The organism is Mesorhizobium sp. M0217, assembly GCF_040321955.1.
Classification (GTDB): Bacteria; Pseudomonadota; Alphaproteobacteria; order Rhizobiales; family Rhizobiaceae; genus Mesorhizobium.
This window is the reverse complement of sequence record NZ_JAMYSN010000020.1, coordinates 57,672-100,838: the sequence shown is the minus strand read 5'-3', so window position 1 is coordinate 100,838 and position 43,167 is coordinate 57,672. Positions and strand designations below refer to the sequence as shown.

Sequence of the window (43,167 nt, the reverse complement as noted above, 5' to 3'; positions counted from 1 at the left end):
ATGTGGCGGATCTGGAGGCCAGCACGACAGCACGCCTGGAAGCGTCGGCCAAGAGAGGCAAGGTCCGCATGTTCAAGGAGCTCATTGACGGCGCCGCTAGTTGGAGCCGCGTCGAGCGCATCATCGCGCGGGTCGAGGTCGGCGCCCACGGTGGCGATATCCGCTTCGTCCCCCGCCTGCCATCACGCCGGAGCAATCCCGGCGCCTGACGAGGCGCGTGGAAAAGCACCGCAACGGCGACCACAGCGTCGCTTCAGGCCGTCAAAAGCTTATCGCCGTGCATCAAGGCGGCTAGATGGCAACGAGGCTTATGCCGCCCGAGCATCGCAGCTAAGTATGCATGAGGGGTCGTCCCTTCAAAATACTTGATACATTTGCGCTTGCGTAGCTCCTTGCATGCGCTCGATGCCAGGAGGAGACCTCTGTTCTAAACGCTCGCATCGATGCAACGCCGTTGACACCATCATCGCGGCGACCGCTTTGCCGCGGCCGCCGCAGCCCTTTTCGAGCATGACGATCATGCCGGCGCCATCGCAGTGATGCACTTGCAAATTCAGAGATGCACTCTGGCCAAATGCTAGGTGCCCAGCATATGTCCGGCATCCCGCAACGCCGCTACGAAGAGACGGGCATTGTCGTTGGCATCCATCTTGGCCTGCATCGACAGGGGCATCCTGTGCCAGCTCTCCAAGGCCGCAATGTAATGTGAGAACATACCGTTAACGATGCAATAGTGGGTAACTAGGCCGTGTCCGTCTAACGCCAGCACGCCGAATTGGCCGCCGTGATATCGGATGGCTGCGACCCGCTGGACCTGCGCGTCACCGTCGATCCGCACGTTGAAAAGCAGGCTGCCGCGGCTCCTGGTGGCTATCTCGGCGGCTTTTTCAGCGAAGCTCAACGAGAGCGAGCGGACGCTTTCGACTGCCATCTGTAAAACCATCAAGTTCAGTTCATCCACTGCCATAAGGTACCTGTGCGCAAGACATGGGTGATTGCAATCGACCACACCGCTTGTTCACAGATGTCGGCTCACGACCGGTTATTCAGGGTTCGCCGGTTATCCATTGAGGGCGTGCTCATCAAAATGATCCTGACGTGGAATGCGCTGCATCTACGAAGCGCGAGGAGCAGGCCAGCCAAAGCTGTCGCGACCATTGATCTCATAATCCACCCCGATATCTGGATTTCGGCATCGCTGAACATCCCTGGTAAGTGAGCTGTTTGCGGCAAGCCCATCTCAGCTTTGTACTCCGAAACCGTTGCAATGGAGTCGCTCGGCGCTCGGGACCGACAGGCTCTGCTCGTCGAGAACTTTGTCCCCGAGAAGCGTTCGACTTTGAGCATTCCGCTGAAGGGTGACGTCTCGCCAGTCAGTGTCCTTGCAGCTCACCGCGATGGCTTTTTGCGCATCGCACGCAAGCGCACGAATTGGTCTCCGTTCACTTCACAAAATGGTTTTCCTGAAGTACTGGAGCGCAGAGAAATCTCCGGTCGCAGCCTACCCGGTTAAAACAAGGATCCAACGATGAAGACTCTCGTCGTCTGCTCCGGCGGATTGGATTCCGTTACTCTTGCCCACAAGGTGGCAGCGGAGCACCAGCTGACCGGCCTGCTATCGTTCGATTACGGCCAACGGCATAGGAAGGAATTGGGCTTCGCCACCCTTTGCGCGGAGCGCCTGAGTGTCCCGCAGCGAATCATCGATATCCACGAGATCGGCGGCGACCTTTCCGGCTCCGCGCTGACCGACAATGTGGACGTGCCCGACGGGCACTATGCGGAAGACACGATGAAGATAACGGTGGTGCCCAACCGGAACGCCATCATGTTGGCCATTGCCTTCGGCCTCGCCGCAGCGCAAGACGCTGACGCAGTGGCGACGGCCGTGCATGGTGGGGATCACGTTGTCTATCCCGATTGCCGTCCGGCCTTCATCGACGCTTTCCAGATGATGCAGGACCACGCGCTCGACGGCTACGCGCAGATTCGCCTTTATGCACCCTATGTGAACCTGACGAAGGCGGACATTGTTATGGATGGAGCCACATACGGCACGCCGTTTGCGCAGACCTGGTCCTGTTACAAGGGCGCCGAGCGTCATTGCGGGAGGTGCGGGACCTGCGTCGAGCGGCGTGAGGCGTTTCACATCGCTGGGCACCCGGACCCAACCGAGTATGAGGACTCCGACTTCTGGCTCGGAGCGCTGCGAAGGACCACCGCGTAATGTTCCGCATCACCAAGGAATTCCACTTCTCAGCCTCGCATCAGCTCACCTCATTGCCACCCGATCACCAATGCGCGCGCCTGCACGGACATAACTACATCGTCGAAGTGGAGCTTTCAGCGGATGGACTGGACGATCACGGCTTCGTGCGCGACTACCACGACTTGGCGCCATTCAAACGCTACATCGACGAGAGCTTCGACCACCGGCATCTCAACGACGTGCTGGGACACGAGCAAGTCACGGCGGAATATCTGGCCAGACATTTCTACGACTGGTGCAAGGCACGCCTGAGCGAAACCGCGGCCGTGCGGGTGAGCGAAACGCCGAAAACCTGGGCGGAATACCGGCCATGACGAATACTCATCCCGCAATCCGCGTTAGCGAGATTTTCGGGCCGACGATCCAGGGCGAGGGCGTGCTCATAGGTTTGCCGACGATCTTCGTCAGAACCGGCGGGTGTGACTATCGCTGTTCCTGGTGCGACAGCCTCCATGCTGTGGACAATCAATTCCGGCATGAATGGGAGATGATGTCCGTTGGGGCGGTGTGGAAAAATGTGCTTGCCCTTTCCGGTGGCCGCCCGGTGATGGTGTCGCTATCAGGCGGCAATCCGGCCATCCAGCCGCTCGGCGCGCTCATCGACCGGGGCCATGGTGACGGTTACCGTTTTGCGCTGGAAACCCAAGGGTCGCTTGCCAGGGACTGGTTTGCGCAGCTTGACGTGCTGATCCTCAGCCCAAAGCCGCCGTCAAGCCGAATGACGACAGATTGGGCCGCTGTCGAGGCGTGCCTCCAGGCGGCACAAGGCAAGCCCCAAGTCGTGCTCAAGCTCATTGTTTTCGACGAAAGGGACTACACCTACGCGAAAGACGCCGCTGCGCAATTTCCGCAACTTCCGATCTATCTGCAGCCCGGCAATCACACGCCGCCACACCCCACAAATGATGACGCGCCTGTCGACCTTGACGGAATATTGAAGCGCATGGAGTGGCTGGTTGACAGCGTGACCCGCGACAGATGGTTCGAGGCCCGCGTGCTGCCGCAGCTGCACGTTGTGCTCTGGGGTAACAAGAGAGCCGTCTAGCCCAGGCCCTTTCCACTGGAACTGCGCCGGCAGAATTCGGGTGAACGGGTGGTTCAGGTCGAAGGGAGCTGTCGCCGACAACCATGATCCGACAGGCAGGGCTCGAGCGGACGATATCGTCGCTGCGCCAAGACGCGTCTGGTCCGCTCAGAATCTTGTCTCGATAGACGGTCGCCGATCAACAAACGTACCGCGGTCCATGATCGACTGAGAGGCATGACCGTTCCTCTGAGTGCTCAGACTGCCGCCGAGTGCCTGGCCGTTCCAGCTTCGAAATATTTGTCGAACCTGGCCGCGATGCTTCGGACGAAAGGGCGACTTTCAGCCGGCACAACGAATCTGTCGCCATCAAGTTCAAGCAATCGAACCGGATCGTGGAGGGCCATGGAACTTGACTGAAGGAGGAGCCTCTGGCCGGCCTCGCCGAAGCGTTCCACCAGATCGATGGCCGAGAAGGCGAAGTCGCACATCAAACGTTCGATGATCCAGCCGCGAACGCGGTCGTCGTTGGAAAGTGCGATACCCCGAACAGCGGCCAGCCCGCCGTCATCAACCATGCGTCTATATTCGCTAGTTGAAGGCATGTTCTGCGCATAGCCTTGCCGAAACTGGCTAATGGATGACGGGCCGAGCCCGATCAAGATTTCGCAGCAATCGTCCGTGTAGCCCTGAAAGTTCCGGTGCAAAGTCCCGGTGTGTGCCGCAATCGCCAGCGCATCGCCTGGTTTGGCGAAATGGTCGAGCCCGATTGCCTCGTATCCATTGTCTACAATCGCCTGTGCAGCCAGTTGCGACTGGGCAAAGCGCTCCGCGGGACCCGGCAACCAGGCCTCGTCGATCATCGTCTGATGTTTCTTGAACCACGGTACATGCGCGTAGCCAAACAGTGCGATCCGATCCGGTTCCAGGGTCAGTGCCTGCGTGACCGTAGAAGCGACGCTTTCCCTGGTCTGGTGCGGCAGACCATAGAGCAGGTCCAGATTGACGGATTCGACGCCGCGCGAACGAACGCCGTCGACGACCGTCTTGGTCTGCAGGAAGCTCTGCTCGCGGTTGATCGCCTTTTGCACCTTCGGATCGAAATCCTGAACGCCGAGGCTCGCACGGGTCATGCCGATTTCGGCAAGCGCATCGAGGCGGGCATCGTCCATATCGTTGGGTTCGATTTCAACGCTGATCGTGGCGCCGGGAAGAAAGCCGAAGCTGTTGCGCAGGGCGGTTCCCAGCGCCACCATATCTTCGGGCTTGAGCATGGTCGGCGAACCACCGCCGAAATGGACGGCACGCACACGACCTTTGCCTCCAACAAGACCGGCGACGGTAGCGATCTCGGCATGCAGTGAGCGGAGATAGATCGTCACCGGTTCGTAATGGCGTGTCTGCTTGGTATGGCAGGCACAAAACCAGCAAAGCTTGTCGCAGTATGGGATGTGCAGATAGAGCGAGATTTCGTCGCCCTCATCGAGCCGCTGTAGCCAGCCACGACAAACGGTAGCGTCAACGCTTGCATTGAAATGCGGCGCGGTCGGGTAGCTCGTGTAGCGCGGGACGTTCTCGCCAAATCTGGCAACTAGCTTTTGTCGCATGTCGTGGTCCACCGTGTTTGCCTCGCCCGAACTGTGGATGCTTGGATGAGCCTAAGCCCTGATTTCGATCAACCTTCAGCACGGACAAACTGCCGCAAGGATTTTTCTACCGTGGATGCTATCCTGCCCGCACGGACCGGTAGAGCGATCGAATGACATTACGGCAGGATATTCACAGTTCCGGCATCCCCGTTCTTTGCCTGTCTTGCGAGGCACGGCGCCGCGGTGTCTGTGGCGCGCTAGAGCCAGACCATTTGGCTCAGCTCGCCAAGACGTCGTCGCGGCACAATATCGAGCCGGGGGTCGAACTGATCGGCGACGCCGAGGCGGTCGACTGTTATTCGAACGTGCTTTCAGGCGTGGTGAAGCTCACGAAGAGCCTGTCAGATGGACGCCAACAGATTGTCGGCCTGCAGTTCGCCCCGGATTTTCTGGGTCGGCCCTTCAAGATGAAAAGTGCGATTAATGCGGAAGCGGCAACAGCTGTCTCGCTATGCTCGTTTCCCAGAGCGGCCATCGAACGGATGATGAAGCAGTCACCCGAATTTGTGCATCGCCTGCTCAAGCAGGCGCTGAACGAACTTGACGAGGCACGCGAATGGATGGTGACTCTGGGGCGCAAGACCGCACCAGAGAAGGTGGCGAGCTTTCTCCTCATGATTGCCCGGAACATCGACTCCAATGTTGACCCGACGGCTAGCTCGACGTGCTTCGAGCTGCCGATGACGCGTGCCGACATTTCTGATTTCCTTGGAATCACAAACGAGACCGTGAGCCGTCAGCTGACCAGCCTGAGAATGGACGGCGTGATTCGGATCGAGAACAACCGCCGCGTCACCGTGGACAGCATGAGCCGGCTGGAACGGCGCTGCGGCGGCCGAGGCGCTACAGCCGTTTGAATGACGCAGAAGCTGCATGGCCCCCGTCACTTACTTCATTCGGGGCAGGGCATGCTCGCGTTGGGCTCAGAAGAAGTCGCGTAGCGACAGCCCGTTCTCCATCCGATCGTATGCGCCAGTTGCCTTTCGGCTCGTCGGCGAAGCATCCACACTTGGCCGAAGTCAATACGCCTCATCCGCAGGGGAAAATCGCCGTCTCCCCAAGCCATGAATGTCACGACGGCAGCGTAACGCTGGCGCTGGCTGTTCCAAGGCATTGAACGCGGGGTTCGGTAAGGCGTCGACCTGCTTTCCAGCGTCGCAGAAGGTGCGCTCCCCCACACGCCCGCGGTCGCCTCCGCACCCGGGGCCCGACCGGGACGCCAGGCCCCATCCATAAACGGGCGGCCGGTGGTGCGCTTCCACATTCGATCGTCGCAGTCTGATCGCACCGAACTCGATGCTGCTCGAGCAAAATGGTGCGGCTCTGACATGGATCAGGGCGAGCAGGCGACGGCTGCGCAATAAGGCACCGCGGTTTGGCATCCGCCGGAATTGGAAATCGGGGCTTGCGATGAAATTCGGCAAAGAAATCGTGCTTCTAAGCCTGTTCGCATTCGCGGCTTTGGTGGCGGCTGGCGCTGGGGTGGATGAACCCTTTCGCCAGCATATGTGGGTCTTGTTCTTCGCCTTGGCTGGCTTCACTGCGATCCTACTGCGTAACACTGAGTTCAAGCCTGCCGCTCCGATCGACCCGTCCGCTTACATGGACGGGCCAATCCGCTACGGCGCCATCGCCACCATGTTCTGGGGTGTGGTTGGCATGGTGGTCGGGGTGGTCATCGCGCTGCAGCTTGCCTATCCCGATCTCAACATCCAGCCCTGGTTCAACTTCGGCCGCTTGCGGCCTCTGCACACCTCGGGCGTCGTCTTCGCCTTCGGCGGCAATGCGTTGCTTTGCACGTCTCTCTATGTCGTCCAACGCACATGCCGCGCTCGGCTGTTCGGTGGCGATCTCGCCTGGTTCGTGTTCTGGGGCTACCAGCTCTTCATCGTCATGGCCGCGACAGGTTATCTGCTCGGCATCACCGAGAGCCGCGAATATGCGGAACCCGAATGGTATGTCGACATCTGGCTGACCATCGTCTGGGTCGGCTACCTGATCCTGTTTCTGGGCACCATCCTGAAGCGCAAGGAACCGCACATCTACGTCGCCAACTGGTTCTATCTTTCCTTCATCGTGACCATCGCGATGCTGCATGTGATCAACAACCTGTCGATGCCGGCCTCCTTTCTCGGCTCCAAGAGCTATTCCGCATTTTCCGGAGTCCAGGACGCCCTGACGCAGTGGTGGTACGGCCACAATGCCGTCGGGTTCTTCCTCACCGCCGGCTTCCTCGGCATGATGTACTATTTCGTGCCCAAGCAGGCCAACCGGCCGGTCTATTCCTACCGCCTGTCGATCGTCCATTTCTGGGCAATCATCTTCCTCTACATCTGGGCCGGGCCGCATCACCTGCACTACACCGCCCTGCCCGATTGGGCGCAGACGCTCGGCATGGTGTTCTCGATCATGCTGTGGATGCCGTCATGGGGCGGCATGATCAACGGCCTGATGACGCTGTCGGGCGCCTGGGACAAGCTGCGCACCGATCCCATCATCCGCATGATGGTGATGGCCATCGCCTTCTACGGCATGTCGACCTTCGAAGGCCCGATGATGTCGATCAAGACGGTCAACTCGCTGTCGCATTATACCGACTGGACCATTGGCCACGTCCATTCCGGCGCACTCGGCTGGGTCGGCATGATCTCGTTCGGCGCAATCTACTTCATGGTGCCGAAGCTCTGGAACCGTGAACGCCTCTATTCGCTCAGGCTCGTCACCTGGCATTTCTGGCTGGCGACGCTCGGCATCGTTGTCTACGCCGCGGTGATGTGGGTGTCCGGCATCATGCAGGGCCTGATGTGGCGCGAATACGACGAGCAGGGCTTCCTGGTCTACTCCTTCGCCGAAACCGTGGCCGCTATGCACCCTTATTACATCATGCGCGCCATCGGTGGGGCCATGTACCTCTCCGGCACCCTGATCATGGCCTGGAACATCGCCATGACCATCCTCGGCTACCGGCGCGAGCAGGATCCGATGCCGCGCTCCACCCCCGCCCTCCAGCTTGCGCGATGATGAGACGGAAAATGAGGTTGATGAACAGACACGCGGTCATCGAGAAGAACGCTACACTTCTCCTCCTCGGGTCGCTGCTGGTCGTGACAATCGGCGGCATCGTCGAGATCGCGCCGCTCTTCTATCTCGATAATACGATCGAGAAGGTGGAAGGCATGCGCCCCTACTCGCCGCTCGAACTTGCCGGGCGAAACATCTATGTCCGCGAGGGCTGCTACCTCTGCCACAGCCAGATGATCAGGCCGTTCCGTGACGAGGTCGAGCGCTACGGCCACTACAGCCTGGCGGCCGAGTCGATATACGACCACCCCTTCCAGTGGGGATCGAAGCGCACCGGACCGGATCTCGCCCGCGTTGGCGACCGGTATTCCAACCTGTGGCACGTGGATCACCTGACAGATCCACGGTCCGTGGTACCGGAATCGATCATGCCGAGCTATGCCTTCCTTAAGGACAAGCCGATCGCGGTGAAGGACTTCTCGACGCATCTGGTCGCCAACAGGCGCGTCGGCGTCCCTTATTCCGACGACATGATCGCCAACGCCAATGCCGATTTGATGGCGCAGGCTGATCCCAACGCCGACACATCCGGCCTCGAGGCCCGCTACCCCAAGGCCAAGATCGGCGACTTCGACGGCAACCCGCAGCAAGTCACCGAAATGGACGCGCTGGTTTCTTATCTCCAGATGCTGGGCACGCTGGTCGATTTCAAGAACTACGATGAGACCGCCGGCTACCGCTGAGGACAATGGCCATGACGTACAATTTCATGCGGGAAATTGCCGACAGCTGGGGCCTACTTGCCATGGCTCTTTTCTTCATCGGATCTGTTGCCTTTGCAGTTCGTCCCGGAAGCCGCAGGCAAGCCGGCGAAGCAGCTCAAATTCCTCTGAAGGAGGACTGATCATGAGCAGCGATCACATCGACGAGGTTTCCGGCATCTCAACCACCGGTCATGAGTGGGACGGCATCCGGGAGCTCAACAACCCGCTTCCGCGCTGGTGGGTCTGGACGTTCTACATCACCATAGTCTGGGCGATCGGGTACACGATCGCTTATCCGGCATGGCCTCTGCTACACACGACAACCAAGGGTGTGCTCGGCTATTCCAGTCGCAACGATGTCGGGAACGAGTTATCCAAGGCTGAAGCAGCCAAGGGCAAATATGTCGCCGCGATAGAAGCGAAAAGTGTTTCGGAGATCGCGGCGGACGACACGCTGCGCGAATTCGCCGTCGCCGCCGGCGGTGCCGCGTTCAAGCTCAATTGCGTGCAGTGCCATGGTTCCGGCGCCCAGGGCTCCAAGGGCTTCCCCAACCTTAACGACGACGACTGGCTGTGGGGCGGCAAGGCGGACCAGATTCAGCAGACGATCACCCATGGCATTCGCTTCGCCTCCGATCCGGATACGCGCCTGTCGGAAATGCCCGCCTTTGCCGACATCATCACCGCCGACCAGATCAAACAGGTCAGCGCCTACGTCGCCAGTCTGTCGGGGGCCGTCGTCAATCAAGCATTGGTCGCGCCGGGCGCAAAGGTCTTTGCCGAAAACTGCGTGGCCTGTCATGGCGACAATGCAAAAGGCAACAAGGAACTCGGCGCTCCAGATCTGACCGACGCCATCTGGCTCTACGGGTCAGGCGAAGCGGCCATCGCCGCCCAGGTAACCGCACCGAAACACGGCGTGATGCCGGCCTGGGGCGCGCGCCTCGGCGAGATCAAGGTCAAGGAACTGGCGGTCTACATCCATTCGCTTGGCGGCGGAGAATAGGAAAGCAGCCTATTCTCGTCCTCCCCCTCCCGCCAAGCGACGAGGCCCGGCGCAAGCCGGGCCTCGGCATCATCCAGAACCGATGAGTCGGCTTCCGGCGAAATCGTCGCTGGTGACTGGAGCTTCTCGTGCTCGATAACACGCAAATAGAACGGATCGAACCCACGACGTTCAACTCCGCCAAGGTGCGCCAGCCAATGTATGCCGCGCGCAGGAAGATCTTCCCGAAGCGGGCCTCGGGCAGCTTTCGCCGATTCAAATGGATCGTGATGGCGATCACGCTCGGCATCTACTATCTGACGCCGTGGCTGCGCTGGGATCGGGGCTCGTTTAGCCCGGACCAGGCCGTGCTGCTCGATGTCGCCAACCGGCGCTTCTATTTCTTCTTCATCGAGATATGGCCCCAGGAATTCTACTATGTCGCCGGCCTTCTGGTCATGGCCGGCGTCGGTCTTTTCCTGATCACATCGACTGTTGGCCGTGCCTGGTGTGGCTACACATGCCCACAGACCGTATGGGTCGATCTGTTCCTGGTCGTCGAGCGCGCGATCGAGGGCGACCGCAACGCACGCATCAAGCTCGATGCCGGTCCTTGGACCACTCGTAAGCTCGTGCTGCGGGCATCGAAACACGTCATCTGGCTGGTCATAGCCGCAGCGACTGGTGGCGCATGGATCTTCTATTTCGCCGATGCGCCGACGCTGCTCGGCGAACTCTTCACCGGCACGGCAGCGCCTGTCGCCTACATCACCGTCGCGGTCCTGACGGCGACGACCTACACGTTTGGCGGGCTGATGCGCGAACAGGTCTGCACCTATATGTGCCCATGGCCGCGCATCCAGGCAGCCATGCTCGACGAGAGCACGCTCACCGTCACCTACAATGACTGGCGCGGCGAACCGCGCACGCGTCACGCCAAGAAGGTTCTTGCCGCAGGGCATCCCGTCGGCGATTGCGTCGACTGCAATGCCTGTGTCGCCGTCTGTCCGATGGGGATCGACATACGCGACGGTCAGCAACTCGAATGCATCACCTGCGCGCTCTGCATCGATGCCTGTGAGGGCGTCATGGACAAGCTCGGCAAAGCGCGAGGACTGATCTCCTACGCGACGCTCTCCGACTACAACGCCAACATGATCCTGGCCACCGCCGGCGGCGCCAGCTCGGTCAATCCATCACTGGTCAGGACGGATGACGGCCTGTTTTCGGACAGGGTGGCGCATTTCCATATCCGCAAGATCTTTCGGCCACGAACCTATGTCTACATGGCCATGTGGTCGCTGATCGGGCTGGGCCTGCTCTTTTCGCTGCTGACGCGCGACCGGCTCGAAATCAATGTCCTGCACGACCGCAACCCGCAATTCGTGACGCTCTCGGACGGCTCGATCCGCAATGGCTATACCGTCAAGCTCTTGAACATGATCCCCGAACCGAGAACGATTATCGTCACCCTCGGGGGTTTGCCAGGCGCGGAGATGAGCATCGTTGGCGTCGACCTCCCCGCCGATCGCTCCTTTGCAGTCCAGGTCGAACCCGACCGGCTGAAGATGTTGAAGGTTTTCGTGCGCCTGCCCGCCGACCAGATTCATGGCCAGGCGCAGACCTTCACATTCCGGGTCGAAGACAAGGTCAGCTTCGAGTCCAACGAATACACCGCCACCTTCAACTCGCCGGAGATCGCCAGATGAACGCCACCACGCGAAACCCCCGCGAGTTCACCGGCAGGCACATGTTGGCCACGATCCTTGCCTTTTTCGGCGTGGTCATCGCGGTCAATGTGACGATGGCGACGCTTGCCAACACAAGCTGGACCGGCCTTGTCGTCGAAAATACCTATGTGGCGAGCCAACAATTCAACAAGAAGGCCGAGGAAGGCCGTGCGCAGGCAGCGCTTGGCTGGACCGGCCAGTTGACCATCGCATGGGGCGAAGTCCGCTATTGCATCATCGACGCCGCGGGCAAACCGGTTTCCCTGCATGGCGTGAAGGTGCTGTTTCGCCATCCGGCTTACGAGAAAGAGGATGAGTCCGTCACGCTCGCCCTGGTCTCGGGCCAGGAGTTTGCAGCACAACACGTGCCAAGGGATGGTGTCTGGATCATCGAAATAGACGCCGATGCCGGCCTGGCAAGACCTTATCGCGACGTGCGCAGGGTCATGATTTCCAATGGAGCGCTGAAATGAGCTGTTGTGCACCGGGCGCTGAAATAGCGCTGGATCTGGTCAGCGGCACCTCGGTCCTGCCCTCCAGCCAGGAGGTCAGGCTGGCCAGCCGATCGCTTGGCGACGACCTTCATCAGACCGACCTGTCGGTACCGATCGTTCATTGCGGCGCCTGCATCCAGATGATCGAGACCGCGTTGGGAAAGCTCAATCACGTCCAGGCCGCCCGCGTCAACCTTTCAACGAAGCGGGTCTCGGTCCAGTGGCGCGGCGATGAGGTTCCACCATTGGTCGCAGTGCTCGGGCGCCTGGGCTACCAGGCGCATTTGTTCGAAGCCGAGATTGATGCAAAGGACAAGATGCTTTCGGAGCTTATCCGCGCCGTCGCTATTGCCGGCTTTGCTGCGGGCAACATCATGCTGCTCTCGGTGTCGGTCTGGTCCGGCGCCGAGGGCGCCACCCGCGACCTGTTCCACTGGGTCTCGGCTCTGATCGCCATTCCTGCGCTGGCCTTCGCCGGCGGGATCTTCTTCAAGTCGGCGTGGAATGCGCTGCGCCACGGCCACATGAACATGGACGTGCCGATAGCCGTCGGCGTGTCGCTGGCCTACGCCATGAGCCTCTATGAGACGATCACCCATGGCGACCACGCCTATTTCGACGCATCGGTATCCCTGCTGTTCTTTCTCCTGATCGGTCGCACGCTCGATCACGTGATGCGGGAACGCGCCCGCACCGCTGTGAAGAGCCTGTCACAACTGGCCGCACGCGGTGCCATGGTGCTGCGCGGCGATGGCGCTCGGGACTATCTGCCGGTGGGCGAGATCGAACCGGGCATGCTGTTGCTGATCGCCGCCGGCGAAAGGATCCCCGTCGATGGCAAGATCGCGCGCGGGACATCGGACGTCGACTGCTCCCTGGTCTCTGGCGAGAGCACGCCCAGTAGCGTGGCGCCGGAAGACACCGTGCAGGCCGGGGTCCTCAACCTCACCGGTCCGCTGACGATTGAGGCGACAGCGGCCGCCAAGGATTCGTTCCTGGCGGAAATGGTTCGGTTGATGGAGGCCGCCGAAGGTGGTCGCGCCCGGTATCGCCGTATCGCCGACCGCGTGTCGGCACTCTACGCGCCCGTGGTTCATCTCACCGCCTTGGCAACCTTCCTGGGCTGGATGGCGGTGACTGGCGACTGGCACCGGGCGACGACGATCGCAATCGCTGTTCTCATCATCACATGCCCGTGCGCGCTTGGCCTCGCCGTTCCAATCGTTCAGGTGGTGGCCGCGCGGCGCCTGTTCGAAAACGGCATCATGGTCAAGGACGGCTCGGCCATGGAGCGCCTGGCAACGATCGATACAGCCGTGTTCGACAAGACCGGCACGCTCACGCTTGGCCAGCCCAGGCTCGTCAACACGTCGTCGATCGATCCCGCCATGCTGGCAATCGCTGCCGACTTGGCCGCGCATTCGCGTCATCCATATTCAAAGGCCATTGCCGGCTTTGCCGTCAGCAGCAGCCAGCACAAATTCGATGCGGTGACCGAGCACCCGGGTTTCGGGATCGAAGCCACCGCCGCCGGTATCACCTGGCGGCTGGGTCGACGCGGATGGGCTGGCTGGAAGGCTCGAACCGGCGGCGAAGGCAAACATGGCTACGGCGGAACAGTCCTGACGAAAAACGGCATGATTGTGGCATCCTTCGTTTTCGAGGATGCGCTGCGCCTCGACACCAGGGCAGCGATCGATCAACTGCGCAACGCTGGTATGTGCGTGGAAATGCTGTCGGGCGATACCGCCAAAGGCTGCGCCGAGGTTGCGGACGTGCTTGGTGTCGATGACTTCGTTCCCTGCCTGCTACCGTCCGGCAAGGTTGAACGCATCGAGAGCCTGGCGAGAGACGGGCACAAGGTTCTGATGGTTGGCGACGGGCTCAACGACACGCCGGCGCTGAGCGCCGCGCATGTCTCGATCGCACCCGCCACCGCCGCCGACATTGGCCGCAATGCAGCCGACTTCGTTTTTCTGCGCGAAAGCCTCTTGGCGATCCCGCTGGCGCTGGACGTGTCGCGCAAGGCGGGAAGCCTGATCCGACAGAACATAACAATTGCTATCGTTTACAATGCTGTGGCCGTGCCGATCGCCATTCTGGGTCATGTTACGCCTCTGATCGCGGCGGTCGCGATGTCTGCCTCGTCATTGCTTGTGATTGGAAATGCGATGCGTCTGCAAGGCTTCCCAACGGGTGCGTCGTCCGAAACTGCGCGGCAGGACAGGCCCGCGCGGGCCGGCGCCTTGGCCCGATCCTCATGACGACGCTCGCCTATCTCATTCCGGTGGCGCTGTTCCTTGGCGCACTCGGCCTGTCCGGCTTCCTGTGGGCATTGAGAAGCGGCCAGTACGACGATCTCGATGGCGCGGCGGAGCGCATTCTTATCGACCGCGACGACGGCGCGGAGAATCCTCCTCGTTCCAAGTGACTTAGATCAAAGCGCCGCTCGTCGGGATGCCCCATCGTCGTCCGACGTAAGATCAGGAGGGTGAGGATGCAAGCCGAAGCCATCATGACGAAGCCAGTCATCACGACGGATGCGAACGCGACGATCGCCGAAGCGGCCGAGCTCATGCTTTCAAACAAAGTCAGCTGCCTCCCGGTAACGGACAGCGACGGTGCCCTGGTTGGCATTGTAAGCAAAAGCGACTTCTTGCGCCGAGAGGAACTTGGGACCCAGCGTGTGCGTCCGCGCTGGCTGGAGTTTGATCTTGGCCCGGGCACAGTCGCCGAAGACTATGTGCGCTCGAACGGACGGATCATCCATCAGGTGATGACCACACCCGTCATCTCGGCGCCTCCTGGCGCCTCGATTGCAGATATTGTCGACTTGATGATGCAACACCGCATCAACAATGTGCCGATTGTCGATCAGGAAAGGGTCGTCGGCATCATCACGCGAACTGATCTGCTGCCTGTCCTGATCCGCGCAATGCCGAAAGAGGGCACTACGCCACCCGATGACGACCTGATCCGCAACGCGATACTTGCCGAACTGCAGTCACAAACCTGGAGCGGTGGTGACGCGATCGATGTGAGGGTCAGCGACGGCCTTGTCGAACTGAAGGGGGCGATTGTCGACGAGCGTCAGCGGAAGGCAGCGATCGTTGCGGCTGAGAAGGTTGCCGGCGTCGGGCAAGTCAAGGACGGCCTCCTCCTCAGTACGGATCCGTTCGGTGACGGTTTCATAGCTGCGGAAAAAGCGGGGACGCGGAGCAGAGTCCCTTTGGTTCTGCTCCCTTCCCACATCACTTGGACATGAGGCCGTCGGCGAGTTGTCGGCAGCGAAGACGCCCGTCCTGAGGGAATGCGATGGCCGCTGCCTGTTTTGGTGGGGCTTGGACCGGGGCTTCCTGTGGATCTTGACGAGCGGCCAATACGAAGATCTCGACGGCTCCGCCCAGCGGATCCTTATCGATCGGGAAGAGCCGCGAGGCTGAACCGGTCGGCGGCGTCAACGACTGTGCGGATGCTGGTCGTCATCGACCGAATCTTTAGCTGGATTGCCTCGTCATGATGATATCGGCGCGCGTGCGAAGAACGGATCAGCCACAACACGTTGCCGAACCTTTGGGTAGGAGGGGCACGCGATTGGGAAGCCGACCATTCAGAATGCCTAGACATGCAAACGTTTTCGCGGCAATCGACCACTCGACCGTGAACCCGCCGTTGCCGGGTTTGTCGAGCCTGGTTGATCCAGATCAGCGTTATCTCTTAGTCGGCGTGGTTTCATTGACCATGCTTCCAACGGAGAACGCATGTCTATCGACGCTGGGGAGATGAGCGGCAAACCGTGGGTGATTGCGATGCTTCAAGAGCGCTTCGTATCGCAGATAGCCGCTATGGCGGCACGCTGATGGCCGGCTCTGTCGACACATTCGACATCATTGTTGTCGGAGCTGGCCCGGTCGGACTTGCCTTCGCAGCATCGCTCGCCCGGAGCCGACTCAAGGTGGCAGTGGTTGAACGGCAGTCGCTCGACAGCCTGGCGAATCCGGCTTTCGACGGTCGCGAGATCGCGCTGACCCACGCATCAGTGAGAATCCTTCGCGAGCTCGGCGCCTGGGATGCCATCCCCGCATCGGACAAATCACCGCTTCATGGCGCGCGCGTGCTCAACGGGTCGAGCCCTTTCGCCCTGTGCTTCGATACTCCCAGCGGATCTGGGGAACCACTCGGATTTCTGGTCCCAAATTGTCGGATCCGCGATGCCCTGTTCAAAGTTGTCTACTTCCAGGATCATGCCCGGCTGCTGTGCGGCAACTCGGTCGTCAATGCAACAACCAGCGACGACGAGGCGGTCATAGCGCTTTCTGATGGCAGGCAATTGGCCGCTCGGCTGCTCGTCGCAGCGGATTCGCGTTTGTCCGCGATGCGCGACCTGCTCGGCATTGGCGCCAACATCCATCCGCTTGGCCACTCCATGCTGATTTGCCGAGTGAGGCACGAGCGCTTCCATCACCAGATCGCGGTCGAATGGTTCGACCACCATCAGACCATAGCGATGTTGCCGCTCATGGAAGGCGTGTCGTCGCTGCTTCTGACTTTGCGCTCAATCGAGGCCGATAGACTGTCTGTTCTCGATGACGAATTGTTCCTCATGGAATTGATGAACCGGTGTCGAGGACGCCTCGGGCAGATGACCCTGGCAAGCACCCGCCATGCCTATCCGCTGGTCACGACCTGGGCGCACAAGTTCTCGGCACCGAGTGCGGCACTGATAGGAGACGCTGCCATCGGCATGCACCCCGTGACCGCGCATGGCTTCAACATAGGCCTAAGCGGCCAGAAGCAACTCGCTCATAAAATACTGACAGCATGTCGCGCCCGCCGCGACATTGCCGATCCCGACATGCTCGGCAGATACGAAAACCGGCTGCGGCTGTCGGCGGCGCCGCTCTATCATGCCACCAACATGCTTGTCGGTCTTTACTCAAGCGAGGACCCGGCGGCACGGCTTGCAAGACATGCTGGGCTCCGCTTTGCCCAACATCTTCCCTTTGTCCGCCATGGCATTTCGGCCATGCTCAGGCGGTGAATCGCACAGAGCGCTACCGCTCTGGAGCGCTGTCTCGGCGCGGCTTCTTTGTCTTGCTCGCTCGCAGCGTCGCGGGCAAGGCTGCTTCCTGGTGACGTTGCCGATCATGGCATGACTCGGATCAAGGCACGCGCGCGGGCGAAACCTTGATGATTCGGCAATGCTAAGCCAAAGGTGTGACCCGAAGCATGGTGAGCGCACTGGTTACCCTCGCTGGGTAGTTAACCCGTCCTTCAGTGGGCTTGCATAGGTTTGGTCCTCGCGAACAATGACGCAAGCAAGCTGGTCCATTCATGGCACCCCTAAAGAAAGAAGAATCGCTGGAGGCCAAAATCCGTCAGGATCAGCTTGCTGACCTGAGGGCCGGGCTCTTCGTGTCGATGCCGATAAGCGCGATCCTGTCAGGCCTGATTTGCGGGGTGCAGGCCCTTTCTGGCGGCGGCTTTGCCGCTGCAAGCTGGTTCCTGGTCGTCAATGCGCTAAATGCCGCCCGGCTTGCACTCGCCCGTTTTCAGCTAAAGGAAACGGGGCGCAATCAGGATTTGCTTGGCGTTTTGCCGCGCCTTCGCATGTTTGGCGTCCTTGCCCTTCTGGCAGGGTTTGCCTGGTCCTTCCCGGCCGTGCTGACTGTTGGATACACAACACCTCAAGCACCGATGCATCTGGTCATACTGGCGGGCATTTCAGCTGGTGCGGTTACATATGGCAGCTCGTATGCCGCCGCGGCGACCAGCTTCATCACACCTCCACTCCTCATCACGGTGGCGTGCCTTTTGGCGAAAGGCAATTTTGAACGCTACATTCTGGCTTTCACCGTTCTGCTCTTCATGGGCGGCTTGGTCCGAGCTTCGTTTGTTGGGCAGGCGCGCTTCCGCGAAGCAAGCCGCCTGAGACATGAGGCAGAGCGACTTGCGTCGGAAATGGAGCGCAACTCCAGGGAGGACCATTTGACCGCCCTTCTCAACAGGCGGGGCCTTGAACACGCCATCGGTCGGTTCAAGACCGCGGATGGCCCCTTCGTGGCAATGCTGATTGATCTGGACGGCTTTAAATCTGTCAACGACACCTACGGTCACAGGACCGGTGATGAACTGCTTGTCATGATCGCCCGCCGCATAGAGCAGGAAGCACCGGAAGGCTCAACGCTAGCTCGTATTGGCGGCGATGAATTCGTGCTGGTTTTTCCCTCAACGAGAGCTTCGCTTTCTGCCAGTGATCTCGCCTCCAATATCATAGCCAAAATTGCTCGCCCCTATATCGGGGTCGCGTCCGTGCGCGTCGGGGCATCGATAGGGATATACTTGGCACAGACGTCGAGCCTGACTGAAATGCTGTTGCGGGCCGATATCGCCCTTTATACGGCCAAGCGCCATGGCAGGAACGAATTTTGCCTGTTCGATGCCGAACTCGACCGGGAACTCCAACGCCGCCAGTCCATCGAACGGGACCTTCATTCGGCGATAAAGACGGGAAGATTGCAACCTTGGTTCCAGCCGATCGTGAAACTCGACACCGAGGCCGTGGTCGGTTTTGAAGCCTTGCTGAGATGGTCCCATCCGACACATGGTGCCATCTCTCCACCCGAAATCATCACAGCCGCACGCGAAACCGGAATGCTTCAGCTGCTGACGCAAACCGTATTCGCCGACTGTTGTGCTTTTATCGACGGCTTGGTGAAAGCTGACTGTCGTAACATTCGTGTGGCGATGAATGTTTCCCCGCGCGAACTGGAAGCCGGCGATATCGACGACATGGTTCTGGATGGTCTGGCCGCAAGAGGCCTGCCTGCGACGATGTTCGAAATCGAGATTACCGAAGAATCGCCGGTGGACCCGGACAGAGTGGATGAAAAGCTCGGACGGCTTTCACATGCCGGTATTTCCATCGCGCTCGACGACTTCGGCACCGGCTTTTCTACCTTGGCATCTCTCAAGGACCGTCGGATACGCAAGGTGAAAATAGACCAGGGCTTCATTCGCGGCTTGGCCAAGTCCCGAGAGGACCGACTGCTTGTCAAATCGGTCATTGAACTCGGTGAGATGCTCGGGATCGACGTCATGGCCGAGGGCGTCGAAACAGAGGCGGATCGGCAAACCCTGCACAAGCTTGGCTGCCGAACCGCTCAAGGCTTCCTCTTCTCCAAGGCTGTGCCTTTGATGCAAGCACTGGAAGTGGCAGTCAAACAGCACGCGAACCAGTTGTGACCGCTCCCGCCGCGCCGGCTGTCGCGGCCGTGCGCTGCCGAATTTGGCTACAGAGACTTGCCTGATCGAAACACGTGGCAGTGGGCGTTGTGCATCAGCCGGCGAACAGTTCCTTGTAGCCGGTCGTCACCATCCAGTTCGCACGGTCGATATGGCTGCGAAGAGCTTTGCGGGCGCGGACCGGGTCAATGGACGGGTCGATGTGTGATTTTTCGTGGAATGAGGACCCTGTTTGAGGGGTGATTTTCGTCCAAGCGGGACCCCTTAACGATGGGGTCATCAAGATGCCTCCGGTTTGATCGGAGGCATTTGTGTTTTGGATGTTGGTCGTGGAGACGATTGCAAAGATACGCCGGCTGTCGCTGGTGCAGGGAAAGTCGATTAAGGCGATCTGCCGGGAGCTGAAGATCTCCCGGAAGGTGGTGCGCAAGGTGCTGCGTTCGGACGAGACGGAGTTCCGCTACGAGCGCAAGCATCAGCCCTATCCCCGGATGGGCGCCTGGCGCGACGAGTTGGATCGGCTGCTGTCGACGAATGCGGCCAAGTCTCAGCGGGAGCGACTGACGCTGATCCGCATCTTCGAGGAACTTCGCGGCCTCGGCTATGACGGCAGCTACAGTTCGGTGTGGCGGCATGCTCAGAGTTGGGAGGCGGATCGCGGCAGCGCTGCGGCCGAAGCTTATATTCCGTTGAGCTTTGCGCCGGGCGAGGCCTACCAGTTCGACTGGAGCCACGAGATCGTCCTGCTCGACGGCGTGACGGTGACCGTGAAGGTGGCACATATGCGGCTTTGCCACAGCCGCATGTTCTTCGTTCGGGCCTATCCGCGCGAAACGCAGGAGATGGTGTTCGACGCCCATGACCGGGCGTTCAGCTTCTTCCGCGGCGCCTGCACGCGCGGCATCTACGACAACATGAAGACGGCGGTGGACGCGATCTTCATCGGCAGGGATCGCCGCTACAACTGCCGCTTTGCGCAGATGTGCGGGCATTACCTTGTCGAGCCGGAGGCCTGCACGCCGGCGGCCGGCTGGGAGAAGGGCCAGGTCGAGAACCAGGTCGGGCTGGTGCGCGAGCGCTTCTTCACGCCGAGGCTGCGCTTCAAAACGCTGGAGGATCTCAACGGCTGGCTGGCCGACAAATGCGTCGCCTATGCCAAAGCGCATCGGCATCCCGAACAGGGCGAGCGCACGGTGTGGGAGGTGTTCGAGGAAGAGCGTGCCAGCTTGATCCCCTATGCCGGGCGCTTTGACGGCTTCCATTGCATTCCCGCGTCGGTGTCGAAGACCTGCACGGTGCGCTTCGACAACAACAAATACTCGGTGCTGTCGAGTGCCGTCGGCCGGCCGGTCGAGATCCATGCTTATGCCGACCGGATCATTATCCGCCAGGACGGCATGATCGTGGGCGAGCATGCCCGCTGCTTCGGCCGCAACGAGGTCATCTACGATCCCTGGCACTACGTGCCGGTGCTGGCCCGCAAGCCGGGCGGATTGCGCAACGGCGCGCCGTTCCGGGAATGGGTCCTGCCGTCGGCAATGGAGAAGGTGCGCCGCAAGCTCAAGGCGGTCGATGACGGCGACCGGCAGATGGTGTCGATCCTCACCTGCGTGCTCACCGACGGATTGAGCGCGGTCGAGGCTGCCTGCCAGGAAGCCATCGAACACGGCGTCTCATCGGCGGCGGTGATCCTCAACATCCTGGCCCGCAGCCGCGATCCGGCGCCGGGCACGATCCTTTCCATTCCCGAGGCGCTGAAGCTGGCTCACGAGCCGATCGCCGACTGCGCCCGCTATGACAGTCTCAGGAGGACGAACAGCCATGGAACGCACCGAAGTACTGGAACTGATGGGGGCGCTGAAACTCTTCGGGATGCGCGGGGCCTATGACGAGATCATGGGCGTTGCCATCAAGCGGCAGCACGAACCGCCGAAGATCGTCGGCGATCTGTTGCAGGCCGAGATATCGGAGAAGCAGGCCCGCTCGATCAAATACCAGCTCACCGTCGCCAAGCTGCCATTGGCCAAGGACATCGAGGACTTCGATTTTGCCGGCACGCCGGTCAACGAGAGCCTGATCCGCGACCTCGCCACCGGCGCCTTCGTCGCCGATCAGCGCAATGTCGTCCTGGTCGGTGGGACAGGCACCGGCAAGTCACATCTGGCGATCGCCATTGCCCGTTCTCTCATCCGCAACGGCGCACGCGGGCGCTTCTTCAACGTCGTCGACCTCGTCAACAGGCTTGAGACCGAGGCCCGCTCCGGCCGCCAGGGCCGCATCGCCGACCATCTCACCCGGCTCGACTTCGTCGTGCTCGATGAGCTCGGCTATCTCCCCTTCGCCCAGGCCGGCGGGCAATTGCTCTTTCATCTGGTCTCGAAGCTTTACGAACGCACCAGCGTCATCATCACCACCAATCTCGCCTTCGGCGAATGGCCGAGCGTCTTCGGCGACGCCAAGATGACGACCGCGCTCCTCGATCGGCTCACCCATCATTGCGAGATCGCCGAGACTGGTAACGAATCCTGGCGCTTCAAAAGCCGCTCTCAAAGCTGAAGTCCGAACGCCAATCAGTCGCGCCCGGTCAGGCTGTGCAACCCTGACCAGCTCCGCCTGATCGGGCGCTAACCGGCGCACCCTTCAATGCCCCAGACGGGGTCCCTTTTGCGCGAAAATACAGGGTCCCGATTCCACGGTCATTGACAGTCGATGCCGAGAATGCGCTCGGCCATCTCCTTTTCGCTGGCATTGTCGGCGCAGGCATCCAGGATCCGCAGGTAGATCGTGAAATGCTCCCTGTCGTAGCTCGTGAGGTTCTCCGACCAGGGGACTTCATCGCTCAAACTTGAGCTTCGAGTCTCATCCGTTCCCATTGGTCCATTCATGCCTGCGAACCTCGCCTGTGAGCGCAGGCAGTATATCCCAAAATGGGATAATCCGAAACCGGGATTAGTCGCTGATCCGGTCTTTACCCGACCGGTTCGCCTCCATGCCCAAATCCCTTCGATCGCCCCGCCACCAGCGGTTCCTGGCCCGGCTGGTTTTGCTGCGCAAGGCCAAAGGCCTGACCCAGAAGCAGCTGGCTGACAAGCTTGGTCGTCCCCAATCCTTCGTGGCCAAGTACGAGGGCGCAGAGCGGCGTCTCGATGTCATCGAGTTTCTCGACATAACTGCGGCCCTTGACGCTGATCCGTGCGAGATTCTCTCCAGCCTCCGGTCCTAGCGGGCGCGCCGCATCTATCATGATCACGGACAGGAATATTGAGTGGGACAACGCCTCAATTTGTTGAAAGGCGAGCGCTGGTTTTCGGAGGAAGCCGCGCGCACGGCGCCGATGCCTTTTGGTTCTCGACGTAACTGCGGCGCCTGACCATGTGCGAAAAAACTTGGCGGGCGCCCGCGCGCCTGACGACGCGCACCAGGTGCTCGTGAACCGAGCCCGCTTTTCTTCGGCAAGCTCAGGCGGTCTCGGCCATTCGGCTTCGCCCCTTGGCGTGGGCAGCCCTTCGGGCTGTGACGGCCGCCGCCCTTGCGGGCGGCGCGGTTTGTCTGTTGGCCTTTCCCGGTGGCGCGGGGCGGGCGGCACTCCCTTCTAGACCCGCCGCGGCAGCCCGCAACCCTTCGCGTGCCGCTCAGGGTCCTCCTCTTCGTTCCGGTCCTTCGGATGCGGTCCGCCTACCACGGCGGGCCTTTCCGGTCGCGACTCGCCGCCCACCCCGCTTCCGGGGAAAGGCGCGGCGATTGGCGAGCGGAGGATAACACATGCGTGCAAACAGCAAGCGTACCACCAGCGGAGAGGCTGGCGCAGGCAAGGGCAGGCGCCCAGGCGCAAGCCTCTATCAGGAGATCACCGACCGCATCATTGCCGAGCTGGAGCGCGGCACCGTGCCATGGGTCAAGCCATGGGGCAGCGCAAAAGCAGGCCTCGGCCTGCCGAGGAATGCGTCCACGGGGCGCACCTATTCCGGCATCAATATCCTCATCCTGTGGGGCGCCGTCATCGAGCGCAGCTATCCCAGCCAGAAATGGCTGACCTTCCGGCAGGCGCTTGCCCTGGGCGGCAATGTCAGGAAGGGCGAGCGCGGCACGACGATCGTGCATGCCGACCGCTTTGTCCCAAAGAACGAGAAGGAGCGCGCACGCCACGAGGGCGATGCACCACAGGCCGTGCCTTTTCTGAAGCGCTTTACCGTCTTCAATGTCGCGCAATGCGACAATCTTCCGGAACACCTCCATGCCCCTGCCGAGCCGCTGCCACAGTGCGAGATCGTGCCGCAGGCCGAGACGCTCATTCTCGCCAGCGGTGCGGATTTCAGGGTCGGCGGCGATCGCGCTTTCTACATGCCGTGCAGCGACCACATTCAGGTGCCGCCGCAGCCAGCGTTCCATCAGCAGATCGACTATTACCGGACCTGCTTTCACGAGCTAGGCCACTGGACCGGCCACCCGACGCGGCTTGCTCGCGACCTCTCCGGCTCGTTCGGCTCCAAGGCCTACGCGCGTGAAGAATTGGTCGCCGAAATCACTGCCGCCTTCGTCTGCAGCAATCTCGGCATCGAGCCGACCGTGCGTCACGCCGATTACATCGGCTCATGGCTGAAGGTGCTGCGCGAGGACAACCGCGCTATATTCCGTGCCGCCAGCCTAGCTTCGAAGGCCGCTGATTTCCTGTTTGGCCTTCCGGCCGATGCGGAAGGCGAGGCGCAAGAAGGCATTGCGGCATGACGATGCGCGACCTCAACTGACCGCGACCGAGCCGACGCCGCAAAGGAGCAGACGCTCATTCCCGGCGTCCAGCCGATCACCACGCGGGCAAACCCTCCTGATGGACGCGCCGATGTGTCCGCGCGCGGCGCAAAGCTGCTCGAGGTCGGTCTCTAATGGGGAGGCGGATCAGAGGAAGGTCCGGTGAACCTTTCTCCCGCCGGACGCAAGAAGTCAACGCGACCCGTTCTGACAAGGAGTCTTTCCATGATACTGATCACCAATCCACTGCGCGCACGACTGCTCGCCCATGGCGCCGCCGGCGCCGACATCGACCATTTTCCCGTTGTGAAACTGTTTAATCCGACAGGTGCCGCGACCTGGCTTCTGAGCGAACTCGACGCCGATGGCGACACTCTGTTCGGTCTTTGCGATCTCGGCTTCGGCTTCCCCGAACTTGGCAGCGTCAGTCTGGCCGAGCTTGCATCCGTAAAAGGTCCGCTTGGCCTCGGCATAGAGCGCGACCTGCTTTCCAAGCGCGCTTTCCGCTCTCCGTCTATGCCGAAGCCGCCCGCAGTTGCGGCCACGTCAGCGAGGCCGAGCGACTGCTGCGGCAAGCAGCAGACGCCCTATCAAAGCCCCATTCCGAGCTTCCGCCCGACACGGCGGAACAGCAGCGCCGATAGGCGCAAAAACCGTCCCGCCGCGCCGGTCTTCGGCCTCTGCGGCGGGGACAACCTTAACCAAAGCAAAAGGAGAGTAACCATGCAGCTTGCCCACATTCCCTTGGATCAGCTCAACATTTCCGCGCTCAACATGCGCCATGGAAAACGCGCGCCCGACATATCCGACATCCTGCCCTCCGTGCGTGCGCGCGGCGTGCTGGTGCCACTCCTTGTGCGGCCGAACGGCCAGCCGGAAACCTTCGAGATCGTCGCCGGCAGGCGGCGCTATTTCGCCGCGAAATCGCTTGCCGACGAGCGCGGCGAAGGCGATCCCTTGCCCTGCGCCATCATGGAGGACGGTGACGACGCCGATGCGCTGGAAGCTTCGCTGATCGAAAACCTCGCCCGCCTCGATCCTGACGAAGTATCGCAATGGGAGACGTTTTCGCGGCTTGTCAGGCAAGGCCGCACCGTTCCCGACATCGCTGTGACCTTCGGCATCACTGATCTCAAGGTCAAACGCATTCTGGCGCTTGGCGACCTCTTGCCCAAAATCCGCGAAGCCTATCGGCGCGAGGAGATCGATACCGAGACGGTGCGCCATCTCACCATGGCTTCCAAGGCGCAGCAGAAGGACTGGCTGGCACTCTGTGCCGATTCCGATCAATACGCGCCGCGTGGCTATCAGTTGAAGCAATGGCTGTTCGGCGGCCAGTCGATTTCCACCAAGGTGGCGCTGTTTGCCATCGAGGAGTATCCCGGCCTGATCACCTCGGACCTGTTCGGCGAGGACAGCTATTTCGCCGATGCCGACCTGTTCTGGCAAAAGCAGAACGAAGCGATTGCCACGAAACGCGACACCTATCTCAACGAGGGCTGGAGCGAGGTTGTGCTGCTGGAACCGGGCCAGTATTTCCACGCATGGGACCACGAGAAGACCCCGAAGAAGAAGGGCGGCAAAATAGTCATCACTGTCTCGCATCGCGGCGAGGTCGAGTGTCACGAGGGCTGGCTGTCACGCAAGGAAGCCCGCCGCGCCCGCGAGGGCGGCGAGCAAGAAGAAACAGCCGCCAAGCTGCCGCGCCCCGAAGTCACCGGCCCGATGCAGAACTATATCGATCTGCATCGCCATGCCGCCGTGCGCGCGGCCATGCTCGACCATCCTGCCGTGGCGCTGCGCCTCGTGGTGGCGCACGCCATCACCGGTTCGGGCCTGTGGCAGGTGCGGCCCGAGCCGCAGCGCGCAGCCAACGAGACGGTGACTGCCAGCCTTGCCGGCTGCAAGGCTGAAGCCGCATTCGGCAAAAAGCGGCGCGAGGTATTGGCCCTGCTCGGATCACCGGATGAGGATAGCTTGGTCGCCGGCGGCAATGGCGACGCCGTTGCTATCGCCGGCGTGTTCGCGCGCCTCTTGGCGCTCTGCGACGACGATGTCATGCGCGTTCTCACCCTTGTCATGGCCGAGACGCTTGCAGCCGGCAGCGCCGTCATCGAGGCGCTCGGCAACCACCTGAACGTCGACATGGGCATATGGTGGCAACCGGACGATGCCTTCTTCGACCTCTTGCGCGACAAGGAAATCGCCAATTCGATGCTGGCCGACGTCGGCGGCAAGCTGGTCGCGGACGGCAATGTCGCCGAGAAGGTCAAGACGCAAAAGAACATCATCCGCGACTTCCTGGCGGGCGAGAATGGCCGCCCCAGGGTCGAGACCTGGCTGCCGCGCTGGATGAAATTCCCGGCCGAAAGCTACACCAGCCGCGGCGGCTTCCGCACCGCCGATCAGTGGACACAGGTGCAGCCGCTGTTCGTGCGCGAATAGTCGATCAGGGCCCGAGCGGCGGTTCTCTCGATTACCGCCGCTCAGGTCGCGCGCGCCGCTACGGGCCACGCCGGCTGCCGATTGGGCGTCTTGTCGAGCCAGTGCCGCGCGCGAGAAATTCCGACGCCAGTTCGCCCCATTTCGGCAGCCCCGCACCGCGCCGGGTTGCTTGCTGAGGCGCCAAAGGCGCATGGGGCCAATTGTCCGATCCGGTTGCCGACAGAGCCCGCGAAACCGGCGCTCTGCATTGCCGCCGGCTTCTTGTGTCACCGATCGCCCCACCTGTCTCCATTGTGTCTCAGGGACTATTCCCCTGCGGCTGGCTTGTCGACCTATGGGCGGATCCGGCCCGCCCGAAACCCTTCGCCGGCAGCTTTTTTCCCCGCCGCCTGCGGCGGCTTCCTCGCGCCGCTTCGCTTCAAAAAAGCTGCCCGCGCGGGTCCTCCGCTATCGCTGCGGCCGTCCCGGTTCCGGCGGTCCGGACGCGCCCATCACGGTCCGCCATCGCAGGGGAATGGTCCCCTGCGAGCACCAAGAGGAGACTGGAAATGACCGCGATCGGATACGTCACCAAACAGGAAAACGGCGGCTACAAGGGCCAGCTCAAGACGCTCAGCGTCCGCGCCGACATCGATATCGTGCCCAATCAGGCAAAGAGCGCCGACACCCATCCCGACTTCCGGGTGCTGACGCAAGGGATCGAAGTGGGTGCGGGCTGGATCCGCACCGGCGAGACCTCCGGCAAGGACTATGTGAGCCTGTCGATTGCCGCCCCCGAGTTTGGCCCCCGCAAGCTCTACGCCAATCTCGGCCGCGCCGCCGGCCAGGATGACGACGACACTTACGCCATCATCTGGAACCCGGTCGACTGACCGGCCGATCCGGAAAGCCCCGCGCCGCCACCGGCGCGGGGCCTCTCTCAGGACCCGTGAGGCCGCCGAAGGGGGCGGCGAAAACTCGCCCCCCTACTCTTCGCCCGTCCCCAAAACGATCTCGCTCGCCGATCCTCGCCTTCGCTTGTCCGTAGCGAAACGAGGATCATCATGGACGACGAAAACGAACGCGCAGCCCGCGCCAAGAAGGGCAGTCCGTTTCTCAATACCGCGCAGGCGGCCTTCTATATCGGGCTGTCCCAGCGCACGCTGGAGAAGATGCGCCTCAAAGGCGGCGGCCCGCAATTCCGCAAACACGGCCGCTATGTCCGCTATCACATCGACGAACTCGACGATTGGTCGAAGGGGCACGCGCAGGAGACCGGGCCCGAGGACGGCGGGCACGATTCCGGCTCGGCCGGCGAGGGAGGCCGCTCATGAGCCGGCGTCCCACCATCCATCTGATCGGCAGCCATCTGCGGCGCATTCGGGCGCGCAAGACGATCGCCGTGGCCACGATGGGCCTTGCCCTGATCGGCTTCGCCGCCTTCGGCAAACCATCGCCCTGGCTGGTCTGGAACGCCTCGGCGAGTGCGCCGGTCGGCCTCTATCGCGTCGCGTCCGGATCGCCGGCTCTTGGTGATCTCGTACTCGTCCGCCCGCCAAGACCGGTCGTCGATCTGGCCGCCGAACGCTTCTATCTGCCCAGCAACGTGCCCATGGTCAAGCACCTTGCCGCGCTGCCTGGCGAGCATGTCTGCGCCTTCGGCGACGCCATCATCATCGGCGGCGAGATTGTCGCGCGCCGGCTTGCAACCGACACGCAGCACCGTCCGCTGCCTTGGTGGAATGCCTGCCGAAAGCTCGCCGATGCCGAGGTTTTCCTACTCGGCAGCGATAAAAATCGCTCGTTCGACAGCCGCTATTTCGGGCCGGTGCCGACCGAAAATATCATCGGGAGGCTCGTGCCGCTATGGACCGAGTGACCCTCCTGATGCTGGGCATGGTGTCTCTCGCACCATGCTCCTGTTCCGCGGCGACCAACACGAAGCCGGTCGTCATCTCCCATAGTCCGCAGCTTGCAAGATGGCAGCCCTTCGTAGCCGAAGCAAGCCGGCGTTTCAGCATTCCACAGACTTGGATTTATGCCGTCATGGATGCCGAAAGCCGGGGGCAGACAAGGCTCAATGGACGGCCGGTCACGTCGAGCGCCGGTGCCATTGGCCTGATGCAGGTGATGCCAGGCACCTACGAGGAGTTGCGCGCAGAGCTTGGCCTGGGAGCCGCCCCGCACGACCCTCGCGACAACATTCTGGCAGGCACTGCCTATCTGCGCGCCATGTATGACCGCTTCGGATTTCCAGGCCTGTTTGCAGCCTATAACGCCGGGCCGGAGCGCTACGAACAGCATTTGCAGCGTGGGCGGCCACTGCCCAGCGAGACGGTTTCGTATCTGGAAGAGGTCAAGGCGGCGGGCATTTCGGCCGCCGATATGGACGCGCTCACCGACAAATCCCGTTCCAAAAGCGCGCCGGGAATCCCTTCCGGGCAGTCGCTGTTTTTCCTCCGAAACGGTGTTTCCGTGACCGGCCCGAATGGCCACCTCCTGGTGCCGCTCGGATCGGAGCGAGCAAGGTCAGGCCGGCCGGATCGCAGGTGAGGGCAGCGGCTACCGCGGTTCGGGCGGGGGGCAGGGAGGCAGGTCCGCGGAAGGCAAGATAAAGGCATCGCCTCCTGAGGCGGCGAAGTGTTTGTCTGCACATCGTTTTCCCGGGAGGTTGCCTGCGGGTCCAGGAGGGTCTGGCGCGCAAGCCTCTGATTTTGCTGCTGGTTCATCGGAGGCCGCATGCAGGATGACGAATTCACGCCGAGGCTCGGCAAAATTGGCTCGCGCGGCTCGAAGGCGGGCAAACGCTACGCTGGCCAGGTCCAGGCCGCGGTCAACCGAGCAGGCGGCAGGAGCGGACGCGGCAGCCGCTTCATCGGAAGCCGGGTGGGGCGCGGCGGGGCTGCTGCCGCCGTTCTTAGAGCACGCGACCGCCACGCGGCGTTTCGGCAGCGGCGCGCAGTCGTCAAGGCACGCATCGTCAAGCTGGCCGGCAAGGGAGTCGACGGAGCTCGTGCGCACCTCCGCTACCTCCAGCGCGACGGCGTCACCCGGGAAGGCGAGCGTGGCGAGCTCTACGCTGCCGACAAAGACCACGCGGACGGCAGGGCCTTTCTCGATCGCGCGAACGGTGACCGTCATCAGTTCCGCTTCATCGTCGCCCCTGAAGACGGTATCGAGTATGATGACCTGAAGCTGCTCACCCGGCGCCTCATGGCGCAAATGGAACAAGACCTCGGCACCAGGCTAGACTGGGTGGCCGTCGACCATTTCAACACCGGCCATCCTCACACCCACATCATCGTGCGCGGCAGGGACGATCACGGCGAAAACCTCGTCATCGCGCGGGACTACATCTCCTCTGGCCTGCGCGAGCGCGCAGCCGAACTGGTTAGCCTCGACCTTGGCCCGCGCACCGACCGCGAGATCGAGCAGCGCTTGCGCCAGGAGATGGAGCAGGAACGCTTCACCAGCATCGACCGGCAGCTGATGCGCATGCGCGACGAGGGGCATGTCTCACCAGCCAGCCGAGACACCTTTCGCCAGACGCTGCACCAGGGCCGCCTGCGCAAGCTCGAGCGGATGGGTCTCGTCGAGGAGATGCCTTCGGGTCGCTGGCGCCTGGAGGATGATCTCGAAGCCACGCTACGCCGCATCGGCGAGCGCGGCGACATTGTCAAGACCATCCATCGCGAGCTGACCGGCAAGGGGCTCGTCCGCAGTGCCGCCGACTATCTTATCCACGATCGATCCGACGGGTCGGCCCAAACCGTGGTCGGACGTGTCGTCGGGCGCGGGCTGGCCGACGAAATCACTGACCGCCATTACCTCGTCGTCGACGGCGTGGACGGCAAAAGCCACTATTTTGATATCGGCAAAGGCGAGGCCACCCAACCGACACCAGAAGGCTGCATAGTGCGGATCAGGCCGAGGGACACCGGGCCAAGAAAAGTCGACCGCACAATTGCCGGCATCGCCACGGTCAACGAGGGGCGCTACAGCATCGATATCCATCTCAAGCATGACCCCTCGGCCACCGAACGCTTTGCCGAAACGCACGTGCGGCGACTGGAGGCGATCCGCCGTGCGACCGGTGGCGTCGAGCGCGAGCCGGACGGCACATGGACAGTCGCGCCCGACCATCTCAACCGCGTCGCGGATTACGAGCGTCAACGAGCGAGGGCCCAGCCTGTTGTCGTCGACAAGCTCTCATCAATGCCGCTGGAGAGCCAAGTAGGCTTTGACGGCGCCACCTGGATCGACCAGGAGCTGGTATCAGCCCACCCTGAGTCCTTGCGCGACTCTGGCTTCGGTCGAGAAGTACGTCAGGTCCAGGCCCGCCGACAGCAGTGGCTGATCGCGCAAGGTCTTGCCCATGATGCGCAGGATCGGGTCATCTATCGCGCCAACATGCTTTCAATGCTGCGCCAACGAGAGCTGAACCGTGTTGCCAGTCAGCTCTCGGACGAACTCGGGCTCTCGTATTCTGAAGCGCAGCATGGCAATCGAATAGACGGTACGCTGCGCCGCTGCGTCGAGCTCGCCGGCGGAAAATACGCTGTCATCGAGAAATCGCGCGAGTTCACGCTGGTGCCCTGGCGGCCGGTGCTTGAGCATCATATCGGCAAGGAGGTGTCTGGCGTGGTGCGCGCCGAGGGGATTTCCTGGACGATCGGACGGCAGAGGAGCGGGCCTGGCGTTTCGTGAACTGGCTACAATTTATTTGTTCACGTTGAAACAGGTACTCAGCCCAGACGGAGTTCCTCCGCCTGCTGCTTGCTCGCAGCATTCATTTGGCGGAGAGTCAGTGTTCTGCATTTGTAGTTCGCTCTGTCAAAAAGCGCTGGGAATATGCATCATGTTCTGCGTTGACACGGAAGCCGGGCCGACAGGTGCCGCCCTGTGGTTGCGGATCGGCTCCCGATGGCTGCCAGCTAGAAAGGTGGGCTGACTCGTGATAGCGCAAGGGGCTATGGCGGCCGCGGTACGGCGAAGCGAGCTCTGGCATCGAGGATGAAGCCGCACTTCCCGATCTTATTCTACTCGCAGGACCGGCAGACGCGGCGGTCGCCCCTGCGGGTGCTGTTGGCCCTGGCGTGAACTGGCAGTCCGTCCCGCGGGGACTTTGTAACGGAGAAAAGTCGCTGCGATGGCCCGGGTGACGATGCGGTCAGCGACCATGCCAGACGAGATCGGCAGCTTTCTGCCGCGGCACGGCGCCGGAGCCATCAGGCCGCCGCGACATCGGGTCTGGCGCACCTTCGGATGTTGGCTGGCCGCGGTTTACTTCGAGCAGCGCCGGGTGGGTCATGCGGTGCCGCTACTGGGCACCGAGGCAGCTTTGGGCATGAGACCCGTTCAATCGCGCCGGCCACGTCGGTCATCGCGACATCTGGAGTCGAGGCCAGGTCAGACCGGGAAAAAAACCTGCTCGTCGCGCGGGAGCCCCGGGTTGCGCCGTCGATCCTTCCGCCCAACTCAGCGCCGCGCGACCAGCAATAGCCCCTTGCCCCGAAACTGACGCCAAGCCGACGGACCCGCTCTGCGCATACCGATGCCGTCCGCGCCGTCGTCGGCGGAAACCAGCGAGCCGTGGACCTCACACAATCTGAGCCGCTGGTGACGATGTGCATCGCCTACTTCCATCCGCACTCCTATCGACGAACTCGCCCGCTGCCCGCGGTGATGCGAACCCGTGGATGAATATTTCGCCGAAGCCGCAGTGGGGGCTCAGCCTCGACGATTTTTTTGCCTTGCCCCGGCGGGCGGCGCAACCGAGCATCGAGACAAAAAACGGGAAAGGGAGGGCACCAGCCCGTTAGAGCCGTGGCCATGATGATGTGGGGACGATCTCCTGGAAGAAATGTGGAGATCGACGCTCTCCTGACGCGCTCATCGAAGATTTTAGGCCGCGCCGACGTGGCTGCTTGAGCGATAACACTCACTTCGGAGGCCCCAGTGCGGCTCCTTGGCCAAGCTGCTCGGCACGCCGTGAGTGTGCTTTCTTGTTTGGGGAAGGGAGACTTACGTCTACAACAATCTCGTTTCGATCTACGATGGAGAGTCGGCGAGACAAGTGTTGCTGATGTTCATTGGCTCCGGAGCAACTTCTGCAGTCACAATGCAGCTTATGTTCCTATGCTGGAGAGTTGGCCATTCAACTCGCGTAGCTCGCTTTGTTGCGGTGGAGCTTGGTCAGAGCACACTGCTGCTTTACCTGCTTCAGGGCGCCGTGTTTCGCTTCATGGATCTAATAGGGTTCGGAGAGCTTTGGGATCTCCCGAGCAGAATCGGGTTCGCCACTTTGCTTGGTGCCGCGATCGTTGTCTCCGCTTGACAATTCGCAGGATTGCGCGTGACCACGGATGGTTGTCGCACGGCTACGCTTAATATGTGACGACGCTTGCGCCTTGTAGGCAATTGTTGCGGCCGCCCACGGCCGACATGAACGTGCTTGGCCGCACGTTTTCTAAGTGAGGCGGAAAGAGGCGCGCGACCCCTCTCCCCAGCAACCCGCCTTGCGGATTCCTCCTCTGCCCGCTTCGCAGACGGGGATACCCTCCGCCCCCTTGCTATTCGTTGCCCGCCGCTATGCAAAGGACGGGCGACCTGAATCCGTGCTCAAGCCGATCTGGCGGCAGAGGGGGGGGCGGGCTGAACATGGGACCCGTGATTGACATAATTGCCGCGCGAATCCTCATGCTCGCCTAACCGGCCGGAACGATTTGCAATCCGGGCAGGCTCGACAAATCAAGGAGTAGCTCGTTCCGTGTCCAAGCCCAGACAAGTCTTGGTTATCTCACGGGCGCGATACAAAAGGCACAGGCTGGACTTGGCTGCCGGGGGCGGGGCTTGTCGACCGCTCGATTGAAAGTGAGATGCGAGGCGGAGAATCACCCATGTGCAGAGCGGCAAGGCGCTCGCCTACCTCCCTGTCATTCACCGTCAGCCGATGGTTTAGACGAAGATAGTCCGTCCATGTCGGCGTGCGGAATGTCTCGGTCCAAAGCGTCGACTTCTGAAGGTCGCGCTGGAGGGTCCAGTCCCGCGCACCGGCGCGGCTCTGAACGCGCCGCCTTTCGCGCATGCAGCTCAGAAATTCATCGATACTCTCCTCGGGTATCGAGTACTCCACCTTGATCACGATCGGACCGCTCCTGGGCTTCAAAGGGAGGGCCAGTTCTGGTGGCCTGAAGTCGACGGCCGCTTGATCCGATTCCTCCCATAGCCGCACTGGCAATAGCTTTCCCACAGCCGCGACCAGCAACAGTGCCGCTGCAGCACCTTCCAAAGCCCACGTCAGCGAATAGTACTGCGCGACAGCACCCCAGATCCAGCTGCCCGCTGCCATGCCGCCGTAGGTCAGGGCGTAATAGATGGACAGGGTCCGACCAACGACCCACCTTGGGCTTGCCAACTGCACACACACGTCGGTTCCGGTCCAGGTGACAACCCAGCCAGCGCCACCGATTGCAAGCGCGATCGCCGCCACAGCCACCGACGATGTGAGGGCCATCAAAAGGCAACACGTTGCGCAAGCAACGGATGCGAGCGTGATCAATCGGTTCTGGGACGTAATGCGTCTCAAGTAGCTGCTGCCAATGCCGGCTATGAAGGCGCCTGTGCCGAAGCCAGCCAATAGCACCCCGTAAACAATTGGCCCTCCCGCCAGCTGGTCGCGAACCAGGAGGGGGAGCAGAGCAAGGATCGAGATGCTTGACAGCCCGAATAGGGTTGCACGCACAATCGCCACTCTGATCTCTGAGGATATTGCCGTGAATCGCATGCCATCATGAATGGCCGTAGTCATCCGCTCGCGCGGAAGAGGCGAAAAGCGAACTTGCCACTTTGAGCGCAGAACAGCGCTCAACGGGACCAGGTCACTCAGCGCAGCGAGGGCGAAAGCCGTAAGGGGGCCTAGCAAAGCTAAGATTACACCGCCCAGCGCCGGTCCTATGCTCCGAACCACGTTGTAGCCCACCGACATCAGCGTCACTGCGGCGGGTATGTCGCGCTTTTCCAGGATATCGCCTACCGACGCGTGCCATGCTGGATCGTTCAAGGCAAAGCCGCATCCGGCCAAGAAACTCAGTCCCAGGATCAGCCATGGACTAACAAAGCCCAGTCCCACAGCGAGTGCCAGCGCCGTGGATGCCAGTGCGATAAGGCAGTGTCCGGCAAGCATCACGCCGCGGCGGCTGAAGCTGTCTGCAATGGCTCCAGCAAGGATCGACAAGAAGAACGCGGGCAGTGTCGATGCAGCCTGTACGAGCGCAACCATTAGATCGGAGGCTGAAATCGTCGCCATGAGCCAGCTTATAGCCACGCTCTGCACCAGCCAGCCAAGGCTGGATATCTGCGTGGCTGTCCAGATAGAACGAAAGACCGGGTTGTGAAGAGGGATCAGTGTGTTTGCCGCAAAGCGCGGAGGATCTTGACGCCGCATCACTTCTCTCCCCCACTGGGTGTCGTTCGTCCGCTCATTTGCTTACAGCGGTGCGCTCTGTGCACAGACTGCGTCACAACGAAGTTCCGAAATCGCGCTCGCAACAAGGACAATGTGACATCCATGGTGCTGATGCGCCTTGAGGTACCAACCTGGCCGTTAGCTGATGGGTCCCGCAGCCCGCTGGGTGCGGTCAGTTCTGCCCTGCGACTCTTGGCTTTGGACGGTGCTAGCGCCCCGATGGCCGGCTTGTCAAACTGCCGTAGTGCCAGCACATCCATCCCATCTGTTGACCGCGATCTCCGACGAGGTCGAGCAGCAGTAGGTCAACGGCAAATCTGGGTATTTCCGCTATCCGGTCGAGCGCGTGGCCATCGTCCGGAAACCCGAAGACGTTCATCACCCAGGCGACCACCACGCCCGAGACAATGCGACACGGCGGTAGCGGTTCACCAGAGGACGTGCGTTCTACTCAGCAGGAACATTGTTCTGCCGATCGTCGGCTGCGCCAGCCGTCACGTAAAGCGGCGCCAGAGTTCTTGCACCCGTCATTGGACTCCCGCTTTGCAGGTTTCGCCTAGGGCCTGCATCAGGTCATCTATAATGTCCTGAGGATGTTCAAGCCCTACAGAAATTCGCAGCAATCCGCCTGGCGCTTTGGACTTCGCACCTTCAACGGATGCGCGATGCTCTATCAGAGAATGCGTCCCGCCAAGGCTTGTCGCCCGGACAACAATCTTCAGGCGGCCGGCCACGGCCATTGCAGCATCGGCTCCGCCCTCGACGATAAAGGATAGCATCGCTCCGTAATGGCTCATTTGCCGCGTAGCAAGATCGTGTCCCGGATCAGTTTGCAAACCAGGAAAGAGCACTTTTTCGACGCGCGGATGAGACGCCAGGGCCTCGGCCACTTTCTGGGCGCCTTCGCAATGGGCGCGCATGCGGACCGGCAATGTCTGCAGGCCCCGCAACGCCAGCCAACAGTCGAAGGGCGCTGCGACGCTGCCCTTGTGTTTCTGGACCATCCGCAATGGGCGAGCGAGGGGTGACGCGTTTGGGACAATGACGACACCGGCCATCAAATCCGAGTGGCCGCCAATGTACTTTGTCGCCGAGTGCATCACCGCGTCTGCCCCGATTTCGAGTGGCAGTTGAAGCACTGGGGTGGCCCACGTATTGTCCACCACCGCCAAGGCGTCTGCCTCGTGCGCGATTGCGCAGATGGCCGCAATGTCGACAACGCGGATCATCGGGTTTGACGGCGTCTCGACCCAGACGAGGTCAGTCCGCTTCGATGTCACCGCGGCGCGCAAAGCGTCCAAATCGCGCATGTCGACGGGGGCAAAGTCGAAGCGAGACCCAATGTCGGTCTCTTCGATCAGCGAACGAATGCCGAAATACATGTCATCCGGCAGAACGATCCGACCCGCCGACGGATGGCTCTCGAAAACTGCAGCGATTGCGGCCATGCCCGAAGCGAAGGCGATGCCGTCTCCCCCTCCCTCAAGCGTCGCCATGGCCGCCTCGAACGCATTGCGTGTCGGATTTCCATCCCTTGTGTATTCGAAGCCGGAAGGAAATGACCCGTTGGCGCCTCGTTCGAACGTCGTGCTGGTGTGCAGCGGCATGGATACGGCCCCCGTGGACGCGTCGACACCTCGGCCGCAGTGGATCGCCTTCGTCTCAAAACGCATCGGTTATTCCTTCCTAACGGGCAGTTGCAATTTCGTGCCGGTCATTATACTGACCGCAATACGTGAGCCGAGGACCCAAGTCAATATAATGACCAATGTTACGGAAGCGTTTGATGCCGAGCAAGCGCTTGGGCAAGCGATAGCAGCCCGGATCCGAGACTTGAGGCGTGACCAAAGCCTGACCCTGGATCGCCTGGCTAAACTAAGTGGCCTATCGAAGGGAACCGTGGTCGCGCTGGAGCAGGGTAGGGCGAACCCCAGTATCGGCATACTGTGTCGGCTGGCGGCGGCGTTTTCGCTCTCGGTGGCCGATTTGTTGAACGAGCACCCTTCCACGGTGCGCCTTCCCATCGAGCGGACAGAGACCAGGAGGCTTTGGACGAGCGCCAAGGGAAGCTCTGCGCAACTGCATTCGTCGACCTCGGGACGCACGATGTTCGAACTGTGGAGCTGGGTCATGATGCCGGGCGATGTCTTTTCCGCGGACGCTCATAGTCCGGATACGCGCGAGCTGATCTCGGTCAGTCAGGGTGCCCTGAGCGTTGTGGTAGGTACCCACGTGGAAATTTTAAGCGAAGGCGAGAGTGCGCGGCTTGTCACTGACCAACCTCACTCATATGCGGCGGCATCTGATGTGCCCGCCCACTTCACGATGGCGGTGCTTGAGCGTGGTGGACACCGAAATCCGGGGCACTCGTCGACGGCAGCGAAGATTCAGGGGCACGTTCCGTAAGGCCCCGCCGATTACTAACAACCGCACATTCGCGACAGGAGATAAACCGTTGTACGTTCCGCCTCATTTTGCCGTCCCTGATCAGAACGCCCTGTTTGACCTTATCGAGAGACACCCGCTGGGTATCCTCGTCACCCAAAGCAAAGGCACGCTGGACGCGAACCACCTCCCTTTCGAGCTTGACCGCTCGAAGGGAGACAAGGGCGTTCTCAATTGCCATGTCGCTCGCAAGAACCCAGTCTGGGAGGAAGTCGCCAATGGCGATGAGGTTCTCGTAATCTTCCGTGAGGCCGACGCTTACATCTCGCCGAACTGGTATCCGAGCAAGCATGAATTCCACAAGCAGGTGCCGACCTGGAACTATCTCGTCGTCCATGCCCACGGACGCATCACTGTCCGGGATGATGAGCGGTATGTGCGCCGCAACGTGGCGAAGCTCACTCACATGCAAGAAGCCTCGCAGCCGGTCCCATGGAAGATGGGCGACGCGCCGAAGGACTTCATCGACACGATGGTCAGGGCAATCGTCGCCTTGGAGATCGAGATCACCGGCCTGGTTGGAAAATCAAAACTCAGCCAGAACAAAGAGTTGCGCGACATTCAGAACCCTGGCGAAATGCTGCGTGCCCAAGGGGCCATTGCGATGGGAGAAGCGATGCTCGCGGCTGCGGCGGTCAAATCCCAATAGCATGTGTCTTGTCCCGACAAAGCCGCTGGTGCCGGCTTCCCGACGGGTCACCTAGTCCGCCTTGACGCACGGCAATAGCGTTTGACGGCCTGAAGCGACGCTGTGGTCACCCTTGTGATGCTTTTCCACGCGCCTGGTCAGGCGACAGGATTGCTCCGTCGTGAGGACAGGCGGGAGTTTGCAGGTTGCGGTGGGCGGGTTCGTTTCCGGCGCCTGCGCCCCGTCGTATGTCGCGAGTTGAGGAATGCGATCGAGGGCGATGTGCAGGATGCGCTGCGGGAACGTCGTCGGCTGGCACAGACGGACTTCCGATTTCACCTCGACCACCCGCGCAGCGGTTTTGAATGAGGCGCAAACGCACGCGTGTCGAATTGGGCGATTTCCCTTGGGCGCCGAGCTCGACCATGCGCGATGATGCGCTCGACGCAGCTCCAGCTGGCGGCGCCTTCAACGAACTCCTTGAACCTGCAGACCTTGCCCGAAAGCACTTGCTCTTACGGGAGATGATTGGCTTTGTCGCCGAAGCGACTGATGGAGATGTTGGTGGGCGCCGCCGCGTAGGCGACGACCCCGTAATCACAGCGGGAGCTCGCAGGCGGGGTCGACAAACACCCTTGATTGGCCGAGCTTGAGGTGCATCTCTATCAGGCTGATTGCTTATTGGGCTGGTCCAGCGTTTGATCGGACCCATGATCCATCCGACCAGCTTGTGAGGGATGCAACCGAACCAGGCGCTGCTCCCACAGTCTTCGCAGGCCCTCCATTAGAGCTGCATGCCTGGCCTGATCCGGCTCAATCATATTGAGGTGATCTCGCAACACGGCTTCGCCCTCGATCCGCATCAGTAGATTAAACAAGTCGTTTGAAATTCGCACACTGTCAATGCTGGAGTGGTTCGGAATAATCTCGCAGACAGTCTCCTGATGATCTCGCGCTGTGTAAGCACGGGTTTGATGGAGGGAGACTGAGGGAGGCAATGAAATCGCAAGCGCAGTCCAATCCTGCAGCGTTGCAGCCCGTTTTTTTACCAGGAAGGGCCCGACCACAAGTCCATCCAGCTCTGTCGTCAAAAATGTGGCAATCGCGTCTGCAACCGTATCCACGATCGGTTCAGCATTGTTGTTAAAGGACGTATTGAGCAGAATTGGAGTGCCTGTCCGCTTCTTGAAGGCATTGATGACCTCCCAGTAAGCTGGGTTGGCATCGCGCGATACTGTTTGCAGCCGAGCCGTACCGTCGACGTGCGTAATGGCACCCAACAAGGCGCGCTTTGAGTCACGCACGCGAACGACGAAATTCATGAATGGAAATTCGTGCTTACCGTCCGGGAGGTCGAAAAATTCGCTCGCATCCTCTTCCAGCACAGATGGTGCGAAAGGCCTATAGCCTTCGCGCTTCTTGACCATGGCATTGATCCGGTCCTTGTTTGCAGCGGGCCGAGGGTCGGCAAGAATGCTGCGGTTGCCCAGCGCACGTGGCCCAAACTCCGAACGACCCTGCACCCAGCCGATCACGGCGCCGTTGGTGATCCAGTGGGCTGCACTGCTCGCTACGTCATAAGAGCGTTCAACCTCGAGATGTCCGGACCATGCATTCAGTTCCTGTTCCACGGCGCGGTCGCTCCCGAGATCAGGACCCCAATAGACCTCCTGCAGTCGCTCACGCGGCGCGGGGCGGCCCATCTCGTTAGAGACTATCAGCGCAGCTCCCAATGCGCAGCCAGCGTCGTGAGACGCGGGTTGCACGAAGATGTCTTCGAAAAGCCCTGAATACAGCAGCTTGCCGTTCATCGTGCAGTTGTGGGCTACCCCTCCCGCCAGACACAACCGCTTCATGCCGGTGGCCTCACGGTGGTGCCGGAGAATGTGGAACACGATCCGCTCAAGCGCTTCCTGCAGTGACGCACTCACATCTCGATGCTGCTGGGTGAAAGGCATTCCCTTTCGCCTGATCTCGATGTTGCGGAGCAACGCCGGACCGATGCGGTCGAGGTGAACACGGTAGCCACCGTTGGCGGAGAGCTCGTACAACTGCTCGAAGAGCTCGCGATAGGGAGCGGGGTCGCCATAGGGCGCGAGTCCCATTACCTTATACTCGTCGAACATGCCGTAGCCGAGACAGCGGATCGTCTCGAGATAAAACAGCCCAAGAGAATTGTCCTCCGGGAAAGCCTCGATTTGCGTAATTTCTGTGCCAGACCCTACCGCCACAAGGCCCGACAGGAAATCACCACAGCCATCAATCGCTAGAATGAGACTTTGTTCGAAGCCCGACATTGCAAAGGCGCTCACGGCGTGCGCCTGATGATGACCTACGAATGAAATACGCGAACTGTCCAACTTAGTGCCGAACTCACGCGCTAACAGGTTCTGCACCAACATTTTAGCATCCAACGGAGTGGAGAGAATGTCCGGTTGGGAAGCGGACATACCTTCAAGCATGGCGTTGGCATAGGGCTCGCTGGCGTAGACCGCGACACGATCAATGTCGCTGAGCTGAACCCCGGCCGTCGAGAGACAGTATTGAATCGAACCACTTGGCAGCTTGTTCGAGTGCTTGATTCGATTGAGGCGTTCCTCTTCTACGGCGGCTATCACCTTTCCGTCTCGGACGAGCACCGCGGCGCCATCGTGCATAAAGGCGTTCGGACGCTCGAATCGGTTTTCATGGACTTGGTCAAGTCCGCCGCTGATTCCTAGACACAGCATTTCTTTCTCCAAATAGTAACGGGAAGCCAAATTGGCTTACCTCGACTGTTCCAACTAAATAGGCCGTGTTGTCGCCTGCAGCTGCGACCGCCCGTCAGGCATCAGCGGCATCGAAGAAAGCCTCATAAACGATCAATGAGATGCTTCGACTGTGACACCTACGGTGCCATCACGCCGAGAGCTTGGCTGGATCATCCAATCCTGAGCGGCTGCTGACATGTATCCGGCAATGTCGTTTTCATCGGCAGAACCAACTTGCGATGCCGCCTGTTCTTGGGAAGGGCGGCCGTCGACGAATAACAGTACCGCCCCCGTGAACTGGCCCGATTTCATTCTCCGAAGCGACCATGGTCGCACCGCCCGACATTGTCGGCCAGTTGCAACTCACTTTCTCGGCACGACCTCCACTGCACGTCAGGGCGCATGGAAGATTTTCTCCTTTGGATTATTCCTAAGGCAGCTTTCGTCACGCGATAGAGCAGCGTGTGATTGGTGCGTGAGGCTCTTTTTTGTCCATGCACGATTCCGGAAGGGTGATGAAATCGATTGTTTTGATCAAAGTCATCCACGCTATGAATAACAGCCGCAGCACATGCGTTTTCAAAGCGCTTCAGGCTTCCCGGATGGCTACTCCGATGTGAAGCGCATGGCATTCCAAGCGCTCTGTCAACCAAACGATGAGTATCGGCGTCGACCCACATTGCCTTCGTCTTCGCGACTCCGTGACAGCGGCTGGCATTGTGTTTGTAGAGCATCGGGCGAAGATCATGTCGATCGGCCATCTCGCCTGCCTATCGGCAAACCCTTGAACAATGATCCACGCACCAGCGCGATTGTGATCACGAGCGCCTCTGAGCTCGGGAGGTTCGGTTTTCTGAGGGCCTGGGTCTCCGAAGCGATGGAGGTAGCTAGCCTTCCTGGTGCTATACGGTTGTGCTCTTCATGGACTGGACGCATTTGCGTCTCGAAAGCGGTTCTTCAGTGGAACCGGCGCCAAGGCCCGTCTGTGGTCGTTCAGAACACGGGGTGCCGTCTCCAAACCGGATATTGGAGCGGGCAGCCGCCGGAATTTGACCCATGGAGATGAGCGCCTGTCAGGAGGCGTTTCGAAAACGGCGCGATCTTCATCGCGGCTGTTTCATGGTGTCATTCCTGACATGTTCTTTATAATCGGCAGCTTGCGGATAGTCTTGCCCGTCGCCGCCCGTAGCGCGTTGGCGACGGCCGGGCCGATAGGCGGCACACCTGGCTCACCAACTCCCGTGGGCGGCTCCTCGGACGGCACAATGTGCACCTCGACTCGCGGCATCTGCTCGATCCTGAGCGGTGTATAGGTATCGTAGTTCTCTTGGTCTACGACACCGCCATTCAGGGTCAGCTCCTCCTGGAGGATCGCGCCTAGCCCGAAGCCGATACCGCCCTCCATCTGAGCGCGAATCTGGTCAGGATTTATCGCGGTGCCGCAATCTACCGCGCAGACGACGCGGTCGACCTTGAAACCATTTTCATCGTTGAGGGTGATCTCCACCACATCGGCGACATAGGTCGAGAGGCTTTCATGCAGGGCCACGCCGCGGAAACGGCCTTCCGGCAGAGGCTTGTCCCAGCCTGCCTTCTCAGCAGCCACTTTAAGCACGGCGGCATTCCGTGGATGGTGACCGAGCATTGACAAGCGGAAGTCGACCGGATCACGGTTCGCAGCGGCGGCGAGCTCATCGATCAGGGTTTCCACCGCGTAAGCGGTGTGGGTGGAGCCTACCGAACGCCACCACAGCACCGGGATGTTCACGTCCGTGGTGGTCAGCTCGACCTTCAGGTTCGGGATCGCATAGGGCAGGTTGGTGGCGCCCTCTACGGAGGTTGGATCGATGCCGTTCTTGATCATCGCCGCAGAGGTCGAACCGCCCAAGACCGATTGGCCCACGATGTGGTCATGGAGAGCGACGACATTGCCTTTCTTGTCGAGCCCCGCCTTGACTGCATGCACATAGGCCGGCCGGTACCGCCCACCCCGCATGTCATTCTCGCGGGTCCACTGCACCTTCACTGGCTTGCCGCGTCCCAGTGCACGCGCTGTGGAAACAGCTTCGATAATGACATCTGCATCAAAGACCGCGCGGCGGCCGAAACTGCCGCCGGTCTTCATCACGTGCAGCCTCACCTTGTCCGGCGTGGTGCCGCCTACCTGAGCGGCAGCCGCCTGATAAAGGTCGGGCATCTGGTGTCCGCCCCAGACGTCGATGGTGCCGTCTTCGTTGATTCGGGCGGCCGCGTTGAGTGGCTCGATCGAAGCATGGACAAGATAGGGGAATTCGTAGTGCCCCTCGATGATTTTCTCAGCACTGGCGAACGCTGCGGGAGTGTTACCGTCGTCGCGCGCGGTGGCCGCGCCCAGATCGTCTGCTGCCTTGTTGTATTCGGCCATGATCTCGGCCGTGCCGCGCCCTTCGGCCTTCTCCTCGTTCCAGGTCACCTCCACGAGTTCGCGGCCCTTGAGCGCCGTCCAGGTGTCCCTGCCAACCACGGCAATGCCTCGCGGCGTCTGGA

At 61.0% G+C, this 43,167-nt stretch carries 38 protein-coding genes and 3 pseudogenes (1 of these 41 cut by a window edge); 32 read left to right on the top strand and 9 right to left on the bottom strand.

Annotated elements, in window-relative coordinates:
- Positions 1–170 (top strand): annotated as a pseudogene (locus tag NKJ18_RS25290) (IS1380 family transposase); the annotation flags it as partial.
- A gap of 186 nt (positions 171–356) precedes the next feature.
- On the opposite strand, the gene NKJ18_RS25285 reads toward NKJ18_RS25290, so the two are convergent.
- Together NKJ18_RS25285 and NKJ18_RS25280 are read right to left on the bottom strand one after the other, a co-directional pair.
- Entirely contained in the window at positions 357–521 is a 165-nt protein-coding gene (locus NKJ18_RS25285) for a hypothetical protein (protein WP_023685557.1), read from the bottom strand.
- A gap of 56 nt (positions 522–577) precedes the next feature.
- Complete coding sequence (locus NKJ18_RS25280; protein ID WP_023707022.1) at positions 578–967, bottom strand: hypothetical protein; 390 nt, start codon at positions 965–967, stop codon at positions 578–580.
- Between the two features lie 300 nt (positions 968–1,267).
- Between NKJ18_RS25280 and NKJ18_RS25275 the strand changes: the two genes are divergently transcribed.
- Genes NKJ18_RS25275 through queE form a run of 4 tightly spaced genes read left to right on the top strand, consistent with a single transcriptional unit; the run spans position 1,268 to position 3,314 of the window.
- A complete protein-coding gene (locus tag NKJ18_RS25275; RefSeq protein ID WP_156932578.1) occupies positions 1,268–1,513 on the top strand; it encodes a hypothetical protein in 246 nt (81 codons plus the stop codon).
- 15 nt (positions 1,514–1,528) lie between these two features.
- Positions 1,529–2,227: a 7-cyano-7-deazaguanine synthase QueC gene (gene queC, locus NKJ18_RS25270; protein WP_023708066.1), complete on the top strand. Its 699-nt coding sequence runs from the start codon at positions 1,529–1,531 to the stop codon at positions 2,225–2,227.
- The gene (gene queD, locus NKJ18_RS25265; protein WP_023673552.1) at positions 2,227–2,583 is read left to right on the top strand and encodes a 6-carboxytetrahydropterin synthase QueD; all 357 of its coding nucleotides are present in this window, start codon (positions 2,227–2,229) and stop codon (positions 2,581–2,583) included. Before queC ends, queD begins: the two co-directional genes overlap by 1 nt.
- Complete coding sequence (gene queE, locus NKJ18_RS25260) at positions 2,580–3,314, top strand: 7-carboxy-7-deazaguanine synthase QueE (protein WP_023708064.1); 735 nt, start codon at positions 2,580–2,582, stop codon at positions 3,312–3,314. The genes queD and queE overlap by 4 nt, the downstream gene beginning before the upstream one ends.
- Before the next feature lie 236 nt (positions 3,315–3,550).
- Here queE and hemN read toward each other — a convergent pair whose 3' ends face one another.
- Complete coding sequence (hemN, locus tag NKJ18_RS25255) at positions 3,551–4,900, bottom strand: oxygen-independent coproporphyrinogen III oxidase (protein WP_023750565.1); 1,350 nt, start codon at positions 4,898–4,900, stop codon at positions 3,551–3,553.
- A 152-nt stretch (positions 4,901–5,052) separates the two neighbouring features.
- On the opposite strand from hemN, the gene NKJ18_RS25250 reads away from it, so the two are divergent.
- The 15 genes from NKJ18_RS25250 (at position 5,053) to istB (ending at position 21,737) form a co-directional block, all read left to right on the top strand.
- Positions 5,053–5,799 (top strand): Crp/Fnr family transcriptional regulator, encoded by a 747-nt coding sequence (locus NKJ18_RS25250; RefSeq protein ID WP_023708062.1) that lies wholly within the window; start codon positions 5,053–5,055, stop codon positions 5,797–5,799.
- Between the two features lie 553 nt (positions 5,800–6,352).
- On the top strand, positions 6,353–7,963 hold the full coding sequence (gene ccoN / locus NKJ18_RS25245) for a cytochrome-c oxidase, cbb3-type subunit I (protein ID WP_023750566.1): 1,611 nt from the start codon (positions 6,353–6,355) through the stop codon (positions 7,961–7,963).
- Between the two features lie 11 nt (positions 7,964–7,974).
- Positions 7,975–8,706 carry a cytochrome-c oxidase, cbb3-type subunit II gene (gene ccoO, locus NKJ18_RS25240; RefSeq protein WP_023716338.1) on the top strand — a complete coding sequence of 244 codons (732 nt, stop codon included), beginning with the start codon at positions 7,975–7,977 and terminating at the stop codon, positions 8,704–8,706.
- A gap of 11 nt (positions 8,707–8,717) precedes the next feature.
- Positions 8,718–8,867, top strand: a complete 150-nt coding sequence (locus tag NKJ18_RS25235) for a CcoQ/FixQ family Cbb3-type cytochrome c oxidase assembly chaperone (protein WP_023707015.1) — start codon at positions 8,718–8,720, stop codon at positions 8,865–8,867.
- Positions 8,868–8,869: 2 nt separating this feature from the next.
- Complete coding sequence (gene ccoP, locus NKJ18_RS25230) at positions 8,870–9,733, top strand: cytochrome-c oxidase, cbb3-type subunit III (RefSeq protein ID WP_023707014.1); 864 nt, start codon at positions 8,870–8,872, stop codon at positions 9,731–9,733.
- Between the two features lie 128 nt (positions 9,734–9,861).
- Entirely contained in the window at positions 9,862–11,421 is a 1,560-nt protein-coding gene (ccoG, locus tag NKJ18_RS25225; RefSeq protein ID WP_352754573.1) for a cytochrome c oxidase accessory protein CcoG, read from the top strand.
- The gene (locus NKJ18_RS25220; protein ID WP_352754571.1) at positions 11,418–11,915 is read left to right on the top strand and encodes a FixH family protein; all 498 of its coding nucleotides are present in this window, start codon (positions 11,418–11,420) and stop codon (positions 11,913–11,915) included. Before ccoG ends, NKJ18_RS25220 begins: the two co-directional genes overlap by 4 nt.
- On the top strand, positions 11,912–14,200 hold the full coding sequence (locus tag NKJ18_RS25215) for a cation-translocating P-type ATPase (protein WP_352760150.1): 2,289 nt from the start codon (positions 11,912–11,914) through the stop codon (positions 14,198–14,200). The genes NKJ18_RS25220 and NKJ18_RS25215 overlap by 4 nt, the downstream gene beginning before the upstream one ends.
- Positions 14,197–14,367 (top strand): cbb3-type cytochrome oxidase assembly protein CcoS, encoded by a 171-nt coding sequence (gene ccoS, locus NKJ18_RS25210; protein ID WP_023697810.1) that lies wholly within the window; start codon positions 14,197–14,199, stop codon positions 14,365–14,367. Before NKJ18_RS25215 ends, ccoS (NKJ18_RS25210) begins: the two co-directional genes overlap by 4 nt.
- Before the next feature lie 66 nt (positions 14,368–14,433).
- On the top strand, positions 14,434–15,201 hold the full coding sequence (locus tag NKJ18_RS25205) for a CBS domain-containing protein (protein WP_352713638.1): 768 nt from the start codon (positions 14,434–14,436) through the stop codon (positions 15,199–15,201).
- Between the two features lie 61 nt (positions 15,202–15,262).
- Positions 15,263–15,379: a cbb3-type cytochrome oxidase assembly protein CcoS gene (ccoS, locus tag NKJ18_RS25200; protein ID WP_352886926.1), complete on the top strand. Its 117-nt coding sequence runs from the start codon at positions 15,263–15,265 to the stop codon at positions 15,377–15,379.
- Between the two features lie 416 nt (positions 15,380–15,795).
- Positions 15,796–16,977: a 5-demethoxyubiquinol-8 5-hydroxylase UbiM gene (gene ubiM, locus NKJ18_RS25195; RefSeq protein WP_352754567.1), complete on the top strand. Its 1,182-nt coding sequence runs from the start codon at positions 15,796–15,798 to the stop codon at positions 16,975–16,977.
- A 293-nt stretch (positions 16,978–17,270) separates the two neighbouring features.
- On the top strand, positions 17,271–19,181 hold the full coding sequence (locus tag NKJ18_RS25190) for a putative bifunctional diguanylate cyclase/phosphodiesterase (RefSeq protein WP_352539092.1): 1,911 nt from the start codon (positions 17,271–17,273) through the stop codon (positions 19,179–19,181).
- Between the two features lie 320 nt (positions 19,182–19,501).
- On the top strand, positions 19,502–21,070 hold the full coding sequence (gene istA, locus NKJ18_RS25185; protein WP_352760154.1) for an IS21 family transposase: 1,569 nt from the start codon (positions 19,502–19,504) through the stop codon (positions 21,068–21,070).
- Positions 21,003–21,737: an IS21-like element helper ATPase IstB gene (gene istB / locus NKJ18_RS25180; RefSeq protein ID WP_352760147.1), complete on the top strand. Its 735-nt coding sequence runs from the start codon at positions 21,003–21,005 to the stop codon at positions 21,735–21,737. The genes istA and istB overlap by 68 nt, the downstream gene beginning before the upstream one ends.
- Positions 21,738–21,877: 140 nt before the next feature.
- On the opposite strand, the gene NKJ18_RS25175 is transcribed toward istB, so the two are convergent.
- The gene (locus NKJ18_RS25175) at positions 21,878–22,024 is read right to left on the bottom strand and encodes a hypothetical protein (protein WP_352760145.1); all 147 of its coding nucleotides are present in this window, start codon (positions 22,022–22,024) and stop codon (positions 21,878–21,880) included.
- Positions 22,025–22,170: 146 nt separating this feature from the next.
- Between NKJ18_RS25175 and NKJ18_RS25170 the strand changes: the two genes are divergently transcribed.
- The 10 genes and pseudogenes from NKJ18_RS25170 to NKJ18_RS25120 all read left to right on the top strand — a co-directional run.
- Positions 22,171–22,404, top strand: a complete 234-nt coding sequence (locus NKJ18_RS25170) for a helix-turn-helix domain-containing protein (RefSeq protein ID WP_023708050.1) — start codon at positions 22,171–22,173, stop codon at positions 22,402–22,404.
- A 539-nt stretch (positions 22,405–22,943) separates the two neighbouring features.
- Complete coding sequence (locus NKJ18_RS25165) at positions 22,944–23,906, top strand: ArdC family protein (RefSeq protein ID WP_023753774.1); 963 nt, start codon at positions 22,944–22,946, stop codon at positions 23,904–23,906.
- A gap of 246 nt (positions 23,907–24,152) precedes the next feature.
- A pseudogene (locus tag NKJ18_RS25160) lies at positions 24,153–24,571 on the top strand (DUF2958 domain-containing protein).
- Positions 24,572–24,650: 79 nt separating this feature from the next.
- On the top strand, positions 24,651–26,372 hold the full coding sequence (locus tag NKJ18_RS25155) for a ParB/RepB/Spo0J family partition protein (RefSeq protein ID WP_352760143.1): 1,722 nt from the start codon (positions 24,651–24,653) through the stop codon (positions 26,370–26,372).
- 548 nt (positions 26,373–26,920) lie between these two features.
- The gene (locus tag NKJ18_RS25150; protein WP_023747246.1) at positions 26,921–27,244 is read left to right on the top strand and encodes a DUF736 domain-containing protein; all 324 of its coding nucleotides are present in this window, start codon (positions 26,921–26,923) and stop codon (positions 27,242–27,244) included.
- Between the two features lie 171 nt (positions 27,245–27,415).
- Entirely contained in the window at positions 27,416–27,685 is a 270-nt protein-coding gene (locus NKJ18_RS25145) for a helix-turn-helix transcriptional regulator (RefSeq protein ID WP_023672373.1), read from the top strand.
- Positions 27,682–28,230, top strand: coding sequence for a S26 family signal peptidase (locus NKJ18_RS25140; RefSeq protein WP_023750576.1), 549 nt, complete (start codon positions 27,682–27,684; stop codon positions 28,228–28,230). The genes NKJ18_RS25145 and NKJ18_RS25140 overlap by 4 nt, the downstream gene beginning before the upstream one ends.
- Entirely contained in the window at positions 28,218–28,904 is a 687-nt protein-coding gene (locus NKJ18_RS25135) for a lytic transglycosylase domain-containing protein (RefSeq protein ID WP_023704126.1), read from the top strand. The genes NKJ18_RS25140 and NKJ18_RS25135 overlap by 13 nt, the downstream gene beginning before the upstream one ends.
- A 186-nt stretch (positions 28,905–29,090) precedes the next feature.
- Positions 29,091–31,058 (top strand): relaxase/mobilization nuclease RlxS, encoded by a 1,968-nt coding sequence (rlxS, locus tag NKJ18_RS25130; protein ID WP_352760139.1) that lies wholly within the window; start codon positions 29,091–29,093, stop codon positions 31,056–31,058.
- A 1,288-nt stretch (positions 31,059–32,346) separates the two neighbouring features.
- Positions 32,347–32,741: pseudogene (locus NKJ18_RS25120) on the top strand (nodulation factor fucose acetyltransferase NolL); the annotation flags it as partial.
- A 409-nt stretch (positions 32,742–33,150) separates the two neighbouring features.
- Here NKJ18_RS25120 and NKJ18_RS25115 read toward each other — a convergent pair.
- Together NKJ18_RS25115 and NKJ18_RS25110 are read right to left on the bottom strand one after the other, a co-directional pair.
- Complete coding sequence (locus tag NKJ18_RS25115) at positions 33,151–34,797, bottom strand: MFS transporter (protein WP_023704122.1); 1,647 nt, start codon at positions 34,795–34,797, stop codon at positions 33,151–33,153.
- A gap of 548 nt (positions 34,798–35,345) precedes the next feature.
- Entirely contained in the window at positions 35,346–36,425 is a 1,080-nt protein-coding gene (locus NKJ18_RS25110; protein WP_352760137.1) for a trans-sulfuration enzyme family protein, read from the bottom strand.
- On the opposite strand from NKJ18_RS25110, the gene NKJ18_RS25105 reads away from it, so the two are divergent.
- Both NKJ18_RS25105 and NKJ18_RS25100 read left to right on the top strand, forming a co-directional pair.
- Positions 36,424–37,224, top strand: coding sequence for a helix-turn-helix domain-containing protein (locus tag NKJ18_RS25105; protein WP_245266008.1), 801 nt, complete (start codon positions 36,424–36,426; stop codon positions 37,222–37,224). The two genes, NKJ18_RS25110 and NKJ18_RS25105, sit on opposite strands and share 2 nt — an antisense overlap.
- Before the next feature lie 49 nt (positions 37,225–37,273).
- On the top strand, positions 37,274–37,912 hold the full coding sequence (locus tag NKJ18_RS25100) for an FMN-binding negative transcriptional regulator (protein WP_023672382.1): 639 nt from the start codon (positions 37,274–37,276) through the stop codon (positions 37,910–37,912).
- A gap of 644 nt (positions 37,913–38,556) precedes the next feature.
- Here the strand turns inward: NKJ18_RS25100 and NKJ18_RS25095 are convergent.
- The 3 genes from NKJ18_RS25095 to NKJ18_RS25085 form a co-directional block, all read right to left on the bottom strand.
- Positions 38,557–40,620, bottom strand: coding sequence for a carbamoyltransferase family protein (locus tag NKJ18_RS25095; RefSeq protein WP_023708043.1), 2,064 nt, complete (start codon positions 40,618–40,620; stop codon positions 38,557–38,559).
- Between the two features lie 329 nt (positions 40,621–40,949).
- Positions 40,950–41,402, bottom strand: coding sequence for a hypothetical protein (locus NKJ18_RS25090; RefSeq protein WP_156936514.1), 453 nt, complete (start codon positions 41,400–41,402; stop codon positions 40,950–40,952).
- Between the two features lie 356 nt (positions 41,403–41,758).
- Positions 41,759–43,167, bottom strand: the 3' portion of a protein-coding gene (locus tag NKJ18_RS25085; RefSeq protein ID WP_352760133.1) for a xanthine dehydrogenase family protein molybdopterin-binding subunit. 802 nt of this gene lie beyond the right edge of the window; 1,409 of the gene's 2,211 nt are visible here — the last part of the coding sequence; its start codon lies beyond the right edge, outside the window; the stop codon is at positions 41,759–41,761.

Coding starts and splice junctions, on each gene's coding strand:
- NKJ18_RS25165 (WP_023753774.1), top strand. CDS start 22,944: ATGCGTGCAAACAGCAAGCGTACCACCAGCGGAGAGGCTGGCGCAGGC.
- queC (WP_023708066.1), top strand. CDS start 1,529: ATGAAGACTCTCGTCGTCTGCTCCGGCGGATTGGATTCCGTTACTCTT.
- NKJ18_RS25150 (WP_023747246.1), top strand. CDS start 26,921: ATGACCGCGATCGGATACGTCACCAAACAGGAAAACGGCGGCTACAAG.
- istA (WP_352760154.1), top strand. CDS start 19,502: ATGTTGGTCGTGGAGACGATTGCAAAGATACGCCGGCTGTCGCTGGTG.
- rlxS (WP_352760139.1), top strand. CDS start 29,091: ATGCAGGATGACGAATTCACGCCGAGGCTCGGCAAAATTGGCTCGCGC.
- NKJ18_RS25135 (WP_023704126.1), top strand. CDS start 28,218: ATGGACCGAGTGACCCTCCTGATGCTGGGCATGGTGTCTCTCGCACCA.
- ccoS (WP_023697810.1), top strand. CDS start 14,197: ATGACGACGCTCGCCTATCTCATTCCGGTGGCGCTGTTCCTTGGCGCA.
- hemN (WP_023750565.1), bottom strand. CDS start 4,900: ATGCGACAAAAGCTAGTTGCCAGATTTGGCGAGAACGTCCCGCGCTAC.
- NKJ18_RS25285 (WP_023685557.1), bottom strand. CDS start 521: ATGATCGTCATGCTCGAAAAGGGCTGCGGCGGCCGCGGCAAAGCGGTC.
- NKJ18_RS25140 (WP_023750576.1), top strand. CDS start 27,682: ATGAGCCGGCGTCCCACCATCCATCTGATCGGCAGCCATCTGCGGCGC.
- ccoO (WP_023716338.1), top strand. CDS start 7,975: ATGAGGTTGATGAACAGACACGCGGTCATCGAGAAGAACGCTACACTT.
- ccoP (WP_023707014.1), top strand. CDS start 8,870: ATGAGCAGCGATCACATCGACGAGGTTTCCGGCATCTCAACCACCGGT.
- queE (WP_023708064.1), top strand. CDS start 2,580: ATGACGAATACTCATCCCGCAATCCGCGTTAGCGAGATTTTCGGGCCG.
- NKJ18_RS25215 (WP_352760150.1), top strand. CDS start 11,912: ATGAGCTGTTGTGCACCGGGCGCTGAAATAGCGCTGGATCTGGTCAGC.
- NKJ18_RS25280 (WP_023707022.1), bottom strand. CDS start 967: ATGGCAGTGGATGAACTGAACTTGATGGTTTTACAGATGGCAGTCGAA.
- NKJ18_RS25155 (WP_352760143.1), top strand. CDS start 24,651: ATGCAGCTTGCCCACATTCCCTTGGATCAGCTCAACATTTCCGCGCTC.
- NKJ18_RS25275 (WP_156932578.1), top strand. CDS start 1,268: ATGGAGTCGCTCGGCGCTCGGGACCGACAGGCTCTGCTCGTCGAGAAC.
- NKJ18_RS25190 (WP_352539092.1), top strand. CDS start 17,271: ATGGCACCCCTAAAGAAAGAAGAATCGCTGGAGGCCAAAATCCGTCAG.
- NKJ18_RS25090 (WP_156936514.1), bottom strand. CDS start 41,402: ATGGCCGATCGACATGATCTTCGCCCGATGCTCTACAAACACAATGCC.
- queD (WP_023673552.1), top strand. CDS start 2,227: ATGTTCCGCATCACCAAGGAATTCCACTTCTCAGCCTCGCATCAGCTC.
- NKJ18_RS25220 (WP_352754571.1), top strand. CDS start 11,418: ATGAACGCCACCACGCGAAACCCCCGCGAGTTCACCGGCAGGCACATG.
- ubiM (WP_352754567.1), top strand. CDS start 15,796: ATGGCCGGCTCTGTCGACACATTCGACATCATTGTTGTCGGAGCTGGC.
- NKJ18_RS25205 (WP_352713638.1), top strand. CDS start 14,434: ATGCAAGCCGAAGCCATCATGACGAAGCCAGTCATCACGACGGATGCG.
- NKJ18_RS25145 (WP_023672373.1), top strand. CDS start 27,416: ATGGACGACGAAAACGAACGCGCAGCCCGCGCCAAGAAGGGCAGTCCG.
- istB (WP_352760147.1), top strand. CDS start 21,003: ATGGAACGCACCGAAGTACTGGAACTGATGGGGGCGCTGAAACTCTTC.
- NKJ18_RS25095 (WP_023708043.1), bottom strand. CDS start 40,620: ATGCTGTGTCTAGGAATCAGCGGCGGACTTGACCAAGTCCATGAAAAC.
- ccoN (WP_023750566.1), top strand. CDS start 6,353: ATGAAATTCGGCAAAGAAATCGTGCTTCTAAGCCTGTTCGCATTCGCG.
- NKJ18_RS25170 (WP_023708050.1), top strand. CDS start 22,171: ATGCCCAAATCCCTTCGATCGCCCCGCCACCAGCGGTTCCTGGCCCGG.
- NKJ18_RS25250 (WP_023708062.1), top strand. CDS start 5,053: ATGACATTACGGCAGGATATTCACAGTTCCGGCATCCCCGTTCTTTGC.
- NKJ18_RS25235 (WP_023707015.1), top strand. CDS start 8,718: ATGACGTACAATTTCATGCGGGAAATTGCCGACAGCTGGGGCCTACTT.
- NKJ18_RS25105 (WP_245266008.1), top strand. CDS start 36,424: ATGGATACGGCCCCCGTGGACGCGTCGACACCTCGGCCGCAGTGGATC.
- NKJ18_RS25115 (WP_023704122.1), bottom strand. CDS start 34,797: ATGCGGCGTCAAGATCCTCCGCGCTTTGCGGCAAACACACTGATCCCT.
- NKJ18_RS25110 (WP_352760137.1), bottom strand. CDS start 36,425: ATGCCGCTGCACACCAGCACGACGTTCGAACGAGGCGCCAACGGGTCA.